40 protein-coding genes are annotated in these 44,664 nt (G+C 40.4%); 14 read left to right on the top strand and 26 right to left on the bottom strand.

Annotated features, from left to right (window positions below; translation table 11 throughout):
* Window positions 1–40 precede the first annotated feature (40 nt).
* The 5 genes from BXY_RS08550 to BXY_RS08530 all read right to left on the bottom strand — a co-directional run bounded on the left by BXY_RS08550 (window position 41) and on the right by BXY_RS08530 (window position 3,796).
* Window positions 41–247 (bottom strand): hypothetical protein, encoded by a 207-nt coding sequence (locus BXY_RS08550; RefSeq protein WP_008026295.1) that lies wholly within the window; start codon window positions 245–247, stop codon window positions 41–43.
* A gap of 55 nt (window positions 248–302) precedes the next feature.
* Complete coding sequence (locus BXY_RS08545) at window positions 303–788, bottom strand: cold-shock protein (RefSeq protein WP_008026293.1); 486 nt, start codon at window positions 786–788, stop codon at window positions 303–305.
* A gap of 59 nt (window positions 789–847) precedes the next feature.
* Window positions 848–1,972, bottom strand: a complete 1,125-nt coding sequence (locus BXY_RS08540) for a DEAD/DEAH box helicase (protein ID WP_015531692.1) — start codon at window positions 1,970–1,972, stop codon at window positions 848–850.
* A gap of 94 nt (window positions 1,973–2,066) precedes the next feature.
* Window positions 2,067–3,140: an NAD(P)H-dependent flavin oxidoreductase gene (locus BXY_RS08535; RefSeq protein ID WP_015531691.1), complete on the bottom strand. Its 1,074-nt coding sequence runs from the start codon at window positions 3,138–3,140 to the stop codon at window positions 2,067–2,069.
* 356 nt (window positions 3,141–3,496) lie between these two features.
* Window positions 3,497–3,796, bottom strand: coding sequence for an RNA recognition motif domain-containing protein (locus tag BXY_RS08530; protein ID WP_004315028.1), 300 nt, complete (start codon window positions 3,794–3,796; stop codon window positions 3,497–3,499).
* Window positions 3,797–4,127: 331 nt separating this feature from the next.
* Here BXY_RS08530 and BXY_RS08525 point away from each other — a divergent pair, with 331 nt between their 5' ends.
* A complete protein-coding gene (locus tag BXY_RS08525; RefSeq protein ID WP_074707321.1) occupies window positions 4,128–4,895 on the top strand; it encodes a LuxR C-terminal-related transcriptional regulator in 768 nt (255 codons plus the stop codon).
* 39 nt (window positions 4,896–4,934) lie between these two features.
* Here BXY_RS08525 and BXY_RS08520 read toward each other — a convergent pair whose 3' ends face one another.
* Window positions 4,935–5,519, bottom strand: a complete 585-nt coding sequence (locus BXY_RS08520) for a hypothetical protein (RefSeq protein WP_008645051.1) — start codon at window positions 5,517–5,519, stop codon at window positions 4,935–4,937.
* Window positions 5,520–5,657: 138 nt separating this feature from the next.
* On the opposite strand from BXY_RS08520, the gene BXY_RS08515 reads away from it, so the two are divergent.
* Complete coding sequence (locus tag BXY_RS08515) at window positions 5,658–7,721, top strand: HelD family protein (RefSeq protein ID WP_015531689.1); 2,064 nt, start codon at window positions 5,658–5,660, stop codon at window positions 7,719–7,721.
* Window positions 7,722–7,885: 164 nt separating this feature from the next.
* Complete coding sequence (locus BXY_RS08510) at window positions 7,886–8,116, top strand: DUF1905 domain-containing protein (RefSeq protein ID WP_316927968.1); 231 nt, start codon at window positions 7,886–7,888, stop codon at window positions 8,114–8,116.
* Between the two features lie 179 nt (window positions 8,117–8,295).
* Here BXY_RS08510 and BXY_RS08505 read toward each other — a convergent pair whose 3' ends face one another.
* The 11 genes from BXY_RS08505 to BXY_RS08455 all read right to left on the bottom strand — a co-directional run bounded on the left by BXY_RS08505 (window position 8,296) and on the right by BXY_RS08455 (window position 20,230).
* Window positions 8,296–9,222 (bottom strand): N-acetylmuramoyl-L-alanine amidase, encoded by a 927-nt coding sequence (locus tag BXY_RS08505; protein ID WP_015531687.1) that lies wholly within the window; start codon window positions 9,220–9,222, stop codon window positions 8,296–8,298.
* Window positions 9,223–9,252: 30 nt separating this feature from the next.
* A complete protein-coding gene (locus BXY_RS08500) occupies window positions 9,253–9,603 on the bottom strand; it encodes a hypothetical protein (protein WP_004296148.1) in 351 nt (116 codons plus the stop codon).
* Window positions 9,604–9,688: 85 nt separating this feature from the next.
* Window positions 9,689–10,207, bottom strand: a complete 519-nt coding sequence (locus BXY_RS08495; protein WP_004310610.1) for an HU family DNA-binding protein — start codon at window positions 10,205–10,207, stop codon at window positions 9,689–9,691.
* Between the two features lie 384 nt (window positions 10,208–10,591).
* Complete coding sequence (locus tag BXY_RS08490) at window positions 10,592–11,410, bottom strand: DUF5106 domain-containing protein (RefSeq protein WP_004315020.1); 819 nt, start codon at window positions 11,408–11,410, stop codon at window positions 10,592–10,594.
* Window positions 11,411–11,552: 142 nt separating this feature from the next.
* Window positions 11,553–11,879 (bottom strand): hypothetical protein, encoded by a 327-nt coding sequence (locus BXY_RS08485; RefSeq protein ID WP_009040202.1) that lies wholly within the window; start codon window positions 11,877–11,879, stop codon window positions 11,553–11,555.
* 35 nt (window positions 11,880–11,914) lie between these two features.
* Entirely contained in the window at window positions 11,915–13,546 is a 1,632-nt protein-coding gene (locus BXY_RS08480; protein ID WP_015531686.1) for a fimbrial protein, read from the bottom strand.
* 5 nt (window positions 13,547–13,551) lie between these two features.
* Window positions 13,552–15,537 (bottom strand): hypothetical protein, encoded by a 1,986-nt coding sequence (locus BXY_RS08475; RefSeq protein ID WP_015531685.1) that lies wholly within the window; start codon window positions 15,535–15,537, stop codon window positions 13,552–13,554.
* 22 nt (window positions 15,538–15,559) lie between these two features.
* Window positions 15,560–16,558, bottom strand: coding sequence for a FimB/Mfa2 family fimbrial subunit (locus tag BXY_RS08470; protein ID WP_134993524.1), 999 nt, complete (start codon window positions 16,556–16,558; stop codon window positions 15,560–15,562).
* Between the two features lie 106 nt (window positions 16,559–16,664).
* Window positions 16,665–18,422 carry an Mfa1 family fimbria major subunit gene (locus BXY_RS08465; RefSeq protein WP_008645032.1) on the bottom strand — a complete coding sequence of 586 codons (1,758 nt, stop codon included), beginning with the start codon at window positions 18,420–18,422 and terminating at the stop codon, window positions 16,665–16,667.
* Between the two features lie 42 nt (window positions 18,423–18,464).
* Window positions 18,465–19,628: a DUF3868 domain-containing protein gene (locus tag BXY_RS08460; protein WP_008645030.1), complete on the bottom strand. Its 1,164-nt coding sequence runs from the start codon at window positions 19,626–19,628 to the stop codon at window positions 18,465–18,467.
* Window positions 19,629–19,636: 8 nt separating this feature from the next.
* A complete protein-coding gene (locus BXY_RS08455; RefSeq protein WP_008645028.1) occupies window positions 19,637–20,230 on the bottom strand; it encodes a DUF3575 domain-containing protein in 594 nt (197 codons plus the stop codon).
* Window positions 20,231–20,497: 267 nt separating this feature from the next.
* Here BXY_RS08455 and BXY_RS08450 point away from each other — a divergent pair, with 267 nt between their 5' ends.
* Complete coding sequence (locus BXY_RS08450; RefSeq protein WP_004315879.1) at window positions 20,498–21,382, top strand: helix-turn-helix transcriptional regulator; 885 nt, start codon at window positions 20,498–20,500, stop codon at window positions 21,380–21,382.
* A 215-nt stretch (window positions 21,383–21,597) separates the two neighbouring features.
* Here the strand turns inward: BXY_RS08450 and BXY_RS08445 are convergent, their stop codons facing one another.
* A complete protein-coding gene (locus BXY_RS08445) occupies window positions 21,598–22,818 on the bottom strand; it encodes a site-specific integrase (protein ID WP_134993680.1) in 1,221 nt (406 codons plus the stop codon).
* Window positions 22,819–23,381: 563 nt separating this feature from the next.
* On the opposite strand from BXY_RS08445, the gene BXY_RS08440 reads away from it, so the two are divergent.
* Window positions 23,382–23,864, top strand: coding sequence for a hypothetical protein (locus BXY_RS08440; RefSeq protein WP_008649850.1), 483 nt, complete (start codon window positions 23,382–23,384; stop codon window positions 23,862–23,864).
* A 440-nt stretch (window positions 23,865–24,304) separates the two neighbouring features.
* Here the strand turns inward: BXY_RS08440 and BXY_RS08435 are convergent, their stop codons facing one another.
* Together BXY_RS08435 and BXY_RS08430 are read right to left on the bottom strand one after the other, a co-directional pair.
* A complete protein-coding gene (locus BXY_RS08435; RefSeq protein ID WP_008774571.1) occupies window positions 24,305–25,300 on the bottom strand; it encodes a type II toxin-antitoxin system antitoxin SocA domain-containing protein in 996 nt (331 codons plus the stop codon).
* A 5-nt stretch (window positions 25,301–25,305) separates the two neighbouring features.
* Window positions 25,306–25,659 carry a type II toxin-antitoxin system MqsR family toxin gene (locus BXY_RS08430; RefSeq protein WP_008649839.1) on the bottom strand — a complete coding sequence of 118 codons (354 nt, stop codon included), beginning with the start codon at window positions 25,657–25,659 and terminating at the stop codon, window positions 25,306–25,308.
* Window positions 25,660–25,892: 233 nt separating this feature from the next.
* Here BXY_RS08430 and BXY_RS08425 point away from each other — a divergent pair, with 233 nt between their 5' ends.
* The 3 genes from BXY_RS08425 (at window position 25,893) to BXY_RS08415 (ending at window position 29,413) form a co-directional block, all read left to right on the top strand.
* The gene (locus tag BXY_RS08425; RefSeq protein WP_015531682.1) at window positions 25,893–27,548 is read left to right on the top strand and encodes a tetratricopeptide repeat protein; all 1,656 of its coding nucleotides are present in this window, start codon (window positions 25,893–25,895) and stop codon (window positions 27,546–27,548) included.
* A gap of 162 nt (window positions 27,549–27,710) precedes the next feature.
* On the top strand, window positions 27,711–28,115 hold the full coding sequence (locus BXY_RS08420; RefSeq protein ID WP_008649835.1) for a hypothetical protein: 405 nt from the start codon (window positions 27,711–27,713) through the stop codon (window positions 28,113–28,115).
* Between the two features lie 11 nt (window positions 28,116–28,126).
* Complete coding sequence (locus BXY_RS08415; protein WP_008774574.1) at window positions 28,127–29,413, top strand: leucine-rich repeat protein; 1,287 nt, start codon at window positions 28,127–28,129, stop codon at window positions 29,411–29,413.
* 135 nt (window positions 29,414–29,548) lie between these two features.
* Here the strand turns inward: BXY_RS08415 and BXY_RS08410 are convergent, their stop codons facing one another.
* Window positions 29,549–30,256 (bottom strand): TIGR02757 family protein, encoded by a 708-nt coding sequence (locus BXY_RS08410; protein WP_008774575.1) that lies wholly within the window; start codon window positions 30,254–30,256, stop codon window positions 29,549–29,551.
* Between the two features lie 42 nt (window positions 30,257–30,298).
* Complete coding sequence (locus BXY_RS08405; protein ID WP_015531680.1) at window positions 30,299–31,591, bottom strand: MATE family efflux transporter; 1,293 nt, start codon at window positions 31,589–31,591, stop codon at window positions 30,299–30,301.
* A 450-nt stretch (window positions 31,592–32,041) separates the two neighbouring features.
* On the opposite strand from BXY_RS08405, the gene BXY_RS08400 reads away from it, so the two are divergent.
* A complete protein-coding gene (locus tag BXY_RS08400; RefSeq protein WP_015531679.1) occupies window positions 32,042–33,208 on the top strand; it encodes an amino acid kinase family protein in 1,167 nt (388 codons plus the stop codon).
* 60 nt (window positions 33,209–33,268) lie between these two features.
* On the opposite strand, the gene BXY_RS08395 is transcribed toward BXY_RS08400, so the two are convergent.
* Window positions 33,269–34,609 (bottom strand): sigma-54-dependent transcriptional regulator, encoded by a 1,341-nt coding sequence (locus tag BXY_RS08395; protein ID WP_015531678.1) that lies wholly within the window; start codon window positions 34,607–34,609, stop codon window positions 33,269–33,271.
* Window positions 34,610–34,739: 130 nt separating this feature from the next.
* On the opposite strand from BXY_RS08395, the gene BXY_RS08390 reads away from it, so the two are divergent.
* The 4 genes from BXY_RS08390 (at window position 34,740) to BXY_RS08375 (ending at window position 39,152) form a co-directional block, all read left to right on the top strand.
* Window positions 34,740–37,265 (top strand): FAD-dependent oxidoreductase, encoded by a 2,526-nt coding sequence (locus BXY_RS08390; RefSeq protein WP_134993350.1) that lies wholly within the window; start codon window positions 34,740–34,742, stop codon window positions 37,263–37,265.
* Between the two features lie 31 nt (window positions 37,266–37,296).
* Window positions 37,297–37,647, top strand: coding sequence for a winged helix DNA-binding protein (locus BXY_RS08385; protein ID WP_004314299.1), 351 nt, complete (start codon window positions 37,297–37,299; stop codon window positions 37,645–37,647).
* 227 nt (window positions 37,648–37,874) lie between these two features.
* Window positions 37,875–38,510 (top strand): DUF4136 domain-containing protein, encoded by a 636-nt coding sequence (locus BXY_RS08380; RefSeq protein WP_004314298.1) that lies wholly within the window; start codon window positions 37,875–37,877, stop codon window positions 38,508–38,510.
* 15 nt (window positions 38,511–38,525) lie between these two features.
* Window positions 38,526–39,152 (top strand): outer membrane beta-barrel protein, encoded by a 627-nt coding sequence (locus BXY_RS08375; protein ID WP_008019936.1) that lies wholly within the window; start codon window positions 38,526–38,528, stop codon window positions 39,150–39,152.
* An 88-nt stretch (window positions 39,153–39,240) separates the two neighbouring features.
* Here BXY_RS08375 and BXY_RS08370 read toward each other — a convergent pair whose 3' ends face one another.
* The 3 genes from BXY_RS08370 to BXY_RS08360 are packed head-to-tail and all read right to left on the bottom strand — an operon-like array spanning window position 39,241 to window position 43,894.
* Window positions 39,241–42,252 carry a glycoside hydrolase family 3 N-terminal domain-containing protein gene (locus BXY_RS08370; RefSeq protein ID WP_015531674.1) on the bottom strand — a complete coding sequence of 1,004 codons (3,012 nt, stop codon included), beginning with the start codon at window positions 42,250–42,252 and terminating at the stop codon, window positions 39,241–39,243.
* Complete coding sequence (locus BXY_RS08365) at window positions 42,249–43,082, bottom strand: bifunctional metallophosphatase/5'-nucleotidase (protein WP_015531673.1); 834 nt, start codon at window positions 43,080–43,082, stop codon at window positions 42,249–42,251. Before BXY_RS08365 ends, BXY_RS08370 begins: the two co-directional genes overlap by 4 nt.
* A gap of 26 nt (window positions 43,083–43,108) precedes the next feature.
* On the bottom strand, window positions 43,109–43,894 hold the full coding sequence (locus tag BXY_RS08360) for a 5'-nucleotidase C-terminal domain-containing protein (protein WP_015531672.1): 786 nt from the start codon (window positions 43,892–43,894) through the stop codon (window positions 43,109–43,111).
* Between the two features lie 155 nt (window positions 43,895–44,049).
* Here BXY_RS08360 and rplS point away from each other — a divergent pair, with 155 nt between their 5' ends.
* Complete coding sequence (rplS, locus tag BXY_RS08355) at window positions 44,050–44,403, top strand: 50S ribosomal protein L19 (protein WP_008026232.1); 354 nt, start codon at window positions 44,050–44,052, stop codon at window positions 44,401–44,403.
* The last annotated feature ends 261 nt before the right edge of the window (window positions 44,404–44,664 follow it).

Genomic DNA, 44,664 nt, shown 5'->3' with positions numbered 1-44,664 from the left:
CAAGGGTTTTTATTACCTTACTTTTTGCATCTACAAGCACCTATACTTTGGAGCTATGTAGTTTTTTATAAATCTCTATACGAGCATCTATTTCTGCTTGAGTCAAATGTGCAGGAAGTTCAATGGTAGTCCGCGGAGTTATTGCTACCAGCACTACATCTCCCAGACCTTTTTTGTACTCCTTGATCACGTTTGCAGTAAACTGACTGGATGAAATAACATCACGCATTATATTACCTTTTTTCATATCTCAAATTATTATTTTTTGTTTTTTGTTATACACAAGCAGAATGCAGATCTTCTTATACAGATTCTGTTTGAGCTAAATTTTCCGGCTTAGATTTGTTTTCCAACGAGATATTGACTGCATTCATCCCTTTCACTCCACGTTCAAGATCAAATGTTACGATATTATTTTCTGCAATATTACCAACGACATTGTTTACATGAAAAAAGTACTTCTCAACGCCGGAAAGATCTTTAATAAAACCAAATCCTCTTGACTCATTAAAAAACTCAACCCGTCCTCTCAAAATAGTTGGCTCTTCATCCTCTTTTTTAGGAGTTGCTATAACTATTTCATCCGGGTTGATCTCTTCTTTTCTGACATTCTCTGTCGGAGGAGTTGAGGTTATTCTCCCGTTCTCATCAACATAAGCAATCATATCTTCAAAGCTGTTTGAGCTGCCCGATAATTTCTTATTTTCTTTCTTCTTTAATTTTTCTTCGCGCTTAGCGATTCTTTTCTTTTCATTTTCACGTTTACCTACTGTCATGGATTTTGCCATAGAAATAATATTTAGTTTATACTATATTTTTAATGAATAAATAATGTAAGTGCTTACTTTCAAATAGTGAAATCAGCCTTATTGAGTTTCTTACCGGTTAACTTTTGAATATCATTCACTAGTTTACGTTCTTCCTGCGAACAGAACGTAAGTGCAGTTCCCATATTCCCTGCTCTTCCTGTACGCCCAATACGGTGCACATAGGTTTCGGGAACATCCGGAAGATCATAGTTGATAACCAAAGGTAATTCGTTAATATCGATCCCCCTGGAAGCAATGTCAGTGGCAACCATCACCCGAGTTTTTCCCGATTTAAAGTTGCCCAATGCAGACTGTCTTGCTGCCTGGCTCTTATTCCCATGAATAGCTTGGCTGCCAATTCCAGCCTTACCCAGAATCTTCACAATCTTATCAGCATTGTGTTTCGTACGTGAGAAGATAAGTACTGACTGATCTTCTGCCTTCGACAAGATCGAAATAAGCAACTGGCTTTTCTCCTTCTTTTCAACGAAATACACCACCTGCTTGATAGAATCTACAGTAGACGATTTCGGTGTTATGTAAATCTTCACCGGATTCTTCAGCAGAGACTTAGTCAAGGAGATAATAGAATCAGGCATTGTTGCCGAGAAAAACAAAGTCTGCTTTTCTTTTGGAAGTTTCGGCAATATCCGCTTAATATCATGGATAAATCCCATATCAAGCATACGGTCAGCCTCATCCAATACAAAATATTGGATAGTGTCCAAATGTATATGTCCCTGACTCATCAGGTCAAGCAAACGTCCCGGAGTAGCGACCAGAATATCAATACCTTTACGCAACAGATCAACCTGCGGGCGTTGATTTACACCACCAAAGATTACTCCATGGCGAATACGAGTATGTTTTGAATAATCGTCAATACATTCACTGATTTGCAAGGCAAGCTCACGTGTGGGCGTCAATATCAAGGCTTTAATTCCCTGACGTCTGGCAGCCTCTTTATCCAGTTGCAAATGCTGTATGATAGGAATAGCAAATGAAGCCGTCTTTCCGGTACCGGTTTGCGCACAGCCTAATATATCTCTTTTTGCCAGTGCAGGCGGAATCGCTTTTTCCTGAATGGGAGTTGGTACTGTATATCCTTTTTCTCCAATTGCTTTTAATATCGGTTCGGTTATATTTAATTCTTTAAATGTCATAAATGTTATTTTTGCTGTACTCAAACAGCGATTAGTTTTATATATAGTGGGAAACCCGGACAATTTCAATCATGAAAAAGCAGAGTTTCAATCATTAAGCCAGTCTGTGGGTTGCTAAAAAAAACTCGCGCTCCAGTGTAGCCATTACTTCTTTTACGCTACTGATTTTTTCTGCGAGAAAGGCATTGCTACCAGCAAATGCATAGCCTTTTTTCATATTTCCTCTGGCTGCATTATATAGAGCCTTAATAATGCAATAAGGACTTTTTGTATAATCACATGTCTTTATACAATGGAATGAGCAACTTTTAGGCCTCTCCAAACCATTATTCACATTGTGAATAAATTCTCCATCAATAGCCCTTCCCGGCATCCCGACAGGACTTTCTATAATAAGAACATCTTCGGACTTGGAATGAATATATACTTCTTTGAATGTTTCTGAAGCATCACATTCAAGGGTGGTAACAAAAATACTCCCCATTTGCACACCGGAAGCTCCCAATTCCATAAAATGCGCTATATCCTCACCTGTCGAAATTCCACCAGCAGCAATCACCGGAATCTGCTTTTGTTCTTTATAACTGGATGCAATCATCACCACTTCCGGAATCAATGCTTCCAGAGCATAATGCTGATCCTGTATTTGTTCTTTTTTAAATCCTAAATGCCCACCGGCTTTAGGCCCTTCCACCACAATTGCATCGGGCAGATAGTTATAGTTTTTTTGCCACTTGTCACAAATAACCTTGGCAGCTCTTAAAGAAGATACAATAGGAACTAACTTGGTTACACTTTCCGGGGTCAAATATGACGGCAGATCAAGCGGAAGTCCCGCACCTGAAAATACCACATCTATCTTTTCCTCAATCGCAGTACGCACCATATCGGCATAATTAGATAAAGCAACCATTACGTTTACGCCAATAATACCTTCTGTTTTTGTACGTGCCTTGTGAATTTCTTCTCTCAGTCCACTTATACATTTCTCCAGATAAGAGCCTTTTCCCTTGGGATATAACAATCCTAAACCCGCACATGATATAACGCCTACTCCGCCTTCATTTGCAACTGCTGATGCCAGACCGGACAGTGAGATTCCTACTCCCATTCCACCTTGTATAACAGGTGTTTTAATTTCAATATTTCCTATAAAGAACGATTTCATATGTTTTATTTTGTATTGGCAAAACAGACAAATAGAAGTGAGCATACTTTATTCAAGTGCTCAATATTTGGTTCTGTCACGAATGATTTACCTTGTTGGATAATTTATTAAACTATATGCCCTTGGCTATTTCAAGAGTATTGTATTACAAAAAAGCCTAATAAATCTATTTTCAGAATGGAAAGTACAGGATTAGAAATTCCTAATTTTGCATAGAAGAGCCAGAATTAGCAGAACTTAAATGTAAAATGATTTTTCGTCTTCTCTATTCAGTAGAGATTCCCCCGTTGAATCATGAAACGGAAACAGCTTTTAAATGAAAGCAGAAGACAGAATCTTCTGCTTTCATTCGGATATTAATATCTTCTAGAGTTATTATAACCACCACGGCCTCCACCGTTTGACGGTCTTTCAGTACGAGGGCGTGCAACGCTTACTGAAATAACCTTCTGGTCGTATTCAACTCCATTCAGTTCATCAATTGCTTTTTGTCCTTCTCCATCGTTCGTCATTTCTACGAAAGCAAATCCTCTGGATCTACCAGTTTCTCTATCAAAAATAACTTTGGCTGAAGAAACTTCTCCAAACTCTGCAAATAAATTTGTTAAGTCGGCATCAGTTGTGCCATAGCTTAAACCTGAAATGTAAATGTTCATCTAAAAATTTTATTAAAATAAATACTATTTTGGAGTGAGGAGGATAATTACAGAAGAGGACTACTTACTAATAATATATTAAAAAGAAGAACTACACAATAATGATTCGTAACTCAAACTCTGGGAACAAAGGTAACACAATAAATTAGATAACTATGTTTTTATTCTATATTTTTCAATAGAAGCTCAATTATTATCATTTGTTAGCATGTCAATCACACAAAACAGTCACAATTAGCAATTCTCTCATTCATTCTTGACCATTTCCCATAATATATCTATTTTTGTTCCAGAACAATTATTAAGATACACCCAACAAATATATCCGAGAATGAAACTAAACACTACAACTAGAGAAGAAATGTGGGCAAAGCAGCATCTATCTGCTACCGACATTGACTATGCTGTATGGGAGCGGGATAAATCCATGCTTCATCAACTCTCGAAAATGGGCCGTAACTGTACATTTGTTGTCGATGTTTATAAATGCAAATATGCTTACGCCTCTCCGAATTTTGTTGATTTACTGGGATACGACAGCCACAAGATAGAAACATTAGAAAGACAGGGTGATTATCTGGAATCGCGCATCCATCCCGATGATCGCGCACAACTGGCGGCATTACAGGTCACACTAAGCCAATTCATCTATAGCCTGCCTTTTGAGCAACGGAATAGCTATTCTAACATTTACAGTTTTCGTATGCTTAATGCGAAACAACAGTACATACGTGTCGCCAGCAGACATCAGGTATTGGAACAGGACCGCAACGGTAAAGCATGGCTTATCATAGGAAACATGGACATATCACCCGACCAAAAAGCCTCTGAAACCGTAGATTGTACCGTCCTGAATCTAAAGAATGGAGAAATATTTTCTCCTTCCCTATCGTTAATGCCTTCTACCAATCTTACTAATCGGGAAATAGAAGTATTACGTCTTATTCAAAAAGGCCTGTTAAGTAAAGAAATCGCAGACAAATTATGCATCAGCATTCATACAGTTAATATTCATCGACAAAATTTGTTACGGAAGTTAGGTGTACAGAATTCCATTGAAGCCATTCGTTTAGGACAAGAGAGTGGATTGCTAAGTTAATACATGCAATCTTTCTCCCCGCACTGTGATCCAATCTGGCTAGGGCATCCATTCCACCACACCCACCACCGGATGCAATCTTCTCCATTCCTCAAATTCCGGATAACTACGTACACCATCCTGAATCACAGCTTGATAATACTCCACTCCCATAATCTTTTCCGTATCAGGCGTTTCGTATTTTAATTTCAGGATAGCCAGTCTCATTTCATCTGTCAATACCGCAGAAATGCGTTCGGCCACCCTTTCAAAATAGCCATCATAACGAGAGCCTTCTTGGATATGAATCATATCCATTTGCCAGAGTTCTCCTTCCATATCCTTATACCATGCATGCCACTCTATACACGCTTCTGCTGTATGTAATAAATTCGTATATTCAATCTTCTTTACGGACGTATTTTCCGCCAATTCAGCCATCGCCCGAAAGCTGACAGACAAATCCAAAGGAGAAGTATAAATATGAAAATCAATATCCCGATGTTTCATCAATAATCCTGTACGCAACGAACCTACCAGATTCACTTTGGCACCAATCCCCTCCCATATCCGAACAATACGGGTATCCTCTATAATCTCCCAAGCTTTCTGCTGGTTACGTTTTGCCAATTCAAGAATATTCATCTTTTTCCTTATTAAGTAAGTATGCAAAAATAGGAAAAAGGATACATATATAGCTATAAATAACTATTTAATCCCTTAATGGGTTGAGCTAACTTTGTCCGCAATTTCAATTCTTCATCATACAACTAAAAAGAGATTATGATATTCAATCAAACAGAGAAACAGGAAAAAGAGTATTTACAGCAAGTCATAACCACCATCCATGATACGATTAACACCACCAGTACTTCCGTCAAAGAGCATATAGACACCCTGCAGGAATACAAGGATTATCTATGGTCGAACAAGGATATCGATCCCCACGAAATCCGTTCCATGCGAGAAAGCATCTTAAATCATTTTGCATTAGGTGAAAATGTAATTGACAAACGCAGGCGACTAAGCAAAATACTGGATATCCCCTATTTCGGACGAATCGACTTTCAGGAAAAGAAAGACAAAAGCCAAGTTAGTCCAATCTATATAGGAATACATACTTTCTATGACCTCAATCAAAAAAAGAATCTGATTTACGATTGGCGAGCTCCTATTTCAAGCATGTTCTACGATCATGAATTAGGCGAGGCGTTCTACTCCTCTCCGGCAGGCAAAATTAACGGGGCGATCTCACTCAAACGCCAATATCGTATTCGCAAAGGAAAAATGGAGTACATGATTGAAAGTTCCGTAACTGTTCATGACGATATTCTGCAAAAAGAACTATGTTCCAATGCCGACAACAAAATGAAAAACATCGTCACGACAATTCAGAGGGAGCAGAATCAGATCATCCGTAATGAAAACGCTTCTGTACTCATTATACAAGGTGTTGCCGGTTCAGGAAAAACCTCTATCGCGCTCCATCGTATTGCCTACCTGCTTTATGCACAGAAAGGACAGATTTCTTCCAAAGACATATTAATCATCTCCCCCAATAAAGTATTTGCCGATTACATTTCTAATGTACTTCCGGAACTTGGCGAAGAGACCGTTCCCGAAACCAGCATGGAGCAAATTCTGTCGGATGTAATTGACAACAAATATAAACACCAGAATTTCTTCGACCAAGTGACGGAACTATTAGAAAACCCGACACCCGACTTTATCGAACGAATACAATACAAAGCCTCCTTCGAGTTTATATCACTACTTGACAAATTCATCCTTTACATGGAAAACAACTATTTCAAAGCAACAGACGTAAAACTCACCAAATACATCACCGTTCCTGCCGAATTTATTAACGAACAGTTCAAACGATTCCACCGCTATCCCATACGTCAACGATTTGAGACTATGACAGATTACATTCTGGAGATGATGCAACTACAATATAATCTCACAGTTAGCACTCCGGAGAAAAACCAACTAAAGAAAGAGATAAAAAAGATGTTCGCGGGCAATAACGATCTCCAAATCTATAAAGACTTTTTTGAATGGATCGGAAAACCGGAGATGTTCAAGACACGCAAAAATCGCATACTGGAGTATGCGGACTTAGCTCCTTTGGCTTATCTGCATATCGCATTAGATGGGAACAACGCCCAATCTTATGTCAAACATCTTCTGATAGACGAAATGCAAGACTATTCTCCCATACAATACAAAGTGATTCAAAAACTTTATCCGTGTCGAAAAACAATTCTTGGAGACGCTTCCCAATCCGTCAATCCTTATGGATCTTCCACTGCCGGTATGATTCAAAAAGCATTTGTAACAGGAGAAATAATGAAACTTTGCAAAAGCTATCGTTCTACTTTTGAGATTACCAGTTTTGCACAAAAAATTCAATCGAACAATGAATTAGAACCGATTATGAGACATGGAGAACACCCCAAGATTCTTCCATTCAAAAGTACAGAAGAAGAGATCCAAGGTATTGCGGATTTAGTAAACTCCTTCAGGAACTCCCATTATACCTCATTAGGGATCATCTGCAAAACAGAATCCCAAGCAAAAGAACTTGTTCAAAAACTCCAGATATATGCAAACGACATCTCACTTTTGTCAAATCAAAGTTCTGCTTATGTGAAAGGGATTATCATCACTTCCGCCCATATGGCGAAAGGACTGGAATTTGACGAAGTAATCATTCCGCAAACAAATGACAAGAACTATCATTCCAATATTGATAAAAGTATGCTTTATGTGGCAACCACAAGGGCTATGCACAAGTTAACTTTGACTTATTCTACCACTTTGCCCAGTTGCCAATTCCTATAATAGATGTGTATTCAAACAAACATCGAAAATTAATTAAAAGAAAAAATTATAGCTAATCTCCTATTATTTTCTATTTTTGTACAATAGAAAATAAGGGAATAAAATACGAGTTTACCACAAAAGTTTGGAACTACTCATCGACCGTTGGAACGGGCGGTTGACACATAGCCTGCCTGCCGAAAGAGATGTCCAAAGAAATAAGAGAGAATCTCGGATTCTTAGAGGAAGGCTGGGGACGGTTGAAGATGACGGCCAAAATCGGCAATACCCAATGGGAAACCGCAATCTGGTTTGACACCAAACTTGATACTTATTTACTTCCTCTCAAAGCGGAAATCAGAAAAAAGGAAAAGATCACAACTGATAAAGAAATAGAGATTGTGATTTGGATTTAAAACAAACGATAAGAAGAACTACCCGCAAAACAAGAGCCGCTTGAACAATCTCAAACGGCTCTATAAATTCTTTAGCAACATGGTTATCGATTAGTACAGCCATCGGTCTATATTTCTTTTTTCCGCACTGAATTCTACCCCTACTTTTACTAATTCACTCCCGTCTGCCTGATAAGGAATCAGATAGCCTTTTTCATCGATCTATAAATCCAACACACAATAACTAAAACCAGCAAAATAATCCCGTACCAATACCCACTTCCGATTATCCTATTAGTAGTTTTCTCAACTCCCGTTTTATGAATCTCTGTCTTAGAACTCATATCCGACAAACTCACAGACTGTGAATTCACTTCTTGAAGAAGTTGTTTTTCATTAACGTTTTTCCTATCCACCACAGTCTTCACCATCATCCCAGCCTTCAATCCAAGCGTATCAACAGGAAACACAAACACCACCTGTTCGATATGCTCTTCTACCACCTCCGAATCCTTTTCTGAAGCAACCTTATTTTTAACAAGACTTTTCCCGGAGCTACTATTTAAACTTGAATCAACCCTAACTTCACTCTCCCTATTTATCACCTCTTTCTTACTCCTACATCCCGACAGCAATACAGGCACAACCAAAGCCACCAACAACACAAACAGTAACTCCCTCCCACTCCTCAAAAACTCCTTCACATCAAAACAGGGACAAACCTTCACATATTCATAAGGTTCAATCACTCCGTCACCATTCAAATCCGGTGAAGTATCCCGATGTCCCAACACTTGGAGAATATTATATTCCCGCTGCAAATCCATAATAATCTGATAAAGCACCCGTTTTTGAGCATTCGTTCGGGTATCTGCCGGACGCCCGTTCGCATCCAATCCACCGATATAACATATCCCGACACTCCGCTCATTCCAACCTTTACAATGAGCACCGGCCAGAGAAACATCCCGCCCCTTTTCCAATTTCCCATCCAAACGGACCACATAGTGATACCCGATACCGTTGAACCCACGTTCCCGGTGCCAACAGTCAATATCCGCAGCAGTAAAATCCTGCCCGGCTTTCGTAGCCGAACAATGTACTATGATAGAATCTATATTTCTCATGATAATTCATTATTAGTTCAAACGCACCAGTTAATAATCCGAAGGTGGCATACGCTTCACGCACCCTCTAATCTCACACTTCTTCACTTCCGACTCCTTCTGTATCAACTCCACTTCATGACATTTATGTATCCAGTCAATCTTCTCTTCCTGCTCCTTGCGAAGTTCAATATAAAGCCCGTCTATCTTCTCGTCACGTTGAGTCAGCCGTTCTTCCAGCCAGTCCACCTTTTTACGGCGATTTTCTTCTTCCATACTGTTCACGGACGCTTCCTCTTTCCGTGCATCCGTCTTACGGCAAGTGATATACCTCACTAACCATTTCACAGCTTCCAAACCACCCATAGCGGTAATAAAAGCAAGGATTGTAGTTATTTGCATATTTATATTTTTACGTAGTTATAAAGAAAGAATGAGGCCGAAGCCCCATTCCATACAAACCAGACAGTTCTCAACGATCTATGAATCAAGCTGCCGGATCCGGTGCTTCACCATTACCACCCGAACCACCATCCGGATCCGGAGTTTCACCTCCATCATCAGAACCGTCACCAATGCTACCCGAATCATTAATATGATCCAAATCCTTGAACTTCAATCCATCCGAACGGGTAGTCGTCCCGGTAAACAGACGAATGTCCGAGTTGGCACGAAAACAAATACGAAGCCCTGAAATATTAGCGATTGTAAAATCTTCCGCCTTCTCCGTCCCTTTGCTTTGAGCAGAAAGGTAAAAATATCCCAGACCGGCGATATTCACCGAACGACCACCCAGCAATGTCTTTCTCAATAACGTACGGAAATCCTTCAATACACTAATCGTTTCACCCTCGCTGACACCGGAAGCAGACGCAATCTCCTTTGCAAACTCATCCAACGTTGCACTCGTATCATACTGATAAGAAATCACCGGATACACTTTCTTTCCTGCTTCTTTATTTGTAGGGTCACACAGGCGAGACACCCTTCTAAATCTAATAGCCATACTACTTTTCTTTTTTTAATGAATACTGTTTTAATTATCACTTCGCTAACGTTAACGATGCAAAGATGCAGCATCTTCCACGGAGATGAAACGACACCAAACAGCCTCATCAGAAAAGTACTAAAAAGCATTTCAGACACATACAGCCACACATAGAGGAACTAAATAAACGACAAGAAAACGACGAAAAGCAGAAAAAAGCGACAAAATCAATACCTGGGGGAGAATAATAAATAAACAAATATATTCAAACTAATAAATATCATAATAAAAAAGTGCACCTTCTTCCCCACCGGGAAAAAGATGCACACACAAACAAAACAAACAATAGGCTACCTTCACAGGCAGCGGAAAAGTCATGATTCCATTTTTCCTATGCCACTATTATATATCATCATACTTATTTAATAAATAACTGGTAACTTCACCTATAGAAGAGGGCTCTTTCAATAATACTTGCTTGTCCTCTCCCAACAAATATATCGAAGGAAGAGAACGCAAAAAATATAGTTCTTTTTCAGTCAACACCTTCCTGACATCATAACCGTTTATCCACACAGAAGGAAGAGACTGCTGATATTCTTTCCACGCATCCATTTCACCTTCTGTACAAATCGTAACAAGAGCAAGTTGCGATAGGGATAGTCCACTATGTTGCAAGAAGGAATTTATTACCGATGATTCAGACAGTTCCATCATTGATTGCCGACAATAAATACAATCCGGATCATAAAACAGCAATAATGTATATTTAGCGGAAATATCCCATAGTTTTTGAAATTCTCCCGTAGAAAGAATGAAAGTAAAATCAGCAGCTTTTATCCCTATCCGGTTCTTTTTAAGCATTTTCAATTGATACAAGGGACGTATACGCATCATTCCATCTAAATGTCCGGATGTTAATACTTCCTCCAATACTGAAATATAATAACTATCATTCCGTAGTGACGAATCAGGTTCATATAGATGATGCTCCAACCGTTGTAGAAACCAACGGTTTACCACCTTATTAACTTTAGTCTTCAACACCAATCTCCTGATATTTTCACAAGCCCTTTCCTCTGTCAGTTCCGACAATTGAGAAAGATAATCCACCAACATCCTTTCTGTAGTGGCAGAGCTGCTTAACCGGATAGTATCTGTAAAATCATACGTATCCCAAAAGCGCTCTATCAGTATGCTGTCTTTTTGTTGCTTTGCCATAGCATTTGATTCACCAGAATTGGCAGAACAAGTACATAAAAGTAAAAACACGCCTAAAGTAATATAAAGAAGTCTTATATATTTCTGATGGATTACCAATCTTAAAAGGTGTAATAACCTTAATCTTCGTTTATTCATAATTCTACAAGTTCAAGCACAATTCATTACACCATTTGACATACTCGTTTTCTCCACCGCAAATCCTTTCCGGCACTTTCATCTCTATACATTCATTCCCGACATATATCCGGCTCATCTCGAATATTTCCATCAGACAATCATCCGATATACACATACAAAAACATATAATATCCGGATTATCATATTTCACGATTTTAATCCCCGGATAAAGTAAAGACAGATAAAAAGCAGAATATCCGAATGCTTTCCATGAATCCTCTAGACAATACAAATAAACAGAGCCTCGATTATCACCTTCTTTTTCCAAAATATCGTTTAATATATTCATCCTCATATCTCCTTTCACTCTTAACACTATTTGAATTATCCTTCCTGACGTATCCGAAGTTCAAAATATCCATTCCTACCAAACAGACGCACCTTTCCTTCACGTGCATTGCCTGTGCCATTTTCCTTTACATGGACAAAAATGTAATCATTAGCAGAGTCTAACTGCGGATAAATAATAGCACCTTCGTGCCGTTGTTCAGCTATCCCGATCCAATCACATGAATCGAACACTTCCCCGTAATTCGTATATAACATAGGAAGCACTGTATATGACCGACCGATAGAGGAATGACGTTCAACAGTTACCGTTTTTTGTAGAACACCATATTGGATAATACTCGTAAAAGAGTATTCCGTACCTGCGACTTCACTCGATTCCGTGAAACACAAGTCCATCTCGACGGGATTATCAGGAGTATCATTACAAACTGTTTCCCCCGTTATTTCTGTCCCATTTGCTTTCACCGTTATCAATCCACGCTGAAGATTAGGATAATCCGGATCAAACATGGTGTAACCTTCCAATGATTCATCCCGGATGCACCGGTAGAAATGACCTAACACAAAAGAATTCAAGATTTCATTACTGTATATAATCCAACGGGAATTTTCAAATCCCATCTGATAACCATTCTGCAAATAATTCTCTTGATAATCATGTGTACCATTATACTCTAATAACATGAATGCTTCCATATCATTAGTAAATCCATTCTTTTCTGCATTCTCGAATGAATTAGCGCCAAATCCCGTAACACTCCGGATATTCAGTTTATAGTAATCATTGCCTACAATTGAAGTCAACGGAACTTTTTCTCCTGTAGCATCATCTATTGTACATAGACGGAGTTTATAGTATCCTTCCCTTTCTGTCCCATCCGCTGCCGTATATTTTCCATGTACAACGATGTGAAATCCTTTATGCGCATCCAACCCCATTTTCCGAATCTGATACAGATAAATAGGATTTGACGAAGGAGCAAGGCTACTGACGGACAAAGTGGACGGACTGGTATAATCCACGTCTGCCAATACAGAGGCTGACACAGGACAACCCAACCAATTTATTGAAATCAATTCAAAATTGTTGTCTGCCACTCCCACACTGAATTTCGCAACATTCCGTTTTAAACTGAAACCATTGCTACCGTCACTTTCCATCGCATTACGAATAGCTATCATGTTGAGTGATGAAAGAGTTATGCGCCTGGTAGCCATTACAAAGGGTGGTTTTACAAGTGCTTTCGTACTTGTGCATATCCTGCTTTCCAAGTCCTGTAAAGTATGTATTGTCCCTGCTTCCATCGGATAATTAGCTATCAGATACAATGTATGCTCTCCTGTCGCCGAAGGAATGTTTACTGTCGTCTTATATTCATTTCCAGTCCATTCCAATACAGGATGCTGATGATAAACAATTTTTCCGTCATGATTGAATATCAGAAAATCCATACTTTCAACCTTTGCTTCATCGGCAGGGGTACCTGTTCCCCGCGTATACACAACAGACTCTTGTTGCACACTTAGTTTCAAAACCATTTGCTCCTGTACTTCTGTTGTATCGTTAATATCCGACATTTCATCACTATTGCAAGCCCCCAAAGAGAAAAGCAATACAAACAGGACTAATTGAATATATTTCTTTTTTACTATCATATCTATCATTTTTCTTATCCAACAGGGGGATAACGTAATTTCACACAACGCACCGTATGTCTCCCATTTCGCAATTCATCCGTCGTGGCACTTCCGTCCGGATCGCTCATTGTTGCTACAATGAAAGTACCATCCTCATTCTTTCCCCAATAACTGTCCGAAAAGAAATTATTGGGAAGCCCGTTGGTTCCGGCATTCAGGAAAACATAATTCATTTCTTTTCCTGTAGGCAATCTCCATCCACTGCCTAAATTTGCACATATAGAGGACGCATTTTCCTTCGTGACATTCGTTACATCTGAACTTGAGACTATAAAATCTGAAAGTTCAGGAGGACGAACATCAAGTGTACAGTTATAGCGATATTTTTTATTCTCTTTATAATCGTCTATGAGATTTCCCGATCCGTAACTTACATATGCCTTTCTGCCATTTGTATCATGTTCCTCTATGCACCATGCTTCAGCAGAATTAATCGCCCAATTTTCACGTATGGTAGCTAATCTCCAGCATCCTTTCCCTCTTGTTGCATCATTCTCATTTATCCCTTCAGGATAATATGCTCTACATCCAGTTTCCCGGGTGGCTCTTTTATAAAACTCATCATTATAAATACCCGTACGTATCCAGTTAGCCTCTTCCCAATATCCCATGGCTTCAGCCCAAGTAACAAGGTTATTTCCGACACGAATTGTTTCAGATCTATAAAGTTGCAGATTAAGTTCAACAGATGCGGTACCCGATTTTAATGTAGTTACATATATAATATCATTACCAGTATTCCAATTTCCACGTCTGAACCCGACGCGACCGCTTTTCTTTGTCACGTCATCATATTCTATTGTCATCTGCAGTTGATTACCGATTGTCACCTCATCGGGAAGTTTCACTTCAACCGGAGCGTTACAAGCAAAACGCACATACGAGTAAAAGCGTAAAGACTTTACTTCGACCGTCTTTTTGTTGACTGCAAGAAAACTAGCTCCCGTTATTTCAATCGGAACATTGACTTCCGACCATCCGGAAACGTTGGATTTCACTTCAAGGGACTCCTCCCCATAACCGGTAATCGCTTTAATATTCAAACTATAATGCCTGTTGCGGGTTATATTCCATTCTGTAGAATGTGAATCAATTGAATTCATCGCATCACCAATCGGCAAAGTATATATACGGGTGATTCCTCTTGATGTCCCTTTAATGCGCAATACCATTCTGTAAATCTCATCCATCGGCAGATATTCCGGCAAATATATATCACCGGATGACCATGTGAAATGATTCTGTTCTGCACTGCTATTTTCTAGTGAAAAAACGCGGTTATCTAGAAACCCCTCTTCTATCCTGTATTTACAGGAAGCCAGATAACTATACTTTGGAATACGAAGTAACTCCATAGACTCAAGATTAACGAATTCACCTGTAGGGTTTCCATTTTCACAAATCTCCGTACTAAGGTCAAACTTCACACTTAACTTGGCAATCACTCGTTGCAACTTTATCTCCAGTTTTGAAACAGAAGCGGATGCCCCTTCCGGATATATCTCATTTTTACTCCGTACATTCACATTAAGCAACTGCCGGAAAAATACAAATTTTGAAGCACTCAGGCTGCTTTCCGTATTCATCTGAATATTTTTCAATTCTTCAGGGCTATTGATTCCCGAAAGATCTACCGGTTCATTTCCTATCACATAAATATCATTGTATCCTATATAGGTAATGGCAACATAATCTTCATTTACATCTATCAATTGATTGCTGACTAAAACTTTAGGGCCGTAAGGATTGGAAGTACGTGTCGAGAAAATAATAACACGCAATTGTGATACCTCATTTTCATCCCCTGCAACAAGTTTCGGCATGATACTGACAGGAATTTCCTTGCCTTCCCCCTGGCCATTACTATCGGAAGATGCTTCTATTCCGTCAGTACAAGCAGTAAGCAGATATAATAATGTCACAACGAAGCTATATATATAAACTAATTTCAGTCTCATTCTCTCGTTTAATTATAAAGTATCACATTTCCGTATCCTGCAATATGATTGTCCACCCTGATACGGTAACAGCCGTTTGCATATAAGTATCCGTGTCACCGTCCAGATCATCTATAAGCGATATTTCTACTTCATACACATCTTGCCGGTCAAGTTCCGACTGGATGCGGGTATATGGATGCATCCGGATAAGTTCGACTAAGTCAGAACGGTAGAGTTCTTTGGCTGTGCCGTCCTGCATCAAACGTTCTATCAGTAGCGTCAATTTTTCCCCTTCCACCAAACGCATCAAAGAAAAAACGCCTGCAAATTGATTCCATGCATCATTATTTACGCCCTGATATGGATAATATGTCAATTCGTTGCCCGAAGCAACTACAGAATTATCAAATTTATAGGTCGCCCCTTTGGGATCAAGTACACGGACACGCACGCCATCCGCACAGCGGTGAATACATGGTATTCCGCTTTTTTCAAACCACTTCACATTCAGATGCAAATGATTCTCATTCTTTATAAGTGAAAGAACTTCAGTGTGTTCCTTCACATCGTTTACTTCTACTTGTTTCATAGCATGAAAAACAGGAGTCAGTCTATGGTTCACGCTACGGTCTTCAGCTGCGTTGAGTGATAATAACACCTGCTCAAGCGTAGTTTGTCCGGCAATAAAGGCCGGTTGTAAAGTCACTTCATCAGTCAAGTTTCCCCATGCCACCAACGTATAGCTACCGGCAGAAAGTTCCGGGTCAATCCGAAAATCTTTCGGGAAAGGCGTCCCTTTACGAGTTATACATTTCAAAAAACATCCGGCTGCATCAAATACATACAAGTCTATTTGCTGTACGTCAATGTTGAAGCGATCGGGACAAGTATTGTCCATGTGATGAACATATTCGAAAGCCACCTGGAAACTTCCCTGCGGACAATCGGAAAAATCTTCATTAACGCATCCTGTAATAAGCCATAATAGCATTGATATGTATACCACCATCCTTCTTTTCCGGTAAAATGTACTATGCATGTTAAATTGTTATTGAGAGGGATTTTAGATTCTTTTACCGGGGACAATGCCCCGGCAAAAGAATCCGTTAAAATCTATTTTTAATGAACCGGCAGACTAATAGCAATTACATTCCCAGTTCTGCATCCTGTTCAACTTTCGTCCATGGTTCCACTGTGATATGTGCCTGCATGTACGTTTTCTGGTTGATGGGATCTGTCGGGTCCACGGTAACATCTTCATCATCGGGATAACCGATTGAAGTAATTTTTGAGATATTTACATTGTAAAAACGGTTGCGCATTACCGAATAGAACAGGTTGTTGGCTTCCGTCTTTCCGTCCATATTATCTTCAACATTCACACGATAATAACAAGTACCTCCGGTGTACTGAAAAATACGTATTGTTCCTTCAATACTTTCCTTATAGCCCGGTAGTGCATTCTTGGGATGCGAATATTTCTTGATGGTAACAACTGAATAAATACCTTCAGAAGTAGAGAATGAGCTTCCATAATATACACTTACAGAATTTTCTATATCACCTTCGTCTACAGCACTTCCCTCGTCTACTGCATTTAACCATTTCTGTTTTCCGGCTTTATTCAAATAAGTCTTTAAAATCATGCCCAAGCCATAGTTTGCCAAGTTTCCACTAAAGTCTGCAGGAGCCGTATAAATCTGATTTTCCCATTCCGGGACAATAAAATATGGCGGTACATCTTTTCCTCCTGTAGTATAATCAGTTCCGTCTAATTTATTTTCGATACTAAGATTGCCACCATCATTTTTCACTTCAACAGCATTAATCATCACATTAGCCGCCGGAGCAAATACACCTTTCACCAACACATAAGTAGTATTTCCCCTTACCGGTGTCTGATTGGAGTTCTCCGGCAAATATATAGACTCTATAGCTTCCCCGTCAGCACTTGCTTTCAAATCCAAATTAGGCTCATTCACCTCGTCATAATATTTAGCGAAATCTGCAAATGTAGAGCTAGTATTGGTCATTGTATAAAACGGCGTAAGGAAACCATCAACATGATTATGCAGAAATATATAGCTCTGAACCGGAAGATTACGAACCGTAAAAGTCGGAGTAAGTAATTTGCCTAATGTATTACTTTCACTATCTTTCAATATCAAAGCATCCGCATTTGCATAAGTAGCCTGCAACTTAGCAGCAGCACGGGATATGAACACCTCCAAATGATTGTTTTTCTTCATTTCCGCCGAACTATCATACGCCGGTTTCGAGCAATCCTCAGCAGAAATCCCGGGATATAATGTGTATTCGGTTGCCTTCAATACGTTTGCCATCAGGAAACCATTGGTCGCCGCATTCCCATTACCGGATATTTTATCAAAATTACCGACACGCGATACAGCAACTGCTGTTTCTACACCTTTGGTATGAGCAATACGTCCTGCTTTCGTACAATGTGTCAAAGTAACAGCTTCAAATTGAGTAGTTGTAGTGGTAGACGTAATCCAGTCGTCTTGCATATTAGCTACTACATACACTTTCTTTTTACCGGAAGTTAGTTTCAATACAGCAGTGTGCTCCGTGCCATGTTCATCTACAGTAGCATTATCCGTCTTTGCTTCAAAGCTACCGGACTCATTGAAGATATAAGCCCGCAGATTTTTGATGTTTTTTTCTGTAGTAGTACCTTCATGTGTGTCACCCGTTGCACGTGCTACAACACCATCTTTGCCCAGTTTAAATGTAAACTTCGCCCAAGTAGGCTCTCCCTCTATGACTTCGGTATTACCATTGTCATCGCTTCTTTCTTCACCTAGCTTGTCCTCACTGCTACAAGCAGCAAACGTTATTGTTGCCAGCGCAAATACTCCGATTAGAAAATAATTCTTTCTCATTTTTGTCTTATGATTAAAAAATAAATTATTATATATTGAGATTTATATGGTTCCATTTTTCATCCGGTAATACACCTTGATGTATCCGGCTCGACGCAGTTGCGGAAAGAAGTGTTCTTCCAAATAACGATAGGGCACTCCTCTTTTCAAACGTTGCAACTGTCCCTCACGGCCTTTCATTATCGGAACTGAATCAATAATATTCAATACTTCCTTACGGTATTCCATATCAGAGTGTTCCACTTTATAACGTAGTTCTTCCCAGCCCTCATCACCATTCACAAGCGCAAAGCAACTATCCGCCAAAGCAATCCGGTCGGCTATATATTGCTTCAGCGCTTCAGCTCGTTTTCCAGACAATCGCTTGTTGAATTCAAAAGCCCCCTCGGGTGAGGAAAGCCCCAATAGCACTACGCGAGCTATCTCTACTTCGGGATCTTCACTAATACGGCGAATTACATCAATGATATGTTCCAGCACTCTCTCATTATCCAGATAATTGCTATCTATCTCTGCCTTTGCAAGCTTGAAATAAACAATCTGTGCTCCTTCCTGCTCGCCCGCCAGAATCCTTTTACCCGCTGAATAGTTATCTATGGGTTCTACAAATTTCTCTGTTTCAGCCAGTACTTCCGTAGCACATTTATGCGGTAACATTTCCGGTATTTCCACCTTATTCTTTATTTCCGGCTTAACAATAGAATATCCATCCGTCCGGTTCCACGTAAACAATTCCACCATATCCAACTCCTTTTTCATACAGCAATTTCCAAGTTGCCGCCATAACACTAACTTTGCCTGCCATATCCAAAGTTGATTGGCCAACATCGGAGTTGAACATGTTATTGTATTCCATTGCCGATTGGATACTGTATATATTAAGTCTTTCTCTGCTTTTGATGAGTGAAGCACTTTTTGTCTTCGAACTATTTTCTCCCGTATTTTGCCATTTACGCGTATGACAGGGAAAGCAAAAGAGTGATTTCCCTTTATATCTATCAATATAGGTGTAAGCAACAACTCATCATTTGCTTTTGTAATGCCGGGAGCAATCATCAAATGAAATCTCAAACTCACAGAATCACCTTGAGCATTCTTCTCTATAGAAAAATTATTGATCTTGATCGAATCATTATTTTGAGCGGAAACTGACATGACCGTTATACTCATAAAAAAGGAAAGTATTATAATCTGAAAACTATTCATTTGGGATATTATTTAAGTAAATATATGATAGATACAGCGGCACGTGTAGGCCCTAAATAATTACGGTTGTTTACGCTTAAACGCTTACCACATTCCTTACACGGGTATTTACTATAATGCAGGTGTGCATAGCCGATCCCTAATGTCCCTTCTATACTCCAATGTGGTGAAAGAATCCACTGATACCCATAACTGAATCCGAATCCGGCAAGATTTCCCTGTCTTCTAAAGTCACCTAGTCCCCAATATCGAATATTACTGACATTATATTGTCCATAAAACAAATGTCCGCCAAAGAAATGTCCATTGAACCGTTCACAAAGCCAATAGCGAAGCTCTGATTGTATCAACCAATGCTTCATTTTTCTATTGTTGGAACCATAACCATTCTTACCCAAAGGAAAAGGATTGTAGGCTCCCCACAAGTCAACAGTCAGTTTGGGAGATATCCCCCATTCCACCCCTATGTTTGGTGTTTGTAACAACCCGCCATAAAGTAAATTCGTTTTTACTGCTATATTTTGTGCTCTAACCGCAAAACATCCTAGCAAAGTAAATAGACCAATAAGTATGCCGGCTTTATTTCTTATACAATCATTCATTATATACAGTTTTTTCAAACTATTTCTTATGCATCTCTATTCCGTAATAGAGATGCATAATTACATATAAACAATAAACATTTAATTATCAACGAATTATATTACAGAAACTAATAACAGAATGTTTCAATATCATAATATAATGAATCATAACAAACAAAATAAATAATATTATTCTGATATATAATTCATTAAAAAAATAGATACTGAAACAATTGTGAAACAAACAGATAAGTAACAGACTAAACAATCAAAACAGTTATTGCCATGGAAACAAAACATACAAAAAGCGAACTTTTGTACATTGAAGAACATCAGTCATGTCAAAACTACATGACAACAATTGAAACCGGATTCAAATATCTTGAATTCGCCAAGAATGCAGCATTTGAAGAAGATAATACAACTAAAAATTATCTCCTGTTCTTCCTGAAAGGCGATTTCACCATAAGTTGCAACCAGTTTCATAACAAGTTGTTTCATGCTGGAGAAATGATACTCATCCCTCGTTCTTCCCGACTAAAAGGATTTGCGGGAACCGATTCAAGCCTGCTCTCCATGTTTTTCGATATACCTGCAGAGAACTGTGACAAGCTCATATTACAGTCTTTATCAAATGTATGCAACAACATTGAATATGACTTTTCACCAATTAAAATACGCTATCCATTAACACTATTTCTTGAAGTATTAACTCACTGCATCAAAAACGGAATGAGTTGCGCACACTTACACGGGCTGATGCAACGAGAGTTTTTCTTTCTTTTACGAGGGTTTTATGAAAAACAGGAGATTGCAGTATTATTCCACCCCATTATCGGAAAAGAAGTGGATTTTAAAGATTTTGTCATGCACAATCATACCAAAGTAGATAATATAGAGCAGCTTATCTCACTATCGAATATGGGAAGAAGCTGTTTTTTTACCAAATTCAATGAAGTGTTTGGTATGACAGCTAAACAGTGGATGCTGAAACAAAAGAACCAAAGAATATTGGAAAAAATGACGGAACCAGGAGTATGTATAAAAGATATCATTGAAGAATTGGGATTTGATTCGCAAGGTAACTTCAACCGTTACTGCAAACAACATTTCGGATGTACCCCCAAACAACTGATAGAGCAATGTCAGGCAACCAATCAAACGAGTTAGCCATTATTATCCCTATCGGTACAAAATGAATAAATTATTGGACTTTATGATAAATTCAATATTGAAAAATTTCATTTACTTTGCAGCGTGAAATATATTAAGAAACAAAGATATTTTAATATGATCTCTATTACGGAATAGATTACAATATTGCAAAGATAAATAAAAATATGATATATTCTAATTTTCAACAGATTATATTACAAATAATTATTTCATTTGGATAAGTTTGTAACGATGCTATTCACCTGATTGAGCATGAATACATCAAAATCCTTTAAATAGACGCGTGTCATTTCTTCCGAAGTGTGTCCAAGTCCGGCACTAATCACAGAAATCGGAGCTCCATAGTCACGTGCGAGGGTAGCCCAGGTATGGCGTGCAGTATATGTCGTCAACGGTACTTCAATATCAGCTACAACAGCGATTTTCTTCAAATGCCGGTTAATACGGCCCAACGCCAAACGATACTGTTTGTATCCAGAAGCATATTCACCGCTGATTATCGGAAAGAGATACTCATTTTCTGTCTTATATTTATCTATCAAGCCCTGCATCTGCGGAGTCACCACTATACGAATCAACTGTTTCGACTTATGACGGGAATAGGTCAGCACACCATTGCAAATATCGGTTTTCTTCAAAAGGACAATATCGACAAAAGCCATTCCCTGCGCATAAAAGCTGAACAGATACAGATCGCGGGTAAATTCCAGTTCTGGTTCATTCTCCAAATTCAAGTCCGCCAAATTCTGCATATCCGTCCGTGACAAAGCGCGTTTCACAGTCTTCGCCGGACGGGTCTGCGCTTTAGCAAACGGATATTCGCCACGGGGATGATAGCCGTCCGTTACCGCCTGGTTATACAAAGAGCGCAAGTTGCGCAGATAATAACTTACCGTATTGCCGGAAGCACCGTTACTATACAGGAAATCCTCATATCTCCTGACGAACGCCAAATCAACCTCCGACATCCGCACATCGGGGCGACTTATAAATTTTGCCAACGACGAACGAGTACTCTTGTAGGCCGCAGCCATTCCCACTTTCTTCAGTTCCTGCTTCCGTTCAATCTGCGTATTGATATATCGCAATAAATAAAACTGTGGTTTTCCTGTACCAAAAGCATTTTGAGCCAGAATATCCTCCACTGTAAATTCTTCCCTTGTTCGCTCAAGCTGCCTGATCCGTGTATCAATCTGATTCCGCATCTTCCGTAGCTCGCGGTTCATTTTCACGACCTCCGTAGCCGTAAAAGTAGAACTTACGCCATTCATAATCTTCCCTTCCAGCTCGTCAAACACCTCTTCTTTCATCCGGTAACCTGTATACAGTAACTTTTTTCTCCGATTGTGTATCACCTGAAATACTAAAGGGTAACTACCATTATTCAATATCCTGCTCTTGTTCAGCATAAGTTTCACTGATGTTATCATATCTTGCTTTTTTTGTTTGAGACGTAAAAGTACAAAGTTCACCTTACTTATCAGAACTATTTTTCCGCCTGTTACGCAAGAAACAAGAAATGGAATAAAAAGTTTTTCTACTTTAAGAATAGTTATCTGATAAATATAGTTAAAATACACGTTCTAGTAATCAGTATATTTTTATTACATATCTCCAATATGCATACGCATAAATTAGATATGTATATCATTTATAATATTTCTTTACACAACACAAAGAATACCGCTATTCTTTCTTTTGAAAAATCAGAATATTAGGCATAGCTTTGCACGATGGATTTTAGGGAGCCGTCCGTTCCTTTAAAAGGAAGAGGTCATTCCTCGGTGTGCAACGGGTCGTTCCTTTTAAAGGAACGGCCCGTTGGTTTTAAAGGAAAAACCGGCATTTGTAACCATTTGAATTTCAACTTCTTACTGAATTAAAATTCCGTCCCCGTAACCCATGGGATTTTTTCCAACAAACACGACAGAATCTGCCGCACGAAGCGGCAATCAGTATACAACAAATTTCAACAATCCAAAATTCAATTCCCATGGTTACAGTCACGTTTGCCATCAAGCCATATCTGGCGAGGTATATGTATGTCCGATACGGACAAAGTTTAGAACTTCAATCGCACAACAATCCACCTTCAAGGCTCCCCACTCCAATCCACCTCTCCCACCTCACTCCCATTTATCACTTCCTGCATCAATTATCCGTTCCTCATCCGCAAGGCGTCTCCTGGAAAGAGACAGGAAATATCTGTTTTGTTCTTCCCAGCCCAAGGCAAGGGAAGAATCCGGAAGTTTATAATTATTTCGGGCAGGACAGTATCTTTATTATCGAAAAGGAAATTGAGGTGGAAATGAAAGCGGAGCTTTATTCATTCCTGTTGGAAAATAAGTTCAAAAATGGAGTGATGTATATAAAGTCAATGCATGAGTTTGTGATAAAGTATGATATGGCGGAGTCGGTGGAAGAGGAAAGTTTGATGAGAGGGTTTCAGAGGTGGAGAAAGAAAATGAAAGTTTAATAAGACTAATAAGCAAATATCCCTAAGTGATAAGCTACAGCATATATACCCATAGTAATTATTCAAGATAAAATCAAATGCGATTTGGAATATTTTTCATTCCACATATGATAGAAAACATCCAAAAGCTTTGGAATATAATATTGTTTCAATAATTTTGTAAATTCAATTTTTAAATTAAATACTATGTACACACTAACAGAGATTAGAGAAGAGTTAAAAATTAAAGAACGTTCTGTAAATGATTTAATTAGATACATAAAAACAAGAACGGACGATAATCCCAATTATAGTCTATTATTAGGAGCCGGATGTTCTGTAAGGTATAAATTAAAACTACATAAAACTTCAAGTCCCCGTATAAATTATAGAATCGCTATATAAATCTAATAAGTTTATAGCGATTCTCTGTTTATACAGAACTAGGAAGGGGGCTTACATTACAACTGTCTCAAATCAAACGCATAACTATAATCAATCAAGCTATGCTGTTTTTCATTTTGACGCCACGCTTCTTCAGCATGACTCATTTCTGAAATTTCATTAGCCTTACTCTTCTCAAAATGAACTAATACACATTGTAAAACCTCTAATTCTTCAACTGTAAATAAAGATTGTTCAAATTGCTCAACAGTTGTAATTATACTTCCAGAATAACCATTTCCCAAATTTATGATTTCCTTTTTTAATCCGTCCAAGTTCTCATATATAGTACTATAACGCACAGGAACAGGCCCATAACTTATAGCTTGGTATTGTAATCCGCTAATACCTTTACCATATTTCTTATAGGAAAGAAAATCAGAATAAAATAATAATTTATTTAGTTTTGTTTCAAAAACTCCTTGTAATGCAGATGCAAAAAAGACAATAATCTGCTTAACCTTCTCGGGAATGACAGAAGCATACCCATTCATACTTGAACGTAAAGACAAATGGTTGTGAAATATAAATTCATTTATTTTATTCTCAAAACAGGAATTATTTAATAACAGTTCCTTTACCCTTTTTTCAATTTTAAGTATCTCATCATTGGGAAACTGATTTTGAGCAAGTTTCAGAATTTCCAAAAAGAAATGAGGATCTTTCAAAGCTGAAATCATTTTTCCATTAGACACACTAGGCGTCTCTCCTTCTTCGTATTTTCTATATTGGTTATCGCCAAAACCTAAAAGTTTAGACATTCGAAGTGCAGATATACCATATAATTCCCGGACTCTTTTTATTTCATCCGGAAATGGTATCGCATATTTCTGACGATACAAATTATAAACTTGATTCATATTCAGTTGATCAAGTTCAGTTGTAGTAAACTCTTCATTTGTATCCTTACATCTATAAAAATGATATACTATCTCAAAATTGTCTTTTCGAAATTCAAATGATTGCTTCTCATGACACAATGCAGCGTCACCACCTGTAAACGGACTTTTCATAACTTCTACTTTTTATTTTTGAAAGGATGTTCTATTTTTCTCTCTGCCAAATGAAAGGAGACACAGATTGGAGAATTTGCTCCAGTACCTTTACTTATTTTGATATAAACCTCCTTTTTATCTACGGACTTGCCAAACTTCCAAAGTTCTCCCATATAATTCAACTTATCTTCCGTAGGACCTTTATAATAGTCCTCAACTGTCAAAGACATTATTATCTTTTCACGCATAATTGCCGAAATCTCCAAATCAAGCAAAGCTTGCATATTCTTCTTTCTATCTATGCGAAAGATAATCCCGAAAACCCTAGCCTTATCTTTAAATTCTTTCAAGAATTTATCGACTGTTTCTATATCCATATCTAAAATATCTTTATGCAAAGATATGAATAATGTAGTATAACACAACAAACATTCAACTTTAAAGTTGAAAAAGAACTATTAAAAGACTATATATTCAAGATATATTGATATTAGTCCGAAAAATTCAACTCGAATCTATTTTCCTACCTTTACAAAATTAAACATCATAAGAATTATAAAGATATGACGATTCCATACTAAACTCGAAATATTTTCACTACATTCACAGCATGAAATGCAGAATTATACTCGAACTATTAGTAATTCTCTTTTTTACAGGATGTTATAACAGAGAACAGATTTCCCGGCTTGATGAGGCGGAAGCACTGTTACAAAATAAGCCGGATAGTGCCTTAACAATATTACAACAACTCAAATCGGAAGGCGGCCAGGCTGAACAGGCCAGGTATGCGTTGCTTTATTCAGAGGCTTTAGACAAAAATCACATCAAAGTAACCAATGATTCGCTCATTCGCCAGGCTTGGAGCCATTATAAACATCATCCCAAAGATTTACGCCGCCAATGCAAAACTCTCTATTATTGGGGACGGGTTAAACTGCGCGCAGGAGACAAACCGGGAGCGTTACGTCTTTTCCTAGAAATTGAAGAGAAACTGAAAGATACCAATGAGCCTTATTATGCAGGGCTTTTATACAGTCAAATCGGTGAAGTGTATTATGACCAAATGAACTATAGCCGGGCTTATCATTATTTTCGTGAAGCTCGCAATAACTTCCGGCAGACTGATAACACTCGTGAAGAAACAGAGGCAACTCTCGATATGGCAGCCGTAACTTTCAATTCAAAAGATATGGAGAAAGCCATGCGACTCTATTCTGCCGCACTCGATTTGGCTGATGAGCACAAGTACAATAAGTTAGCCAAAGCCAGTCTCACCAATCTTGCTTCTCTCTATGTGGTGTCAGGCAAGAAACAAATTCCTCATGACCTACTGCAACGCATCGAACTCTCTGCCCGGCAAGATACGTTATACGGATACCATACATTAGTAGATGTGAATCTACTAAAAAACCGTATAGACAGCGCACGCTACTATCTGGCACTTGCAGAAACACATTCCACCGATATACGTGACATGGCAGACCTGCAATACACCGCTTATCGGATTGAAGCGCAGGCCAGAAACTTCGAGAAAGCGACAGAGAAGATACACCATTATATCTATCTGACTGACTCGCTGACACGTTCAAATATGCAATTCTCCGCCGGTATGGTGGAACGTGACTATTTCAAGGAACGCTCCAAATTTGCCGAATACCGGATGAAGAACCGTACTACCTGGGAGATTACCATAGCAAGCGTAATTTTTCTAATAATAGGGGTAGCATACTACATCATCCGTCAACGTCTGCGCCTGCAACGCGAACGTACCGACCGCTACCTGCTATTGGCGGAAGAAGCCAACGCCCAATACAAAACCCTGACAGAACATATGGAAGGACAGCGCAATGCAGAAAGCCATTTAAAAGGTTTGATAGCTTCACGATTCGACATCATTGACAAACTGGGAAAGACTTACTATGAACGTGAGAATACCGAATCGCAACAAGCAGCCATGTTCCACGAAGTGAAACAGATTATCACCGATTTTGCAGAGAACAATGCAATGTTGCAAGAACTGGAACTTATCGTAAATACCTGCCATGATAATGCAATGGAGAAGTTGCGGAATGAATTTTCGTCAATGAAAGAAGCTGACATACGACTGCTTTGTTATATTTTTGTAGGTTTCTCTCCACAAGTAATCAGTTTGTTTATGAAAGATACGGTAGCTAATGTATATGCTCGCAAGTCACGGCTCAAATCACGTATCAAATCGGCAGAAACGGCCAATAAAGAGTTGTTTTTAGCACTTTTCGGATAGGTGTTAGACCTGTGTTAGAAATCTTAGAATACATCTTTCATAATCCATTGAATATCAATATACTTTAAATCAAAGTGTTAGATTTGCGAGATTGCATCACAACCCGAATTTGATGCAATCTTATTACTTTTGCATTCGAAAAATTAGAAAAAAGAAAAGATTATGAAGAAGATTGTTATTCTATTAAGCGCCATGCTTTTCATGGTAGCATGCGAAAAAGGAAACGAAGAAATGAAAGAAGCAAAAGTAGTGGTATCCGTTTATGATGAGAATGGAAAAATTGCAACGGGCGTTCCCGTAAAAATGTATAATGAAAAGGATTATAAGGTTTTTGAAAAAGATAATTTAACTTTGCCAACTGCAATCATACAGACAAATGAAAGTGGTATGGCCACCTTTGTACTGCCACGAGAGGAATGGTTTGCAACGCAGTCGCAACGGTTCCTGACATTCGTGGTACAAGAAGGGGGCGGCCCTAACAACTATCAGATATGGTCTTCCGGCAAAACCGTAGAAGCCGGAAAAGCCGTAAAAGTAGAAATACGTTTAACCCAATTCCCTAACTAAGCCTTTATCACATGAAGCAAACTAGACTTTATATAATTACAGCACTTTGCCTGCAAATGTTTTTGGGAACAATATTACTAAGTTGCAGCACCGAAAATGACGAATACAGGAAAGATTCACCTTCGGCAGCAAATCCTGTTGAACCCATAGAGGCTTCACTTGAAGATTTCTTCATAGAACAGCTACCCTCAAAAACAATTTATGCATTAGGAGAGAATATAGACTTAACCGGCCTTAACGTGACAGGAAAATATGATGACGGGAAACAACGGCCTGTAAAAGTTACCCCGGAACAGATCAGCGGTTTCTCTTCATCCACGCCTGTCGAAAAACAAGAAGTAACCATCACACTGGAAGGAAAACAGAAAAGCTTTTCTGTTCAGGTTTCACCCGTCCGTATAGAAAACGGAGTATTGACGGAAATATTGAAAGGATACAATGAAATCATACTTCCCAATAGCGTGAGATCAATCCCGAAAGCTGCCTTCAGCAACAGCCAAACAGCAAAGGTAGTACTCAATGAAGGATTAAAATCGATTGGAGATATGGCTTTCTTCAATTCGGCCATTCAGGAAATAGTATTTCCATCAAGCCTGGAACAGATGGAGGAAAACATTTTCTACTATTGCCGGAATTTGAAAAAAGCAGATTTAAGCCAAACGAAACTCACCAAACTTCCCGCCAGCACTTTTGTATATGCGGGCGTTGAAGAAGTGCTGCTGCCTGCGACACTAAAAGAAATCGGAGCACAGGCATTCCTTAAGACATCTCAACTGAAAACGATTGAGATTCCGGAAAATGTAAAAACAATCGGATTGGAAACATTCCGGGAAAGTAGCGTTACAACCGTGAAGTTACCGAACGGCGTTACAACCATGGCGCAAAGAGCCTTTTATTACTGCCCGGAATTGGCGGAAGTGACCACCTACGGGAGTACTTTCAATGATGACCCCGAAGCTATGATCCACCCCTATTGTCTTGAAGGATGTCCGAAATTGGCTCGCTTCGAAATACCTGAAAGTATTCGGATATTGGGACAGGGATTACTGGGTGGTAATAGGAAAGTGACCCAATTAACCATTCCGGCAAACGTCACACAGATTAATTTTTCGGCTTTCAATAATACAGGTATTAAAGAAGTAAAGGTAGAAGGGACAACACCTCCGCAGGTATTTGAAAAAGTATGGTACGGATTTCCGGATGATATTACCGTCATTCGTGTTCCTGCCGAATCTGTGGAAAAATATAAGAACGCAAATGGTTGGAGGGATTTCACAAACAAGATAACAACGTTCTAACAGTTCTCCAGTTTTTCGATTATAATCGAATAAAGTTGGTTTAATATCGACTTTTCCGGTTATAATCGAAATAACTTAAGAAAACACTATATTTTCGATAATAGCCGGAAAAATCAGTACTATTAGTTTATCTATTTAAATCTCCCCATTCACCCCCAAGCCGAACAGAGCAAAATCGCCCAGACAAGGATCATCCGGAAAGACTGTAGCCAATGCTGCCGTTATCTGACGGGCATTTTTCAAAGAAAAAGTTTCCGTATCCGTCAACTTGAAATAATGTGCTACCCGGCATACATGTGTATCTAAAGGAACAATCAAATCTCTGCGATCAAAACTTTCCCAAATCCCCAAATCGACCTCCGAATCCCGACGAATCATCCAACGCAAAAACATATTCAGTTTCTTTTGAGGACTTTTGGCAGAAACTTCAAGAAATGCACATAACTTTTCCATTGGTATTCCGGGATATAACATCAAAGCTTCCTCCAGACTTTCAAACTGTGTATAAGCTATATATAATCGCCGAAAGTATCCATAAAAATCAGCATACGACAACATCCGATAAAAGCTATTGGTTGCTCCTGAAGGAAAATCCTTCTCCCACTGGCAGGACAATACATACTGATAAGGCGAATCTCCCATTAGCCCGTGCAATTCGTCCGCTTTCTTCAAGATCTGTTTGCGATTGCCAAAACTCATAATCGCTGTCAGCAAACCGCTGACTTCGATATCCTGTTTCAGCGTATAACGATGGGGAAACTGCACCGGATCGCTTTGTATAAAGTCTGCGCGATGATACATCTCCGCACACATTAAAAGTTTATTCTTTATATCTTCAGTCATTTCGAGAAAGTATCAAGTATTGAAAGTACAAAAATACATATTCTAGTTGGATTTCCTCTTTAAGTAAATGATAGATTGTATCCCTAATAAAATAACAAACAAATATTCTGCCGTCATATACACAGTCAGAGAAGCATGAAAACATTCACTTAACAGATACAGATAAATCAAATATACAAGAATGGTGATTAACTGGAAGATAAAGGCGAGCTTCGTCTTTCCTGTACCGGTAACAGCATTGATATAAACATATCCGGGCAGTGCAAAAGCATAATTCAACAGCATAACTATAAAAGGATAGAAAGCTAGTCTCACCAGATTATCGTTATTCGTATAAAATCCGATAACCCATTGGTTACCCCAAAGAGCCATAACTATCAATGGCCCCCCCACGGCATAACCCAACCTAAGAACTTTATGGCAAACGGGAAAAAGTTCCTTCCCCTGCCCCGCCCCAATTAGATTGCTGACTAATGAACCAGTAGTGGATGCAAAAGAGTTGACAATCACAAAAAAGACGGTAGAAACACTACGAGTAATATTGGAAATAGCAAGCTCTGTCCTTCCCAGATGCTCGATAGCAACGAAGAACAGAAACCAGGGAGCAACGCTGACAAAAGAGTGAAGCATACTCCATACAGATATCCTCAACAACTTTATTAACACTTTCCCATCATAAACGACCTTCAGCCCATATTTCACTTTATCTACCCTCACCCACATATATAATAGGAGTACGATAAAAGCTCCGAACTCTGCCAAAGAAGAAGCCATCGCCGCCCCGGATATACCCAGATTCAGTTTGAATATCAGCAGATAGTTAAAAGGAATATTGATACAGATAGCCATGATAGCTGCCACGGACAATGCTTTGGTCGTTGTTATCCCTACCAGAAAAGACCGGAAAGCTAAAAAAGGAAATGAGAATAACAAACCGAAGCTACGCCAATCCAGATAATGAATCACTGCCTGATAAATTTCATCCGAAGTTATCAACCGGCGCAGGATCAAGGGAGAAGCCAAATGGAGCAATAGGCAAAGAATGACTGCCATCCCCGACAGGAAATATACTCCCTGAAAAAATGTACGTCCCGTCTCTTTATAATGTTGTTCCCCATTTCTCCGGGCAATCATTACCTGCAGCCCGATGCTGAATCCGAAGCCCAACATATAAACAGCTAAATAATAGATTCCGGCAAGCGCAGAAGCTCCCAGTTCGACTTCTCCCACATGCCCCAGGAAAATAGCGTCGGTAATATTGATTAATTGTTCCATCAGAATGCTCATCATCACAGGAAAGTTGATGAGCCATATTTGCTTATATGTATAATTCATTGCTCAACTTAAAAATAACACGATACGGCATACCGTATTCCCATAGCAGCACACAGTTTCGCAAGTTTATAAAAATGGATATAAAACTCTTTGGCAGGCGAGTAGTTGCCTGTCAGATAGCTGAATAGCCTTATTAGAAATGATGCTATTCGTTGAGCGTAGCTAGATACAGAGTTTCATAAATGAATGAATATTGCTGGTTTCTCAATCAATTACGCAACAAAGATAAGAAATCTTATTTTCATATCCCAATTTGGTATGGTATTAGCAGATTACTTATAGTAAGGATATGCATCAGAAGCATCAATTACGACATTAACAAATTGATTTATAAAGATATACCGGATTCGAAAGTAAAAGAATGATGATAAGATATCTTTCTCTTTTGAAAAAAGCATATCATTTTGAAAAGATTGAAAAGAGTAGTAACCAATAAATAACCAGATAACAATGAAAGTTTGTAAATTCGAGAAAATTAAAGATGAGGATGAAATGAAGCAAGTAATCAATTGTATTCAGAAAGAACATCCTTATGTAGCTGTAGTCCCTATATTGGCACAATTACAGGAGTGGTTACAGGCTATTTCCATCAGTTGGTTTCACGAAGAAGATGAAGCTTCTCATACCACAGTCAATGCCATCGAAGCATATTGCTGTACCCTTGCCAATCATCTCATTACAGATTCGCACTTAAATCAGGAAATTAAAAACCGGATTCTGGAGTGTATAAAGAAAATACATATACTTGTAGAAGACAAAGCAGATTTACTGATTGATAAAATGATAAAAGCGGAAATATACGGATTATCCAGCGATTTATTCACTTATTGCTTACGTCAACAGGGTCTTCGTGCCCAAACATTAGATACCGGCAAACTTATACAGATCAACCTGGAAAGAAAGCCGGATATCCCATATATTCAGGAATCTATCCAACAATACATTGACGAGAACCGGAATGTGGATATTTTTATCGCCCCACTTTCCATTTGCAGGAATGTGTATGGTGAAATAGACTTTATGAGCGAACAACGCAATGATTACTATGCAACAGTGCTTGCCACCTTATTCAAAGCGGACGAAATACTGTTATCCACCCCTATCAACCATATCTACGCAAACCGGAATTGCCTGCGAGAACAACATTCACTAACTTACATAGAAGCCGAACAACTGATTAACAGCGGAGTACACCTGCTCTACGCAGATTGTATCACCCTTGCGGCACGCTCCAATATAGTTATCCGCCTAACCGATATACACGATCTGTCAACAGAACGACTCTATATATCTTCCCATGACACAGGCAACAGTGTCAAGGCCATCCTCTCACAGGATTCGGCTACCTTTGTACGTTTTACCTCATTGAATGTATTGCCCGGATATTTGTTTATGGGTAAGATATTGGAAGTTATCAACAAATATCAAATCAATGTCATCTCAATGACCTCATCCAATGTATCTATCTCGATGATGCTGACGGGCAGCCGGGACACCCTGCGAATCATTGAAAGGGAACTACACAAATATGCCGAAATGGTTATGGACGAAAATATGTCTGTAATACATATCATCGGCTCACACTATCTGTGCACAGCACAGATAAAAACAAACTAATCAGTTCGCTATCCAAACAATTTCTCGAAAGCCAGTACGTGGCCTGATTAAAATGTATATTCAGATTTTATATTCCTCTATCTTCCGATACAACGTAGTAAGTCCGATTTTCAACAAGCGGGCAGCTTCCGTTTTATTCCCTTTCGTATATTCCAACACACGCGCAATATGCCTGCGCTCCATTGCAGCCAGTTCAAAACTACCTGTACTATCGTCCGAACATTCATAATGAGTGTTCTGGATTTCCAAAGGAAGGTCGCAGATATCCAGCCGTCCACCTTCGCAAACAATCAGGCTACGCTCAATCACATTTCTCAACTCACGGATATTCCCTTTCCACGGCTGTTGTTCCAGCGCTTCCAAAAAAGCAGGAGTCATCTCATTGATGGCATACGAAAGTTTTTCGGAGAAACTTTTGGCAAAAGCAGTTGCAAGAATTCTGATATCACCGGTACGTTCACGAAGCGAAGGAAGATGCACCTGAAAAACCGAAAGACGATAAAACAAGTCCTCACGGAAATGCCCGGCTTTGATCTCCTCCTGCAAATTCCGGTTGGTAGCAGCGATGATACGCACATTGACTCTTGTCGGCTTGGTATCACCGATCTTTATATATTCTCCTGTTTCAAGGATACGCAGTAACTTTGCCTGCAATTCGAAAGCCATCTCTCCGATTTCATCCAGAAAGATCGTTCCGTTATTGGCCTCTTCAAAAAGCCCTTTCTTATCTTTCAACGCACCGGTAAACGAACCTGCCTTATGTCCGAACATCTCGCTTTCGAGCAGTTCTTTGCTGAAAGACGAACAGTTGACCGCCACAAAAATCTGTTTGCTCCGCTTGCTGTTATAATGTATAGCCTGCGCAAAGACCTCCTTTCCTGTTCCGGTTTCTCCCGTCAGCAATACGGGAACATCTGTCACAGACACCTTCTGCGCCAAAGACACCGACTCTTTCAGCACTTTTGACTCCCCCAGGATAGAATCGAACGAGTACATTTGCCCGACCTTCTTTTCCAGTTTTTCGAGACGGACATTCATTTTTGCTTTCTCTACGGCACGACTAATGAGAGGGATAATCTTGTTATTATCATCTCCTTTCGTTATATAATCAAACGCACCGTTTTTGATAGCCTGCACCCCGTCGGGAATATTGCCGTGAGCAGTAAGAAGAATCACTTCCACATTGGGAGCTATTTTTTTGATATTCAAAACCAGATCCACTCCGTTTCCATCAGGAAGAAAAACATCACATAAAGCTACGTCGGGCGATTGAATTTCCAGTTGTTTGATGGCAGTTTTGCAATCACCTGCCTGACACACTTCATAGCCCTCAAGTTCCAGCATACGAGCTAAAAGGCTGCGAATCTGGACTTCATCGTCAATAATAAGAATTTTATTCATACAAATTGTCTACATTAATATAGAAGAATGAAAAACAGGGTGCGCAAATATAGTTTTTTTATCTGAATCCATGAACATTTCTTCGCCCCTGTTTGTTATTTCCACAGGAAACTATTTACACTATAAACAGATGAAAATAATTATTATTGGGGGAGTTGCAGGAGGAGCCACCACTGCTGCCCGAATCAGACGAGTAGATGAAACAGCAGAAATTATCCTTTTGGAAAAAGGAAAGTATATATCATACGCCAATTGCGGCCTTCCTTATTATATAGGAGGAGTGATAGAGGAACGGGATAAATTGTTCGTGCAAACGCCCGAAGCCTTCTCTACACGCTTCCGTGTAGATGTACGTACAGAAAACGAAGCGATTTTTATTGACCGGAAAAGAAAGACAGTGACCATCCGGCAAAGCAGTGAAGACACTTATGAGGAGAGCTACGATAAATTAGTCATCTCCACCGGAGCTTCCCCGGTGCGTCCTCCTCTTCCGGGAATCGACCTTAGCGGAATCTTCACGTTAAGGAATGTCACCGACACGGATCGGATCAAAGAATATATCAAGAGCCACGCTCCGCGAAAAGCCGTTATCGTAGGCGCCGGATTTATCGGTCTGGAAATGGCGGAAAACTTACATACACAAGGGGCTAAAGTGTCGATTGTGGAAATGGGCAATCAAGTGATGGCTCCTATTGACTTCTCGATGGCATCGCTCGTCCACCAGCACTTGATGGATAAAGGAGTCAATCTTTATCTGGAACAAGCTGTCGCCTCTTTTAGCCGGGAGGGAAAAGGGTTGAAAGTAACGTTCAAAAATGGTCAGTCCATTTCTGCCGATATCGTTATCCTATCGATCGGAGTACGCCCGGAAACCAGTCTGGCACGAGCTGCCGAACTGACTATCGGCCCCGCAGGAGGTATTGCCGTGAATGATTACCTGCAAACGTCTGATGAATCGATTTATGCCATCGGTGACGCAATCGAGTTCCGCCATCCGATCACCGGAAAACCCTGGCTCAACTATCTTGCCGGACCTGCCAACCGTCAGGGACGCATCGTTGCAGACAACGTTCTCGGGGCAAAAATACCTTACGAAGGTTCTATCGGCACTTCAATCGCAAAAGTTTTCGACATGACCGTTGCTTCAACCGGTTTACCCGGCAAGCGCCTGCGCCAGGAAGAGATAGATTATATGTCATCTACCATCCATCCCGCCTCTCATGCCGGCTACTATCCGGATGCCATGCCGATGAGTATCAAAATCACTTTCGACAAAAAGACGGGAAGATTGTACGGCGGGCAAATCGTCGGTTACGACGGAGTGGACAAACGGATTGACGAACTCGCGCTTGTCATCAAACACGAGGGAACGATCTACGACCTGATGAAAGTGGAACAAGCGTATGCTCCTCCGTTCTCTTCGGCCAAAGATCCGGTAGCACTGGCAGGATATGTAGCGGAAGACATCATTACCGGCAAAACCAATCCGGTATATTGGAGAGAGTTGCGGGACATTGAAATGGAAAATAAGTTCCTCCTGGATGTCCGCACCCCGGACGAATATTCTTTAGGCAGCCTACCGGGTGCCGTGAATATTCCGCTGGATGAGCTTCGTGACCGGCTGGCCGAACTGCCGAAAGATAAAATGATTTATACCTTCTGCGCTGTCGGACTACGGGGCTATCTTGCCTACCGGATATTGACTCAACATGAATTTGACAAGGTGCGTAATCTCTCGGGAGGACTGAAGACTTATCGAGCCGCCACTGCTCCGATTATCATACGCGAAGAAAATGGAAATGAAATAGACGAATCACCCGAACAACAGGGAGGTAGTCCCCAAGTTGGGCAACCTGCGGTTGCTAAGGTTTCGGATACCACGGTTACTGCCACGGCTGCCGTCACCGCCGATGCCCTTGCACCCCCCGCTAAAACAGTTCGGGTAGACGCCTGCGGGTTACAATGTCCCGGCCCGATTTTGAAAATGAAAAAAACAATGGATACACTGGCTTCAGGCGAACGGGTGGAAATCACCTCAACCGATCCGGGATTTCCGCGTGACGCCGCCGCATGGTGCAGTTCAACGGGCAATCAACTGATTTCGAAAGACAGCTCCGGAGGAAAATCTGTTGTTGTCATAGAAAAAGGAGAACCAAAATCGTGCAATATTGTTACTTCATGTGAGGGCAAAGGAAAAACCTTTATCATGTTTAGTGATGATTTGGATAAAGCTTTGGCCACTTTTGTACTAGCAAACGGCGCAGCAGCTACGGGGCAGAAAGTCACCATCTTCTTTACGTTCTGGGGACTGAACGTCATCAAGAAGTTGCACAAACCGGAAACCGAAAAGGATATTTTCGGAAAAATGTTTGGCATGATGCTGCCTTCCAGCTCCAAAAAGCTGAAACTTTCTAAGATGAGTATGGGCGGAATAGGCGGAAAAATGATGCGGTATATCATGAACAAAAAAGGGATTGATTCACTGGAATCCCTGCGCCAGCAAGCGCTGGAAAACGGTGTGGAATTTATTGCTTGCCAGATGTCAATGGACGTGATGGGAGTCAAACAAGAAGAACTCCTGGACGAGGTGACCATTGGCGGCGTAGCAACGTATATGGAACGGGCGGATAACGCAAACGTTAATCTATTTATTTAAAAAATGAACAAATGAAATATTTAAATAAGGTATGAAAACAATATGTGCAATGCGTGATGTATTCAAAGCAATGGGAAACTTTGAAACAGCATTTGAAAAAATGTACCAGATAACGCTTAATGAAGCAATGATATTGTGTGCCCTTAAAGAGGCTTCGGACAAAGTGACGGCTACCAACCTGTCTAAACAAACCGAACTAAGCCCCTCACACACATCCAAAATGCTGCGGATACTGGAAGAAAAAGGACTAATCGTCCGATCACTCGGAAGTGAAGACCGGAGACAGATGTATTTCCATCTGACTCAATTGGGTAAACAACGGGTAACTGAACTGGAACTTGATAAGGTAGAAATACCGGATCTACTAAAACCTCTGTTTTAATAAACGGATTTTTCAAATAAATATCTGTAAATAATAAACGGTGAGCAAACTCCCTGATAATAGGGCAGAGCGCTCACCGTTTTTCTTTCCGCCGGGCCAAAGAAATATGTTAATTTTCCGGCAAAAGAAATTTCCACGCGAACCTTTTTCCACCTTTCTTGTTGTTTGTATCAAAAGCCCAAGGTACCTGGGCGTGATTTTTATATAACCTAAACATTATAAAAGATATGAAGAAATTAATTCCTATTTTATTGGCGGTCTTTGCACTCGCTTCATGTGAAAAAGACCCGGACATGGGTAAACTGGATGACAATTATCTGGTATACACTAACTACGACAAGAAAGCCGATTTCAAAGTTCCTACATTCTATCTGGCACCACAGATTCTGGTCATCAGTGATAGTAAAGAACCGGAATATCTCGAAGGTGAAGGCGCAGAACAAATTCTGGCAGCTTATACAGACAATATGGAAGCTAGAGGTTACGAAGCAGCAGCTGACCAGGAAAGCGCAGATCTTGGTATCCAAGTGAGCTACATCGCAAGTACTTATTATTTCACCAGCTACACACAACCTGAATGGTGGTGGGGTTATCCCGGATATTGGGGTCCTGGCTACTGGGGTGGCAACTGGGGTGGTGGATGGTACTACCCGTATGCAGTAACTTATAGTTATAGCACCAACTCCTTCCTGACAGAAATGGTGAACTTGAAAGCCGAACAGGGAGACAGTAAAAAACTGCCTGTTGTATGGACAAGTTATCTGACCGGATTTGAAACTGGTTCCAAAGCTATCAACCGTACTCTTGCAGTAGAAGCTGTCAACCAGTCATTTACACAGTCACCTTATCTTACTAACAAATAAACAACTACAACTGTTATGAAAACAAGAAAAAATATATACTTCAAGGTAGTAGCCTTGGCGGCTATTGCCATCGCCTTCGCCATGCCGGCTAAGGCACAGCTATCGGACAATGGATATGCGAATATCGACTGGCAGTTCAACGCTCCGCTAAGTAACAATTTTGCTGATAAAGCAAGCGGTTGGGGTATGAACTTCGAAGGTGGTTATTTCGTGACTCCTAACATCGGTTTGGGTCTTTTCCTCAACTATCACAGCAACCACGAATATGTAGGTCGCGAAACCTTCCAGATGGGCGCCGGTGAAGTGACTACCGATCAGCAACATACCATTTTCCAATTGCCTTTCGGTGCTGCTGCACGTTACCAGTGGAATCGTGGTGGAGCCTTTCAACCATACGTCAGTGCTAAATTAGGTGCTGAATATGCTAAAATCCGCTCTAATTTCAGCATGCTGGAAGCAAGAGAAAACAGTTGGGGATTCTATGCTTCTCCTGAAGTAGGTATCAATGTATTCCCATGGGTTTACGGACCGGGGTTGCACTTTGCTTTGTACTACAGCTATGGTACCAACAAGGCTGACGTACTGCATTACAGTGTAGATGGATTGAGCAACTTCGGCTTCCGCCTGGGTGTATCCTTCTAAAACTGGCTGACAACTATCAGAATATTACGTTAATAATAAAAAAGGTAAAAGGTAGCTTTTAATATAGGCACCTTTTACCTTTCTTTTTTTATTTTTTCTTCATCGCATCATAAATAGCTCCCTGTATTCGCTCACGAATGTGCAGTTGGTTCAGTTTGCGATTTGTCACATCCGGATAAATCCGGTTGCTAAGGAATACATAAACCAGTTCATTGACCGGATCTACCCATGCACATGTACCGGTAAAGCCGGTATGACCGTACACTCCGGCAGGTGCGGCAGGAGCACAATTTCCTTTCTTCGGATCATCAGCATCCGGTTTGTCAAAGCCCAAGCCACGCCGGCTGATCTTTGAAGTTTCCGTAGTAAACAACTGACAGGTTTCTTTGCTTAGATAGCGTTGACCGTCTATTTCTCCTCCATTCAGCAACATCTGATAAACGCGGGCTACATCACGGGCAGTAGAGAAAAGTCCGGCATTTCCGGCCAATCCGCCAAAGAAAGCGGAAGCCTCATCATGCACAAATCCCTGCAAAGTCTCTTTACGCAAGAAACGGTCTTTGTTGGAAGGGACAATTTCCGATTTGGCAAAACGGCGTAAAGGCAAGTAGCCTGTATGCTCCAACCCCATCGGTTCGTAAAACTCACGTTGCAGATAGGCTTCCATAGGCATACCCGCCAGTTGTTCTACCAACATACCCAGCAGAATAAATCCGACATCACTATATACATAGCGTTTCTGCTTTAACGGAGCTTCTATTATTTTCTCTTCCATCACCTTCCGGAAGGAACGGTTTAGCCACAAACTATCGCAGATTTGAACAATGTAATCACCAGTCTTGACGGGAGAGACGTATTCACTTTTGAATTTGAACTTCGGATTCGCCCATGAAGTTGTTCCCAACTGTAACGGATGATGCGCGTCTTTGCGTGCGCTGAACAATCTTCCGTCATAACTATCTTTATCAATGGCTTCTTGGTAGAAAGGAATCCAGGAAGGTAAACCGGACTGATGATACAGGATTTCCTGAATCGTTATATCTTTCTTATCAGTACGTTGCAAAAACGGTAAATGATCCGAAATCTTATCTGTCAGATTGAAACGTCCCTTATCGTAGAGTTTCATGATGGCAAGCAAAGTGCCCGTCGTCTTTGATAGGGAAGCCAAATCGTAGATACTGGTAGATTCGACACGCGGACTTCCTTTACCCGCATAAGTGCCGAAAGATTTGTCGAACATGATATGGCCGTTTTTCAACACTACCACCTGGCAACCGGGATAAGCACCTTGGCGAATACCGTCTAATGCGATAGAATCGATGCGTTTCAGATGAGTGGAAGAAAGCCCGTATTCTTCCGGCACGAAATGCAATGGCGTCTTGGGGGTAATGGTCACTCCTGCTCCCGTTGGAAACAGTTCTCCCAAGCTTGCCGACAACTGTCCGTCTGCGGATGCCTTGGCAAATAACACATCTGCGACCTGACGCTGCACGTCTACATTATAACTATGTCCCAACACGACTGCCGAAGCATGAGCCACGGCCCGCTGAATCTGTAACATCATCTTCCCGGGAGTGAAGAACAGATAAATAGCCGGACTTTGAGGAGCAAACTTCGCAAAGAAAGGCTGATAAGAAGCCAAACGCTGTTCGCTAATGGCTACAATGATTCGTTTATAGGTAGACAGAGAATCACGCAACCGTTGATTTTCCTCTTCTGTCTGATTAGCGCGAAGGCAAAAGCGGGCCAAAGAGGTATAACGGGAAAGTTGTTTGGCCAATACATCAGTTTTTCCAGGATTTCCCACTTCGAGCAGTGCAATCTTCTGTTCCTTGTCTGTATGTAGAGGAAGGATATGATTCTTATTGCTCAAAACGGTTATTGCCGCTAAATTCAACCGACGAACCAGGTCACGTGTCTGCGGACTGTTAATGCGTTGTTCCAGACCGGATAATTGTACATACGATTTCTTCTTAAGTCCCAACACATATTTATAAGTCAAGACTTTGCGGCATTTGCTTTCAATCTCTTCACGGCTTAGTTCCCCTTTTTCAACAGCTGCCAGTACGGCCGGTATCTCTTCCTTCAGGTTACGGGGAGACAGTACCATGTCATTACCTGCTTTCAAAGCCTGCAAACTGACATTTCCATTTCCTGCCACACCTTTCATGGCAAGCGCGTCGGTAAATATCAATCCCTTGAACGCCAGTTCATCGGTCAGCAAATCATACACGACATTGCGGGACAAAGAAGACGGAAGTCCGCCAATAGGTTCAATCACCGGAACTTGCAGATGCCCCACCATCATACCGCCCAGTCCGGCACGGATGGCCTCTTTGAAAGGATAAAGCTCCACACTGTCCAGACGCTCGCGAGTGAAAGGAAGTACCGGAAGCGCTTTATGCGAATCGACATCGGTATCCCCGTGTCCGGGAAAGTGTTTGCACACAGATAACACCCCTCCACCTTCCAAACCGGAAGCATAAGCGATTACCTTATCGGCCACTTGGATCGGATCTTCGCCAAAAGAACGGGTATTGATGACAGGATTTTTAGGGTTTATATTCACGTCCGCCACGGGAGCGAAGTTTACCTGTACTCCAATCTGCCGGCATTGACGGGCAACTTCACGTCCGTACTCATAAAGCAGCCGGTTGTCGCGGATACATCCCAGCACCATATTTCGCGGGAAGACAGGCGTACCGCGCAAGCGCATAGACAATCCCCATTCTCCATCAAAGGTAATCATCAAAGGAACTTTGGCTTGTCGCTGCGCCCGGTTCGTCAGTTCGACCTGGTTTTGCATCTTCCCGCCGGAAAAGAGAAGGCCGCCTACCTTATAAGTGTCAATGACTTCGCGCAGCAGTTCCAGATTTCGTTTGGTGTCTACCGGAGCAATGGTATAGATGAATAACTGACCTACCTTTTCTTTAAAGGAAAGTTTATCCATCACCGAATCAACCCAGTGCCGGCAGTCCTTGTCCTGAAGGGCTTTGTATACCAGCAAAGGTTCAACGGTGGTAGCATTCTGCGCCGGACTCGAAACTGTGCCGGCCGCGATAAGGAATAAAAGCGTTACTATTGAGGGAATTATCTTCATTTATGTTTCAATGTCAAATCAAGACGGCCTACACGAACACCATTTTTTCCTGTGTGCATGACAGGCACCTCTTTTCCGTCCATATTCAAGTATGTTTTGGGGCCTTCCATAAATGTATGGGAGTGTCCACCCAGAATCACGTCGATATTGTGTGTTCCGGCAACCAGATGTTCATCCATCTGGATGCCCAGATGAGACAGGCATACGACCAGATCACAACCTTCTTCCTCTTTCAACAAGGTAGCTATCTCGTTGGATACACGGATAGGATCTTCATAAACGACTCCTTCGCATTTATTGGCCTGAATCATTCCTTCCGGCTGGGTTCCGAGTCCGAACACGCCAATTCTCAAACCATATTTCTCCAGAACGACGTAGGGCTTGACTATATCTTTTAACACCGTAGCATCCAGATTATAGTTGGCACAAACGACCGGAAAATCAGCCATCTTAAAAATACGGGCCATATTATCCACATCGAAATCAAACTCATGGTTACCGATTGTCATTGCATCATAGCCCATTTCATTCATCAGTTTGATTTCTACTTCTCCACGGAACATATTATAATAAGGTGTCCCCTGGGAAATATCTCCGCAATCGAAAAGCAATACATTCTTATGATCTTTGCGGAACTCTTCGAGAAAAGCAGCCCGGCGGACAAAACCACCTTTATTATAATATCGGTCGCCCTTCTGATTGATAGGTTCGATACGGCTATGCACATCGCTTGTTTGTAAAATGATCACTTCTTTGGTATCCTGCGCAAAGATTGAAAAAGTGAAACTCAATGCAAGACATAGCAGGAATAATATCTGAAATCTTTTCATATTCAATATTTTTAGATTCTCCTTTTTTATTTTATCGTAATACGTCCGTCCAGTTTGGAGGTAATCACTTTGCCTTCGGCTGTTTGTTTGCGTACATAATCAAGAAACAGTCCGCGTAAGGTAGCATCTTCGGGGCATACTCTCTTTTCTGCCTGCAGGAACGCATCCATTCGTCCGTTTCCATCTGCCAGATAGTCGATAGTAGCCACTGTGTAAAGCTGGTCATCTTTTAACGGTTTTCCGGCAATAAATGCGTTCAGCAGCTTTCCGTCTTTTGTGATTTCGAGGCGGATACCGCTCACTCCTTCGCCATGCAGAGACGCTATTGCTTCACAAAGCCGTCTCAAGTCTGTCCCTTTCATAGTCAATACACAAAGGGAATTCTCGAAAGGAAGAATTTCAAAAACATCTCCTACCGTGATATCTCCTTCGGGCAAGATATTACGCAAGCCGCCCATATTTACCAATCCCATATCGGCCGGTTTCCCCAATACCTGGGTTGCCGCTTGCTGTAGAACACCCGCGACAAGGTCGGATAGCAAGCTTTCAGGAGCTCCTTTATCCATCTTCATCGCACTGGTACCGATGACTTCATACATCATCGCATCCACCTTTTCCTTATAAGGCTTTAAGATTTCGGTAGCTTTCACGTTGGGGGTGGTGTCCCAAACAGAATCAATCGTTATCATGCTACCCTCTACTTTGGTTACTTCGTACTGTGCCGTAGTCTCGCGTGCGGTCCGGCAGGAAGTAAACAGGAAACCTCCTGCAAACGCTGCCACCATCAGATACTTTACATAAGTCTGTTTCATGTTCGCTATTTTTAGATATGCTACAAATATACAAAAACATTTGGCTATCTGGCAAATAATTCGTTACTTTGCACCGCTTTCGCGCAATCGCTGTCAAGAGAAGAGATACTTGGTATGTTGCGTTGTAACGATGAAACAATTTAATAATAACAACAATGGATTTAATTAAAATTGCAGAAGAAGCATTTGCTACCGGAAAACAGCACCCGAGCTTCAAAGCAGGAGACACTGTAACAGTGGCATATCGTATTATCGAGGGTAACAAAGAACGTGTACAGTTGTACCGTGGTGTTGTTATCAAAATCGCCGGTCACGGAGACAAGAAACGTTTTACTGTACGTAAAATGTCAGGAACTATAGGCGTAGAAAGAATTTTCCCAATCGAATCACCGGCTATCGACAGCATCGAAGTGAACAAGGTAGGTAAAGTTCGTCGCGCTAAATTGTACTACCTGCGTGCTCTTACTGGTAAGAAAGCTAGAATCAAAGAAAAAAGAGTTAACGGCTAAGCCGAACTTTTCGATTCGAAATAAAAAAGGGAACTTCATTCATTATGAGGTTCCCTTTTTTATTGCTACCATTCTCGCAAAGCTATTATCTGGGAAGTACATTTTCTCAACTATACTCACACCTGTGAGAAAAAATACTCATGCCTATGAGAATATATTCCCATTAGTATGAGTATTATTTCTCATACTAGTGAGAATAAAACCCTCTTCTGAATAGGCTGTAGATGCCTTGTAGATGGCGGAAAGGAATAATAAAACAAA

This window comes from Bacteroides xylanisolvens XB1A, assembly GCF_000210075.1.
Classification (GTDB): domain Bacteria; phylum Bacteroidota; class Bacteroidia; order Bacteroidales; family Bacteroidaceae; genus Bacteroides; species Bacteroides xylanisolvens.
The sequence above is the reverse complement of the archived record's forward strand: the minus strand, read 5'-3'. Positions and strand labels throughout refer to the sequence as shown.

Bases quoted from the DNA above. Each gene is read 5' to 3' on its own strand.
- BXY_RS08425 (WP_015531682.1), top strand. From the start codon at position 25,893: ATGAAATGCAGAATTATACTCGAACTATTAGTAATTCTCTTTTTTACA.
- BXY_RS08515 (WP_015531689.1), top strand. From the start codon at position 5,658: ATGATATTCAATCAAACAGAGAAACAGGAAAAAGAGTATTTACAGCAA.
- BXY_RS08365 (WP_015531673.1), bottom strand. From the start codon at position 43,082: ATGAAAAGATTTCAGATATTATTCCTGCTATGTCTTGCATTGAGTTTC.
- BXY_RS08390 (WP_134993350.1), top strand. From the start codon at position 34,740: ATGAAAATAATTATTATTGGGGGAGTTGCAGGAGGAGCCACCACTGCT.
- BXY_RS08360 (WP_015531672.1), bottom strand. From the start codon at position 43,894: ATGAAACAGACTTATGTAAAGTATCTGATGGTGGCAGCGTTTGCAGGA.
- BXY_RS08410 (WP_008774575.1), bottom strand. From the start codon at position 30,256: ATGACTGAAGATATAAAGAATAAACTTTTAATGTGTGCGGAGATGTAT.
- BXY_RS08520 (WP_008645051.1), bottom strand. From the start codon at position 5,519: ATGAATATTCTTGAATTGGCAAAACGTAACCAGCAGAAAGCTTGGGAG.
- BXY_RS08495 (WP_004310610.1), bottom strand. From the start codon at position 10,207: ATGGCTATTAGATTTAGAAGGGTGTCTCGCCTGTGTGACCCTACAAAT.
- BXY_RS08505 (WP_015531687.1), bottom strand. From the start codon at position 9,222: ATGAGAAATATAGATTCTATCATAGTACATTGTTCGGCTACGAAAGCC.
- rplS (WP_008026232.1), top strand. From the start codon at position 44,050: ATGGATTTAATTAAAATTGCAGAAGAAGCATTTGCTACCGGAAAACAG.
- BXY_RS08550 (WP_008026295.1), bottom strand. From the start codon at position 247: ATGAAAAAAGGTAATATAATGCGTGATGTTATTTCATCCAGTCAGTTT.
- BXY_RS08475 (WP_015531685.1), bottom strand. From the start codon at position 15,537: ATGAGACTGAAATTAGTTTATATATATAGCTTCGTTGTGACATTATTA.
- BXY_RS08540 (WP_015531692.1), bottom strand. From the start codon at position 1,972: ATGACATTTAAAGAATTAAATATAACCGAACCGATATTAAAAGCAATT.
- BXY_RS08450 (WP_004315879.1), top strand. From the start codon at position 20,498: ATGGAAACAAAACATACAAAAAGCGAACTTTTGTACATTGAAGAACAT.
- BXY_RS08525 (WP_074707321.1), top strand. From the start codon at position 4,128: ATGAAACTAAACACTACAACTAGAGAAGAAATGTGGGCAAAGCAGCAT.
- BXY_RS08490 (WP_004315020.1), bottom strand. From the start codon at position 11,410: ATGGCAAAGCAACAAAAAGACAGCATACTGATAGAGCGCTTTTGGGAT.
- BXY_RS08460 (WP_008645030.1), bottom strand. From the start codon at position 19,628: ATGAATAGTTTTCAGATTATAATACTTTCCTTTTTTATGAGTATAACG.
- BXY_RS08470 (WP_134993524.1), bottom strand. From the start codon at position 16,558: ATGCATAGTACATTTTACCGGAAAAGAAGGATGGTGGTATACATATCA.
- BXY_RS08405 (WP_015531680.1), bottom strand. From the start codon at position 31,591: ATGAATTATACATATAAGCAAATATGGCTCATCAACTTTCCTGTGATG.
- BXY_RS08420 (WP_008649835.1), top strand. From the start codon at position 27,711: ATGAAGAAGATTGTTATTCTATTAAGCGCCATGCTTTTCATGGTAGCA.
- BXY_RS08380 (WP_004314298.1), top strand. From the start codon at position 37,875: ATGAAGAAATTAATTCCTATTTTATTGGCGGTCTTTGCACTCGCTTCA.
- BXY_RS08530 (WP_004315028.1), bottom strand. From the start codon at position 3,796: ATGAACATTTACATTTCAGGTTTAAGCTATGGCACAACTGATGCCGAC.
- BXY_RS08445 (WP_134993680.1), bottom strand. From the start codon at position 22,818: ATGATAACATCAGTGAAACTTATGCTGAACAAGAGCAGGATATTGAAT.
- BXY_RS08435 (WP_008774571.1), bottom strand. From the start codon at position 25,300: ATGAAAAGTCCGTTTACAGGTGGTGACGCTGCATTGTGTCATGAGAAG.
- BXY_RS08430 (WP_008649839.1), bottom strand. From the start codon at position 25,659: ATGGATATAGAAACAGTCGATAAATTCTTGAAAGAATTTAAAGATAAG.
- BXY_RS08465 (WP_008645032.1), bottom strand. From the start codon at position 18,422: ATGAGAAAGAATTATTTTCTAATCGGAGTATTTGCGCTGGCAACAATA.
- BXY_RS08385 (WP_004314299.1), top strand. From the start codon at position 37,297: ATGAAAACAATATGTGCAATGCGTGATGTATTCAAAGCAATGGGAAAC.
- BXY_RS08545 (WP_008026293.1), bottom strand. From the start codon at position 788: ATGGCAAAATCCATGACAGTAGGTAAACGTGAAAATGAAAAGAAAAGA.
- BXY_RS08370 (WP_015531674.1), bottom strand. From the start codon at position 42,252: ATGAAGATAATTCCCTCAATAGTAACGCTTTTATTCCTTATCGCGGCC.
- BXY_RS08400 (WP_015531679.1), top strand. From the start codon at position 32,042: ATGAAAGTTTGTAAATTCGAGAAAATTAAAGATGAGGATGAAATGAAG.
- BXY_RS08375 (WP_008019936.1), top strand. From the start codon at position 38,526: ATGAAAACAAGAAAAAATATATACTTCAAGGTAGTAGCCTTGGCGGCT.
- BXY_RS08480 (WP_015531686.1), bottom strand. From the start codon at position 13,546: ATGATAGATATGATAGTAAAAAAGAAATATATTCAATTAGTCCTGTTT.
- BXY_RS08455 (WP_008645028.1), bottom strand. From the start codon at position 20,230: ATGAATGATTGTATAAGAAATAAAGCCGGCATACTTATTGGTCTATTT.
- BXY_RS08485 (WP_009040202.1), bottom strand. From the start codon at position 11,879: ATGAATATATTAAACGATATTTTGGAAAAAGAAGGTGATAATCGAGGC.
- BXY_RS08395 (WP_015531678.1), bottom strand. From the start codon at position 34,609: ATGAATAAAATTCTTATTATTGACGATGAAGTCCAGATTCGCAGCCTT.
- BXY_RS08535 (WP_015531691.1), bottom strand. From the start codon at position 3,140: ATGAAATCGTTCTTTATAGGAAATATTGAAATTAAAACACCTGTTATA.
- BXY_RS08440 (WP_008649850.1), top strand. From the start codon at position 23,382: ATGGTTACAGTCACGTTTGCCATCAAGCCATATCTGGCGAGGTATATG.
- BXY_RS08415 (WP_008774574.1), top strand. From the start codon at position 28,127: ATGAAGCAAACTAGACTTTATATAATTACAGCACTTTGCCTGCAAATG.
- BXY_RS08500 (WP_004296148.1), bottom strand. From the start codon at position 9,603: ATGCAAATAACTACAATCCTTGCTTTTATTACCGCTATGGGTGGTTTG.